Annotated in this window: 63 protein-coding genes (1 of these 63 running past the window's edge); 58 read left to right on the forward strand and 5 right to left on the reverse strand. The window is 43.9% G+C overall.

Annotated elements, in window-relative coordinates; all coding sequences use genetic code 11:
* The first annotated feature begins 803 nt into the window (after positions 1-803).
* The 12 genes from NBH16_RS15845 to metK all read left to right on the forward strand — a co-directional run bounded on the left by NBH16_RS15845 (position 804) and on the right by metK (position 16,562).
* On the forward strand, positions 804-4,391 hold the full coding sequence (locus NBH16_RS15845; protein ID WP_250788863.1) for a right-handed parallel beta-helix repeat-containing protein: 3,588 nt from the start codon (positions 804-806) through the stop codon (positions 4,389-4,391).
* Positions 4,392-4,411: 20 nt separating this feature from the next.
* Entirely contained in the window at positions 4,412-9,757 is a 5,346-nt protein-coding gene (locus NBH16_RS15850) for an Ig-like domain-containing protein (RefSeq protein WP_250788864.1), read from the forward strand.
* Positions 9,758-9,934: 177 nt separating this feature from the next.
* A complete protein-coding gene (locus NBH16_RS15855; RefSeq protein WP_005853901.1) occupies positions 9,935-10,087 on the forward strand; it encodes a hypothetical protein in 153 nt (50 codons plus the stop codon).
* A complete protein-coding gene (locus NBH16_RS15860; protein ID WP_005867093.1) occupies positions 10,088-10,510 on the forward strand; it encodes a type II toxin-antitoxin system VapC family toxin in 423 nt (140 codons plus the stop codon). It begins immediately after the preceding gene.
* A gap of 167 nt (positions 10,511-10,677) precedes the next feature.
* Positions 10,678-11,556, forward strand: coding sequence for a cell division protein FtsX (locus tag NBH16_RS15865; RefSeq protein WP_005853905.1), 879 nt, complete (start codon positions 10,678-10,680; stop codon positions 11,554-11,556).
* 27 nt (positions 11,557-11,583) lie between these two features.
* On the forward strand, positions 11,584-11,823 hold the full coding sequence (locus NBH16_RS15870) for a DUF3098 domain-containing protein (protein WP_005853907.1): 240 nt from the start codon (positions 11,584-11,586) through the stop codon (positions 11,821-11,823).
* The gene (locus NBH16_RS15875; protein ID WP_005867094.1) at positions 11,820-12,620 is read left to right on the forward strand and encodes an undecaprenyl-diphosphate phosphatase; all 801 of its coding nucleotides are present in this window, start codon (positions 11,820-11,822) and stop codon (positions 12,618-12,620) included. Before NBH16_RS15870 ends, NBH16_RS15875 begins: the two co-directional genes overlap by 4 nt.
* Before the next feature lie 3 nt (positions 12,621-12,623).
* Positions 12,624-13,331: a tRNA pseudouridine(55) synthase TruB gene (truB, locus tag NBH16_RS15880; protein WP_005867095.1), complete on the forward strand. Its 708-nt coding sequence runs from the start codon at positions 12,624-12,626 to the stop codon at positions 13,329-13,331.
* 12 nt (positions 13,332-13,343) lie between these two features.
* Positions 13,344-14,393, forward strand: a complete 1,050-nt coding sequence (gene queA / locus NBH16_RS15885) for a tRNA preQ1(34) S-adenosylmethionine ribosyltransferase-isomerase QueA (RefSeq protein ID WP_005853911.1) — start codon at positions 13,344-13,346, stop codon at positions 14,391-14,393.
* 10 nt (positions 14,394-14,403) lie between these two features.
* A complete protein-coding gene (gene folK, locus NBH16_RS15890) occupies positions 14,404-14,862 on the forward strand; it encodes a 2-amino-4-hydroxy-6-hydroxymethyldihydropteridine diphosphokinase (RefSeq protein WP_005867096.1) in 459 nt (152 codons plus the stop codon).
* 30 nt (positions 14,863-14,892) lie between these two features.
* Positions 14,893-15,087 carry a hypothetical protein gene (locus NBH16_RS15895; protein WP_008778718.1) on the forward strand — a complete coding sequence of 65 codons (195 nt, stop codon included), beginning with the start codon at positions 14,893-14,895 and terminating at the stop codon, positions 15,085-15,087.
* Between the two features lie 188 nt (positions 15,088-15,275).
* Complete coding sequence (gene metK, locus NBH16_RS15900) at positions 15,276-16,562, forward strand: methionine adenosyltransferase (RefSeq protein ID WP_005867099.1); 1,287 nt, start codon at positions 15,276-15,278, stop codon at positions 16,560-16,562.
* A 114-nt stretch (positions 16,563-16,676) separates the two neighbouring features.
* Here metK and NBH16_RS15905 read toward each other — a convergent pair whose 3' ends face one another.
* Complete coding sequence (locus NBH16_RS15905) at positions 16,677-17,447, reverse strand: ABC transporter ATP-binding protein (RefSeq protein ID WP_048928523.1); 771 nt, start codon at positions 17,445-17,447, stop codon at positions 16,677-16,679.
* A gap of 2 nt (positions 17,448-17,449) precedes the next feature.
* Positions 17,450-18,196 (reverse strand): MlaE family ABC transporter permease, encoded by a 747-nt coding sequence (locus NBH16_RS15910; protein ID WP_008773770.1) that lies wholly within the window; start codon positions 18,194-18,196, stop codon positions 17,450-17,452.
* A 175-nt stretch (positions 18,197-18,371) separates the two neighbouring features.
* On the opposite strand from NBH16_RS15910, the gene NBH16_RS15915 reads away from it, so the two are divergent.
* Positions 18,372-19,487 carry a glycoside hydrolase family 43 protein gene (locus tag NBH16_RS15915; protein ID WP_036618449.1) on the forward strand — a complete coding sequence of 372 codons (1,116 nt, stop codon included), beginning with the start codon at positions 18,372-18,374 and terminating at the stop codon, positions 19,485-19,487.
* Between the two features lie 84 nt (positions 19,488-19,571).
* Positions 19,572-20,324 (forward strand): LPS export ABC transporter ATP-binding protein, encoded by a 753-nt coding sequence (lptB, locus tag NBH16_RS15920; RefSeq protein WP_005853924.1) that lies wholly within the window; start codon positions 19,572-19,574, stop codon positions 20,322-20,324.
* On the opposite strand, the gene NBH16_RS15925 is transcribed toward lptB, so the two are convergent.
* Entirely contained in the window at positions 20,319-21,206 is an 888-nt protein-coding gene (locus tag NBH16_RS15925) for a CPBP family intramembrane glutamic endopeptidase (RefSeq protein WP_005867102.1), read from the reverse strand. The two genes, lptB and NBH16_RS15925, sit on opposite strands and share 6 nt — an antisense overlap.
* 143 nt (positions 21,207-21,349) lie before the next feature.
* On the opposite strand from NBH16_RS15925, the gene tig reads away from it, so the two are divergent.
* The 11 genes from tig (at position 21,350) to mutL (ending at position 36,441) form a co-directional block, all read left to right on the forward strand.
* Positions 21,350-22,702, forward strand: coding sequence for a trigger factor (tig, locus tag NBH16_RS15930; RefSeq protein WP_005853929.1), 1,353 nt, complete (start codon positions 21,350-21,352; stop codon positions 22,700-22,702).
* 189 nt (positions 22,703-22,891) lie between these two features.
* Positions 22,892-23,554 carry an ATP-dependent Clp endopeptidase proteolytic subunit ClpP gene (clpP, locus tag NBH16_RS15935; RefSeq protein ID WP_005853931.1) on the forward strand — a complete coding sequence of 221 codons (663 nt, stop codon included), beginning with the start codon at positions 22,892-22,894 and terminating at the stop codon, positions 23,552-23,554.
* A gap of 21 nt (positions 23,555-23,575) precedes the next feature.
* A complete protein-coding gene (gene clpX, locus NBH16_RS15940; RefSeq protein ID WP_005867105.1) occupies positions 23,576-24,808 on the forward strand; it encodes an ATP-dependent Clp protease ATP-binding subunit ClpX in 1,233 nt (410 codons plus the stop codon).
* Between the two features lie 32 nt (positions 24,809-24,840).
* Entirely contained in the window at positions 24,841-27,021 is a 2,181-nt protein-coding gene (gene recQ, locus NBH16_RS15945) for a DNA helicase RecQ (RefSeq protein WP_005853936.1), read from the forward strand.
* 214 nt (positions 27,022-27,235) lie between these two features.
* Positions 27,236-28,711 (forward strand): IMP dehydrogenase, encoded by a 1,476-nt coding sequence (gene guaB / locus NBH16_RS15950; RefSeq protein ID WP_005853938.1) that lies wholly within the window; start codon positions 27,236-27,238, stop codon positions 28,709-28,711.
* A gap of 108 nt (positions 28,712-28,819) precedes the next feature.
* Positions 28,820-30,406: a peptidylprolyl isomerase gene (locus tag NBH16_RS15955; RefSeq protein ID WP_333558131.1), complete on the forward strand. Its 1,587-nt coding sequence runs from the start codon at positions 28,820-28,822 to the stop codon at positions 30,404-30,406.
* Between the two features lie 13 nt (positions 30,407-30,419).
* Positions 30,420-31,274, forward strand: a complete 855-nt coding sequence (locus NBH16_RS15960) for a hypothetical protein (RefSeq protein WP_005867108.1) — start codon at positions 30,420-30,422, stop codon at positions 31,272-31,274.
* A 25-nt stretch (positions 31,275-31,299) separates the two neighbouring features.
* Positions 31,300-32,664, forward strand: coding sequence for a peptidylprolyl isomerase (locus tag NBH16_RS15965; protein WP_009017967.1), 1,365 nt, complete (start codon positions 31,300-31,302; stop codon positions 32,662-32,664).
* On the forward strand, positions 32,661-34,262 hold the full coding sequence (locus NBH16_RS15970) for an OstA-like protein (RefSeq protein WP_005867109.1): 1,602 nt from the start codon (positions 32,661-32,663) through the stop codon (positions 34,260-34,262). Before NBH16_RS15965 ends, NBH16_RS15970 begins: the two co-directional genes overlap by 4 nt.
* Before the next feature lie 29 nt (positions 34,263-34,291).
* Positions 34,292-34,594 (forward strand): hypothetical protein, encoded by a 303-nt coding sequence (locus tag NBH16_RS15975; protein ID WP_005867110.1) that lies wholly within the window; start codon positions 34,292-34,294, stop codon positions 34,592-34,594.
* Positions 34,594-36,441, forward strand: a complete 1,848-nt coding sequence (gene mutL, locus NBH16_RS15980) for a DNA mismatch repair endonuclease MutL (protein ID WP_039848872.1) — start codon at positions 34,594-34,596, stop codon at positions 36,439-36,441. Before NBH16_RS15975 ends, mutL begins: the two co-directional genes overlap by 1 nt.
* Positions 36,442-36,492: 51 nt before the next feature.
* On the opposite strand, the gene NBH16_RS15985 is transcribed toward mutL, so the two are convergent.
* Both NBH16_RS15985 and NBH16_RS15990 read right to left on the reverse strand, forming a co-directional pair.
* Positions 36,493-37,110 carry a DUF3874 domain-containing protein gene (locus tag NBH16_RS15985; RefSeq protein WP_229045792.1) on the reverse strand — a complete coding sequence of 206 codons (618 nt, stop codon included), beginning with the start codon at positions 37,108-37,110 and terminating at the stop codon, positions 36,493-36,495.
* Positions 37,041-37,595 (reverse strand): hypothetical protein, encoded by a 555-nt coding sequence (locus NBH16_RS15990; protein ID WP_039848777.1) that lies wholly within the window; start codon positions 37,593-37,595, stop codon positions 37,041-37,043. The genes NBH16_RS15985 and NBH16_RS15990 overlap by 70 nt, the downstream gene beginning before the upstream one ends.
* A gap of 314 nt (positions 37,596-37,909) precedes the next feature.
* Here NBH16_RS15990 and NBH16_RS15995 point away from each other — a divergent pair, with 314 nt between their 5' ends.
* From NBH16_RS15995 to NBH16_RS16155, 33 genes are all read left to right on the forward strand, one after another.
* On the forward strand, positions 37,910-38,506 hold the full coding sequence (locus NBH16_RS15995) for an HU family DNA-binding protein (protein WP_250788866.1): 597 nt from the start codon (positions 37,910-37,912) through the stop codon (positions 38,504-38,506).
* Between the two features lie 323 nt (positions 38,507-38,829).
* Positions 38,830-39,240 (forward strand): 30S ribosomal protein S12, encoded by a 411-nt coding sequence (gene rpsL, locus NBH16_RS16000; protein ID WP_005853956.1) that lies wholly within the window; start codon positions 38,830-38,832, stop codon positions 39,238-39,240.
* A 153-nt stretch (positions 39,241-39,393) separates the two neighbouring features.
* Positions 39,394-39,870: a 30S ribosomal protein S7 gene (gene rpsG / locus NBH16_RS16005; protein WP_005853957.1), complete on the forward strand. Its 477-nt coding sequence runs from the start codon at positions 39,394-39,396 to the stop codon at positions 39,868-39,870.
* Between the two features lie 23 nt (positions 39,871-39,893).
* Positions 39,894-42,020: an elongation factor G gene (gene fusA / locus NBH16_RS16010; RefSeq protein WP_005853959.1), complete on the forward strand. Its 2,127-nt coding sequence runs from the start codon at positions 39,894-39,896 to the stop codon at positions 42,018-42,020.
* Between the two features lie 22 nt (positions 42,021-42,042).
* Positions 42,043-42,348, forward strand: a complete 306-nt coding sequence (rpsJ, locus tag NBH16_RS16015; RefSeq protein ID WP_005853961.1) for a 30S ribosomal protein S10 — start codon at positions 42,043-42,045, stop codon at positions 42,346-42,348.
* Positions 42,349-42,367: 19 nt separating this feature from the next.
* Positions 42,368-42,985, forward strand: a complete 618-nt coding sequence (gene rplC, locus NBH16_RS16020; protein ID WP_005853963.1) for a 50S ribosomal protein L3 — start codon at positions 42,368-42,370, stop codon at positions 42,983-42,985.
* Positions 42,985-43,614, forward strand: coding sequence for a 50S ribosomal protein L4 (gene rplD / locus NBH16_RS16025; protein WP_005853966.1), 630 nt, complete (start codon positions 42,985-42,987; stop codon positions 43,612-43,614). The genes rplC and rplD overlap by 1 nt, the downstream gene beginning before the upstream one ends.
* A gap of 11 nt (positions 43,615-43,625) precedes the next feature.
* Positions 43,626-43,919 carry a 50S ribosomal protein L23 gene (rplW, locus tag NBH16_RS16030; RefSeq protein ID WP_005853968.1) on the forward strand — a complete coding sequence of 98 codons (294 nt, stop codon included), beginning with the start codon at positions 43,626-43,628 and terminating at the stop codon, positions 43,917-43,919.
* Positions 43,920-43,927: 8 nt separating this feature from the next.
* On the forward strand, positions 43,928-44,752 hold the full coding sequence (gene rplB / locus NBH16_RS16035) for a 50S ribosomal protein L2 (RefSeq protein ID WP_005853970.1): 825 nt from the start codon (positions 43,928-43,930) through the stop codon (positions 44,750-44,752).
* Between the two features lie 20 nt (positions 44,753-44,772).
* Positions 44,773-45,042: a 30S ribosomal protein S19 gene (gene rpsS, locus NBH16_RS16040; protein ID WP_005634738.1), complete on the forward strand. Its 270-nt coding sequence runs from the start codon at positions 44,773-44,775 to the stop codon at positions 45,040-45,042.
* A gap of 52 nt (positions 45,043-45,094) precedes the next feature.
* Positions 45,095-45,505, forward strand: a complete 411-nt coding sequence (rplV, locus tag NBH16_RS16045) for a 50S ribosomal protein L22 (protein WP_005853972.1) — start codon at positions 45,095-45,097, stop codon at positions 45,503-45,505.
* Positions 45,506-45,512: 7 nt separating this feature from the next.
* Entirely contained in the window at positions 45,513-46,247 is a 735-nt protein-coding gene (rpsC, locus tag NBH16_RS16050; RefSeq protein ID WP_005853974.1) for a 30S ribosomal protein S3, read from the forward strand.
* A 20-nt stretch (positions 46,248-46,267) separates the two neighbouring features.
* Positions 46,268-46,702, forward strand: coding sequence for a 50S ribosomal protein L16 (gene rplP, locus NBH16_RS16055; RefSeq protein ID WP_005853976.1), 435 nt, complete (start codon positions 46,268-46,270; stop codon positions 46,700-46,702).
* Between the two features lie 5 nt (positions 46,703-46,707).
* Complete coding sequence (gene rpmC / locus NBH16_RS16060; RefSeq protein WP_005853979.1) at positions 46,708-46,905, forward strand: 50S ribosomal protein L29; 198 nt, start codon at positions 46,708-46,710, stop codon at positions 46,903-46,905.
* A 9-nt stretch (positions 46,906-46,914) separates the two neighbouring features.
* Positions 46,915-47,172: a 30S ribosomal protein S17 gene (gene rpsQ / locus NBH16_RS16065; RefSeq protein ID WP_005853980.1), complete on the forward strand. Its 258-nt coding sequence runs from the start codon at positions 46,915-46,917 to the stop codon at positions 47,170-47,172.
* A 1-nt stretch (position 47,173) separates the two neighbouring features.
* On the forward strand, positions 47,174-47,539 hold the full coding sequence (rplN, locus tag NBH16_RS16070; protein ID WP_005853982.1) for a 50S ribosomal protein L14: 366 nt from the start codon (positions 47,174-47,176) through the stop codon (positions 47,537-47,539).
* A gap of 19 nt (positions 47,540-47,558) precedes the next feature.
* Entirely contained in the window at positions 47,559-47,879 is a 321-nt protein-coding gene (gene rplX, locus NBH16_RS16075; RefSeq protein WP_005853984.1) for a 50S ribosomal protein L24, read from the forward strand.
* Positions 47,879-48,436 (forward strand): 50S ribosomal protein L5, encoded by a 558-nt coding sequence (gene rplE / locus NBH16_RS16080; protein WP_005853986.1) that lies wholly within the window; start codon positions 47,879-47,881, stop codon positions 48,434-48,436. Before rplX ends, rplE begins: the two co-directional genes overlap by 1 nt.
* A gap of 6 nt (positions 48,437-48,442) precedes the next feature.
* On the forward strand, positions 48,443-48,712 hold the full coding sequence (gene rpsN, locus NBH16_RS16085; RefSeq protein ID WP_005853988.1) for a 30S ribosomal protein S14: 270 nt from the start codon (positions 48,443-48,445) through the stop codon (positions 48,710-48,712).
* A 58-nt stretch (positions 48,713-48,770) separates the two neighbouring features.
* The gene (gene rpsH / locus NBH16_RS16090) at positions 48,771-49,166 is read left to right on the forward strand and encodes a 30S ribosomal protein S8 (RefSeq protein WP_005634758.1); all 396 of its coding nucleotides are present in this window, start codon (positions 48,771-48,773) and stop codon (positions 49,164-49,166) included.
* 16 nt (positions 49,167-49,182) lie between these two features.
* Positions 49,183-49,734, forward strand: coding sequence for a 50S ribosomal protein L6 (rplF, locus tag NBH16_RS16095; RefSeq protein ID WP_005853990.1), 552 nt, complete (start codon positions 49,183-49,185; stop codon positions 49,732-49,734).
* 21 nt (positions 49,735-49,755) lie between these two features.
* Positions 49,756-50,100, forward strand: coding sequence for a 50S ribosomal protein L18 (gene rplR, locus NBH16_RS16100; protein ID WP_005853992.1), 345 nt, complete (start codon positions 49,756-49,758; stop codon positions 50,098-50,100).
* Entirely contained in the window at positions 50,100-50,618 is a 519-nt protein-coding gene (gene rpsE / locus NBH16_RS16105) for a 30S ribosomal protein S5 (protein WP_250788867.1), read from the forward strand. Before rplR ends, rpsE begins: the two co-directional genes overlap by 1 nt.
* A gap of 17 nt (positions 50,619-50,635) precedes the next feature.
* Positions 50,636-50,812: a 50S ribosomal protein L30 gene (gene rpmD, locus NBH16_RS16110; protein ID WP_005853996.1), complete on the forward strand. Its 177-nt coding sequence runs from the start codon at positions 50,636-50,638 to the stop codon at positions 50,810-50,812.
* Positions 50,813-50,841: 29 nt separating this feature from the next.
* Entirely contained in the window at positions 50,842-51,288 is a 447-nt protein-coding gene (gene rplO, locus NBH16_RS16115; RefSeq protein WP_005853999.1) for a 50S ribosomal protein L15, read from the forward strand.
* A gap of 3 nt (positions 51,289-51,291) precedes the next feature.
* Entirely contained in the window at positions 51,292-52,632 is a 1,341-nt protein-coding gene (gene secY, locus NBH16_RS16120; protein WP_250788868.1) for a preprotein translocase subunit SecY, read from the forward strand.
* Positions 52,633-52,636: 4 nt separating this feature from the next.
* Entirely contained in the window at positions 52,637-53,422 is a 786-nt protein-coding gene (gene map, locus NBH16_RS16125; RefSeq protein ID WP_005867121.1) for a type I methionyl aminopeptidase, read from the forward strand.
* A gap of 10 nt (positions 53,423-53,432) precedes the next feature.
* Positions 53,433-53,651 carry a translation initiation factor IF-1 gene (gene infA, locus NBH16_RS16130; RefSeq protein ID WP_005854007.1) on the forward strand — a complete coding sequence of 73 codons (219 nt, stop codon included), beginning with the start codon at positions 53,433-53,435 and terminating at the stop codon, positions 53,649-53,651.
* Between the two features lie 13 nt (positions 53,652-53,664).
* On the forward strand, positions 53,665-53,781 hold the full coding sequence (gene ykgO / locus NBH16_RS16135; protein ID WP_005645768.1) for a type B 50S ribosomal protein L36: 117 nt from the start codon (positions 53,665-53,667) through the stop codon (positions 53,779-53,781).
* 35 nt (positions 53,782-53,816) lie between these two features.
* Positions 53,817-54,197, forward strand: a complete 381-nt coding sequence (gene rpsM, locus NBH16_RS16140; protein ID WP_005854010.1) for a 30S ribosomal protein S13 — start codon at positions 53,817-53,819, stop codon at positions 54,195-54,197.
* Positions 54,198-54,208: 11 nt separating this feature from the next.
* Entirely contained in the window at positions 54,209-54,598 is a 390-nt protein-coding gene (rpsK, locus tag NBH16_RS16145) for a 30S ribosomal protein S11 (protein ID WP_005634781.1), read from the forward strand.
* Positions 54,599-54,721: 123 nt separating this feature from the next.
* Positions 54,722-55,327, forward strand: a complete 606-nt coding sequence (gene rpsD / locus NBH16_RS16150; protein ID WP_005867123.1) for a 30S ribosomal protein S4 — start codon at positions 54,722-54,724, stop codon at positions 55,325-55,327.
* 12 nt (positions 55,328-55,339) lie between these two features.
* A protein-coding gene (locus NBH16_RS16155) for a DNA-directed RNA polymerase subunit alpha (RefSeq protein ID WP_005867125.1) crosses the window boundary here: on the forward strand, positions 55,340-56,261 show its 5' portion. The gene runs 71 nt beyond the window's last position; only the first 922 of its 993 coding nucleotides appear in the window; its start codon is at positions 55,340-55,342; the stop codon falls past the right edge of the window.

A 56,261-nucleotide genomic window follows, 5' to 3' on the forward strand; every position in this document is an offset into this window, starting at 1 on the left:
GATTGATAATAAGAATGAAGAAGATGCAATTTCTCTTCTTCGCTGTAATGCTCATGTTTTTTGCGCATAATAATTACACATTTTATTGTTATTGAATGTGTCTACCTATATCAGCATAAGACAAAATGTCTTTCAAAAATAACACGTTTTCTTATCCAATGCAAAGAAAAAGTATCAATGTCAAGTATAAGTGGTAGATGTTGAATGATAATTGTAGATGTCAGGCTATCTACAACCTATATGTAATGCTTTGATTTATAAAGCATACATGGCGTAGTGGTAGATATTGTAGATGTTTTCATAAAATCAATATTGTAGAATTCCTTTTATCTCAATTATGATAGTTGCAGTCTGATATTTGGTTCGTTATGCTATTCCACATGCTTTAAGAAGAGAATCTTATAGCTTGTGATGATATAAAGTTTTTATGGTAGAAAATTTTGTTTACGTAAAAATATTTGATCTATAAGTATTCTGTAATAGATAAAAACGCCTAGTCTAAACGATCGTTTATTCTAGTCGTTAAAGATAGGCTATATTTTTGAATAAAACAAAATCCAGAGAAACTTTTAAAAATTGATTATCAACGCATAAACGTAAATATGGACGCTTATGCGTTGAATTCAATAAAACGCCAGAATAAAATGATCGTTTAGACTAGTCGTTTTATAACCGATGATTTCGCATAACTGCTTGTAAATGATGATTATGAGAAGACTGATGTGCTGGAAGCTACAGAGTTTATGAATATAGGGTAAATGTTTTAAATAATTGAATATTACTAACTTATAAAAATTAATCGTATGAAAAGAAGACTACTTTTCTTGTTCGCCGTGTTTATGGTGGCAACGAGTGTGGGGTGGGGACAGACGGATTTGTATGTCAGCACTTCGGGTTCTGATGGTAACGGAGGTGGTGTGGAAGCTCCTTTGGCTACAATTGCGAAAGCGATTGAAAAAGCCGCAGATGGGGCTACCATTCGTGTGGCAGAGGGAATTTATCCCCAAGTTTCACCTATTGTTATTCCAAAGTCTATTACAATTATTGGCAGTGATTCGACAAATTGTATTATAGAAGGGCAGCTAGATATTCAACGGGATGAGGAAGAGAGCGTAATCAATGTCAATTTGCGGAATTTACAGATTACAAAAGCTACAACATTAAGCCAAGGCCTTATTAATGTGATGTCTAAGAATGTGAATTTGAATTTGTCTGGGGTCCATCTTCATCAACTAACAGCAGGTAGTGGTGATGGTTGGGGTAAAAGTTCTATGGGCATTGTTAATCTGGGAAAAAGCTATGATTCTAATAGTATTTGTGATAATGTGAATGTATCTCTTACGAATTCTTGTATTTATTTAGAAGGGTCTTACAATCGAGGGTTCTCTTCGTTTGGAAATACGACTAAGGTGAAAAATACTATTGTATTGGATAATTCTCATATTCTTTCTGCGGTATATCCGAAGAATGGTACTTATAGTAGAGGAATAAGTTTCTCAAATATGAATGGATCGTCCATAGAAATGAAAAATAATAGTACTATCAAAGGATTTTATTATGCAATAAATGTAACAGCGCTAAATGATAATCTTTCGATTTCAATTGTAGATTCAAAAATAGATTCATGGGCGGCACTCAATATTTGGTCATCTAATAATAAGTTTAAGATAGCTAATTCAACATTGGAGTCTCATAACTATCAACTTAAAGGATCAAATGATTTTGCTACGATTGTATTAAATAAAGATGAAGAAGACAATGCGATTAACAATTCCTTTGATATAAAAAATACTAATTTGTTTGCTTTTATGGAAAGTACAGCTCTGCAATATCCTATTTCTGTTCGTAGTACGGGTAATACATTTAATATTGGTGAGGGCTCTGTACTGAAAGTGAATAAAAATAATGTAGGGGTTTTGATACAGGACTATAAAACGAATACTTTTAATTGCGACAATACGGTTAAGTACCAGATCGCGGATGAGAAATCAGCGATTACTGTATTCAACCAAGATGGTTCATTACGTAATGCGGCTTGCGATATGTCTGGTCTACTTTCTGAGGTAGATTTGACAGATCAAAATCGTATCGTTTTCCCGGAAGGAGAATATACTTTACCAATGACTCTACCATTAGATAAATCTATCACAATTCAAGGAGCTGGGCAGGACAAGACTATTATAAAAGGTGCGATCTTGGTTAATGGCTCTGCCAATAATACTGCTACCGATGTTAAAATAAAAGGATTGAGTATCGATTATACGCCAACGAAAGTTACCTCTGGAAAATGTACTCCAATTATAGAGGTAACCGGTAATGCGGATTTGTTGATAGATAATTGTATTATGAATAATAATACACAAGGCTATGGTGATCGTAAGAACCCAAATCCTGCGGAAGCATTACAAAATGCGATTCTTCTGGGAGCAACGGCAAAGGGGACTGTACGTGTTGAAAATACTACAATAAATTTGGCGGCTAACGCACAATCTGGAGTTCTTATTGATGGAGAACTGACGGATGTCTCTCTTGTTAATACAAAGATTGAGGGACAGGTGAACGGTTCGAATCAATTTGGTGTATATATTCACCATAAAAAAACGCCAGTGACGGTAGATAGTACGACAATCTTGCTAAATAACCATTATTGTATTTATGCTAATAACGCCGGCGATCAAAAATTGACAATAAAGAATAAATCGAACATCGTAGGGTATGGTGCTCTCTATTTGTATGAGACCTCAGATATGAACGTTCATGTTTCGGGAGGGAGTACCTTAACTGGTAAGACAAAAAATAAGGGTGTTTCCGATAGTTTTGCGGCTATAGCGATATCAACAAATAATTCTACAGTGGGAGCTTCCAATAACGAGATTGTGATTGAAGATTCTTATATCGGGAATAAGTTTGATGAACAAGAGACAATGGCAATGACTCCGATTAAAATAAATGGTAGTTTTACTCCTACTCCTTGTGATAATAAGATTATACTGAAAGGAAAAACAATTGTCTCAACTACTGATAACATAAAGAACCCAACTATAGTGGGTTATGGTATGAATCCTGATGAATATAATAATGTAATCATGGTGGAAGGCACTGATGTGCAATTGCAAGACCAAAACGGGAAGCCTTGTGTGATTATTAATAAACCGGATGGTTCATTTAGGAATGCGGCGGTCTCTATAGTAACAGCAATCGATTTTGGAGAATTGTATGGGAGTACATATTACCATGAAGGCATTGCCTATGCGGGAGATATAATACTGATTCCTGATACGACTATGGCAGAAACGCTTAATTCTTTAAATGCGGCAAAGCCTAATTTCTTTCCGGATGTGGACACATGGGAGCCTTATACTATCCCGGATGGTGTTATTTTTAATTGCAAGGATGGTCGTTTAGTGATAGAGGAAAATACAGCTAAAGCATATGCTATTGCTAATCCATTTAAAAGGGTTTATTGGTTGAATCAAGGTGCGCAGTCATTTTCTATAAAAGAATGTGTAGTAGCCATTGACATAAAAAGTGATACTACGTGGGCCACATCTTTTCAAGATCGACAGGTGAATATTCTAAATGGAGCGACACTGACTGTCTCGGTGCCTATGGCTTTAGATACAGTGATGATGGAAGAGGATGCACAAGTGGTATTTACCGCTACGGAAGGGAAGTTGACGGCTCGGTCTCTTCGTTTCGCTCCACTTTTGTCTGCTACGGGATGGAAGGCGTTTGGAATGCCATTTACCTCTGCCGTGATCAAGAACTCTACGGAGGAGGAGATCTCGGCTCCAAGTACTCAAAATGTTGATAATGGTATCTGGTTCGCTAGGCTGAAGGATAACAAGACTCCGGAGTTCGTGGTGGATGAGAGTGCTTTTGGCATGGCTGGTCTTTGGGCGGCTAATGGCGATACCTATACGATCTCTTCCGAAGGAGCTTTTGAATTCAAGACCTTGGAAGAACCTGCCGCTCCAACTGAAACAGGTACTTTCTTGATGTGCTCGAATCCGAATACATTTACGATTACCTTGAAACAATCCGCTTATATATTGACAGCGGATGGAACCTCTTTCGAGCAAGAGGCAAACCCGGAGATCAAGCCTTTCCAAAGCTTTGTCTTGACAGACGCCAAGACATTGAGTACGCTTCGCTCTTTACGTATCGGCGATGGCGTGGTTACGGGTAACCAGACGATCGAGCCGGTAGATGGTTATTACGTGACTACCGATCGTGGCGCTATCGTGATCCACACGCCGGAGCCTATGGACGTGGTGATCATCGGAATGAATGGCAAGGTCGCTTATCGTGGCGAGGTTACGGACGGACAGCGGATCATGGTTTCTTCGGGCATCTATGCCGTGAACGGTCAATTAGTAAGGGTTAAATAACGATTAAAACAAAGATAAACATGAAAAAGAGTATATTAGCGATATTCCTTGCTGTCATCGCGATGGCACAGGTACATGCGCAAGATTCAGATTTACGTTCCGCCCCGGATCTTCCGACGTTCAAGGTGACATTGAATTATAGCTCGGCGAATACGGATCAAGGAACCATAACCAGTACGGTAGCCACAGGTTCCAAGGTGGCATATAATAGTAAACCCGTTTTCACGATCACGGCGAAGCCCGGATATGTCCTGTCGGATATAACGATGAATACGGCTACTATTGGCACGTTGCCGAGCGGTACTTTTCAAAATGATAATACGACCACTTATTCCTATACTTCCACCGCTTTAACCGGTAGTACGGAAATCAAGGCGGTGTTCAAGGCGAAAGAGCAGGTGACGGTCACGATCTCTCCTGAGTATGCCACCTTGGATGAGATAAGAGCGAAGGTGAATTTGCCCAAGGTTACTTTTGACCCGGTTATTACGGGGTATAAAGTACAATACAGGGAGGATGGCTCTGCTGCTTTGACGGATGAGCTACCCGAAAAGGCTGGACTTTATTATGTTGTCGTAACCAAGTCGGAGACTGATACGCAAGCCGCCATAAACAAGGAGATTCTATTCAAGGTACAACCGCCCCATACGCTTTCCTACTCGTTTGAGGAGGCGCAAGGATCTGTAACCGCTTCTATGGATGGCTCCACTATCGCTAGTGATGGTGAGATCGTTTATAATAAGCCAGCCGTATTGAAGATTACCTCCAAGCCCGGTTATGTGTTGAGCAGACTTACCGTAGATAATAATGAGGTGACTTTGCCGAAAGGAACTTTTAATTCTTCTACGAATGAGACTTCCTACGCGGATTATACGACATCGGCGTTGACCGCTTCTACGGTTATTGACGTGCGATTTGCCGCGAAGAAAACCGTATCTGTAACAGCCAATCCATTATCTGCCACGAAGGATGAGGTTTTGGCTGGTAAGAATCTTCCGGTTATCACGTTTACCCCCAATACGATAGCGGGGCAGAAGGTTCAATATAAGAACGCTTCCGGAGCTTTATCCGATAAACTTCCTGCGGCGGATGGTGTTTACACGATCGTCGCGACCAGTCCCGAGACCGCGGAATATGCCGCCTTGAAGGATGAGAACATGAAGTTCACGGTATCTAAAGCGAATGTATTAAATTATAACGTGGAAACGGCCGGACAAGGTACGGTTACCGCCAAGATGGGCTCTACGGACATGGCAAGCGGTAGCGAGATCATTAACGGGCAACCTGCCGTATTTACAATTATCGCTAACCCCGGATTTCTATTGAATAAGATTGTTGTGAATGGAACTGCGGTATCAGCCTTGCCAAAAGGTGCGCTTAATAAGGATAACACCATCTCTTATACCTATACGACCGCCTCGTTAACCGCCTCTACGACCTTGTCGGTAGGTTTCGCCGCGAAGAAAACGATTTCCGTGAGTGTAACAGGTTCTTCGGCGACAAAAGACGAGATCGTGGCCGGGAAGAATTTGCCGGTTATTAAGTTTACGCCGGAAATAGCGGGACAAGCGGTTCGATATCGTGCGGCCGATGGTTCGGAGACTTCCACGTTACCGCAGATAGTCGGAGCTTATAAGATTGTCTTATTTAGTCCGGAGACCATGGAGTATGCCGCATTAGAAGATTCCTCTAAAACGTTTACGATCCGTAATGCCAATACCTTGGCTTACGCTGTCGATGGTGGACAGGGTACGGTTACCGCCAAGATGGACAACAAGGACATCATGAGCGGTGGTGAGATCGCTTACGGTAAGCCCGTCATTTTCTCGATCGTATCGAATGCCAACTATAGGCTAGGGGCTATTAAGCAAGGCTCTTCGGACGTGGATATCTCGAAGATCAAGGGAACATATGCCAATGGAAATACCTCTTACACGTACACGACTCCTAGTCTGATGAGTGGCGATAGCTATACTTTTGCGTTCGTCTCCAAGGATACGGTGAGGTTCGTGGCTAACAACCTTGTCCAGACGGTCGGCTCCATCAAGCCGGTCACGGTAACAAGCGCTGTCGGGGATATCAAGATCGAATATCAATTGAGCGGTACGGCTTGGGTTACGACATTGCCTTCCACGCTGGCTGTGGGTTCTTATAAGGCCCGTTTGAGCCGTGCGGAGGACTTGACATACCGTAGCCTCTCTGATACGGTTACGTTAGTGGTGGAGAGTAAGAAAGAGGTGGAGAGTTTGGTGTTACCTACTCCGGGTCGTATTGAGGAAGGACAGGCTTTATCGGCGTGTACCTTGATCGATGGTACTTCTTCCGGATCATTTATCTGGAAAACTCCGAACGAGATCGCTTCTCCGGATAAGAAAAAGTACGACTTGATATTCGAACCGAATGATCCTGTTCTCTATGCGGCTAAAGATACGTTTATAACCTTGAACGTAATTCCTGTTTATTCTATGAATGTTACCGCCGGTAATTTCGGTACTGTCATCTTGGAGGGGCGTACCGCAAATGATAAATACGCGAGAGGCTCGGTTTTGAAAGCGACAGCCGTCGCGGATAAGAATTACCGGTTTGCCGGCTGGAGTGATGGGAATACATCGGCTACACGGGAGTTGCAAGCGAATGCGAACTTGGATATCGTAGCCCGTTTCGATCCGATCGTTTATGGCGTGACGTTTACGGATCCGATGAATGGTTCCTTGAAGGTCTTCGCGAATGGCGTGGAGGTGAAGAATGGTGCTGAATTTTTACAGGGGACCTTATTGACTATCACGGCGACTCCGGATGCGGGCTATATGGTTCAGTCCGTGAAAGTGAATGGGGCTTTGGTGAATAACGGTTCTTATACTTTGACACAAGCCGCTGATATATCGGCCGATTTCCTGCAAAAAGAACCGGATAAACATTTGGTCAAGGTTGGGGAGTTGAAGAATGGTAGCGTTAATCTGATCGAGGTGGATACGAAGGCGCCTGTTACTCCCGGTGAGGCTATCTCTGAAGGTGTGAAAGTGAAGGTGATAGGAAATGCGGATTATGGCTATGAGCTGGCATCCGTGAAAGTGGAAGGCGCGAATTATAATGAGGCTGATGGCTCATTTATGGTTGGGACCGGAGATGTTACGGTGAGCGCAAGTTTCCAATTGGTGAAATATCAAATAACCTCGGCGTTGAATATCCCCAATGCGGGTAAAGTCGTATTGAAAGATAAGGCCGGTAAAGAGGTGGCTTCCGGTTCTAAGGTTCCTTATATGACTCAATTGACCGCTTCTGTTGAGACGGAAACGGGATATCGTTTTATGAATATGATGGTGAACTCTTCCGAGATCAAGGATGGAGACGTATTCACCGTTTCCGGCCCTATGGTTGTTACCGCTAATTATGTGGAGAAGAAAGATTTGGCCTCGCTGATTGATAAGACGACGCAAACGGTAGTCTATAATAAGCAATACCGGAATTTCGAGGTTAAGATTACGGGCTATTCCGGTTTGGACTTTAAGGTCGCATATTCCCGGAGTGGGGTAGAAATGACAGAGAATCCTAAATCGGCCGGAACTTATAAAGTTCGGATTACCCGTGGCGAGGATGATTTATTTAAAGCCGTGGATGTAACTGCCGAGCTGATTATCAAGAAGGCTGGTATGGCATTGCTGGAAGTACCGACTATAGGAGGGGATAATTATGAAAAGGTTGATGCTAAACTTACTCAAGACTTCGAGGATGTGGAATGGAATCCTTCTACACAAAAATCGGCGCTTCGTGCGAATGTGACCGGAATCCCGACAAAGGATCAGGTAAATATTCTGCGCTTTACCCCACTTGACAAGAGTAATTATGAATCGGTAGATTATTCAATGCCGGTTGGTGAAGTAAAAACGTTTTCTTTAAGTACCTCAAATACGGAGGTTACGAATGGAGGCTTGGTTATTAGCGATTATTCGGAAGTTCCGGAGAATACGGTTTTAAAGTTGCGAGCGGTAGCTCCTAGCGAGAATCAGCGTTTTGATTCTTGGAGTGATAATGTCTCAAGCGCCGATAGAAAGAAACCAGAGATAACGGTTACTTTGGCGGCTGATGCGACATACACCCCGAATTTTGTGGATAAACCTAAAATAACGGCGAATCCTTCAGATTTGGAGTTTGTTTATAATGGTTCCGTAAGGCTTGTGGAATTGAAAGACATTTTGAGCGGTAGTTATCCGACAGATGTAAATATTAAATATTCAAATACGGATGGATCGGTTGCTACTCCATTGAACGCAGGTACTTATCTTGTGACTGCAACACGTACCGGGGATGAGAACTGGCGATCTTTCGAGGCAACCAAGAAATTAGTGATAAAGAAAGCGAAGGTCGTAAAGGTAGTGGCTCCTACCGCATCTACGATCACGGAAGGTCAGTCCTTGTCGGAATCCCTATTATCCGGTGGTGTTGCGAAAGGTGCCGATGGGACTACCATATCCGGTAAATTTGAATGGGCTGACGCGTCAGCTATATTGAAACCCGGCAATAGCCAGAAAAAGGAAGTGATCTTCACGTCGTATGATCCGAATTATGAGGATGCGACTACGGAAGCGGAGGTTACGGTGAAAAGTTCGGATGCGTTAGTTGTCACGTTCGCTCAACCGGAAAATGGTTCTTTGAAAGTCTATATGTTGAAGGGTGAGGGTGAGAAGACCGAGATAACGAGTGGAACCGCTGTGGCGAAAGCGACTAAGCTAACCATTGAGGCGGAAGCCAATCCGGATTATGAATTGGCCGTTATTCAAATAGGCGAAGAGAAGTATACGACTTCGCCTGTAGAGATTGAAGTCGATAAGTCCTTGGCTATTATGGCAGAGTTCAAGCCGGTTTCTACACCTCCGGGAACAGATGTGGCTGTTACGGGAGTTTCCTTGAATATCACGTCCAAGGCATTGGCCGTAGGTGAATCTTTTGCCTTGCAAGCGAAAGTTACCCCTAATAACGCCACTATGAAAACCGTCTCTTGGAGCAGCAGCGACGAGACGGTGGCTACTGTTGACGCGGATGGTGTCGTTACCGCGCTGAAGATCGGTACCTGCAAGATTACCGTGGCTACCGATGATGGAAACAAGACGGCGTCTTGTGTGGTAACTGTCTCCGGCACGGTAGGTATCGAGCAAATCATCAACGATCATCAAATCTATTGCGAGCGAGGTGCGATAACCGTTCATCCGGCCCGTCCAATCTCGATCCGTATCATCGCGGTGACTGGAGTTAGCCTGTATGGCGATTCAATTATCGGAACTACCCGTATCCCGGTATCTACCGGCATCTATCTGATAGAGATCAACGAGAATGGCAAGCGTATAACAGTGAAAGTAAACGTTCGCTAACAACCTTATTTTAAGAAACTAACCCTTGAGTCTTTAATGTTGGGGAAGGCCGCTAGGAATACTCAGTTCCGGCGGTCTTCTTTTTTATCCTATAAGCTTTACTTTATCTGTTTTTGTTCTGATATAATTAAATAAAACGTTATCTTTGTATCATAGAAAATTAAAACAGAAAGCCTTATGGAAAAAAATGAAGAAAAGAAAAAGGAAGAAAATGCCAAAACTAAAACAACTGTGGCGAAGACTGGAAAAAGAAAGGTAAGTAAGACATGGGAAGCTATGCAGCGGTTAAAGGGAAGTCTGATTGTAAATGACCCTAAATTTTTACTGTAAATGCGATATCTCATTGACACGAATATTTTTGTATATATGGCATCTGATCCCGAATATCTAAATAGGGATATAGATGCTATTATCCAAGAACCGGAAACCCTTCTTTATATAAGTGCCGAGTCCGTACGTGAGCTGATTGTCGCTTATCGAAATAAAGGACTGTGTTCTAAACGATGGAAGTCGGCAGAAGCGATGATCGTCGCCATAGAAAAGGAGTTTTATGTGAAAATATTGCCATTGAAAAAAGAACATATGCAAACGTATGCGCATATGGAGATCAATGAGGCGCAGGGACACAAAGATCCCTCAGACCACGTAATTATTGCGCATGCCATAACGGAACATCTACCGCTTATATCAAGTGATACCCGTTTCGGATTCTATAGAAGTCAAGGGTTGGACTTGGTATTCAATCAGAAATAATCTATATATTGTATATGTACGAATGGCCTTTGTTAGAGTTGTAGAGGTTAAATATTCTAAAACCCTTTCGGCTTACTTATTTTATTCGTTCTTTTGCAAGAAAATTGGGAGGTGTGTTCTCTGTACGCATCTCCTTAATTTATTTAACGTTAATAAGTGAGAGTCTGATGGCTGAAAATAAAAAAGTTAGTTCTGTTTCTTTCTTTAACTCCCGGCTTACGTCTGTTATTAGTATCTCCTTGGTACTATTCTTGCTAGGACTCATTCTATTGATAGGGATGTTGGGTAATAAACTCTCCGTTTATGTGAAAGAGAACTTATCTTTCTCCATCGTGCTGAAAGATAACCAAAAAGAAACTGAGATAAAGAAAATGCAGAAGAGCTTGGATGCTCTTCCTTTTATAAAATCAACCGAGTATATATCGAAAGAGCAAGCCGCGAAAGAGTTGGAAGAAGAACTGGGCGAGAATCCGGAAACCTTCTTAGGCTTTAACCCTTTACAGGCCTCGATTGAGGTGAAACTGCATTCGGAGTACGCCAACCCCGATAGCCTCCAAGTGATAGAGAAGAAGATTAGAAACTATACGTCGGTCTCGGAGCTGCTTTACCGAAAGGATATGATGGAGATGGTCCATAATAATATGAAGCGGTTGGGCTTGATCCTGCTAACCTTGGCTGCGGTACTGATGATTATCTCGTTCGTGTTGATCAGTAATACGATTCGCCTGTTGATTTATTCCAAACGATTCTTAATTCATACGATGAAGCTAGTGGGGGCTACTTCCGGCTTTATACGTAGGCCTTTTGTGAAATATAACATAGTAAGTGGCATTTTCGCCTCTATCTTGGCAATATTGATGCTAACCGGAGCGTTATATTATTTGCAAAATGAATTGAAAGGTTTTATCCAGATATTGGATATGCAAACATTATTATTGGTTTATGTGGCAGTGTTTGCTTTAGGTATTGTCTTGTCCGTGATCGCGACCATTTTTGCCGTGAATAAATATTTGCGGATGGGGGTCGATAAGTTGTATTATATTTAATGTACGAATAATAAAGAGTTGAGAAAGATGGCTAAAAGAGATTTTGCTTTCGGAAAAGAGAATTTTATACTGATTGCGGTAGCGGTTGCCTGCATCGTGCTTGGTTTCATATTGATGAGTGGTGGAGGTTCCGGGGATAATACGTTCAATCCCGATATATTCAGCGCCCGCCGTATCGTGGTAGCTCCGGTGGTTACGGTTATTGGTTTCGTGATGATGATTTTTGGAATCTTGAAGAATAGCAAAGATAAAGAAGTAACAGAATGAGTTGGTTTGAGGCCTTGATACTGGGTATCGTACAGGGATTGACCGAATATCTGCCGGTGAGCAGTAGCGGTCATTTAGCGATTGGCTCAGCTTTGTTTGGTATAGAGGGAGAGGAGAATCTTGCGTTTACGATCGTCGTACATGTGGCGACCGTATTCAGTACGTTAGTGGTTTTATGGAAGGAAATCGATTGGATATTCCGTGGTTTGTTTAAATTTCAGATGAACGCGGAGACGAAGTATGTGATTAATATCTTGATTTCCATGATTCCGATCGGGATCGTTGGGGTATTCTTTAAAGATACGGTAGAACAAATCTTTGGATCAGGTTTATTGGTCGTTGGTTGTATGCTGCTATTGACGGCGGCTTTGCTGGCATTTTCGTATTATGCCAAACCACGCCAGAAAGAGTCGATCTCGATGAAAGATGCTTTTATTATCGGTCTGGCTCAGGCTTGCGCCGTGATGCCGGGTTTGTCACGTTCCGGATCAACGATCGCTACCGGTTTGTTATTGGGAAATAATAAGGCGAAACTGGCCCAGTTTTCTTTCTTGATGGTAATACCTCCGATCTTGGGAGAGGCTTTGTTGGATGTGATGAAGATGGTGAAAGGTGAAGATGTGGCCGGGAGCATTCCTGCGTTATCATTAGCGGTAGGTTTCGTGGCCGCTTTTGTTTCCGGTTGCGTGGCCTGTAAATGGATGATCAACATCGTGAAAAAGGGGAAACTGATTTATTTCGCTATCTATTGCGCGATCGCGGGATTGGTGACAATTGCTTGTACATTACTGAAATAAAGAATGGATTTTATAGCTGGAGAGATTTTATATTTTAATAAACCGCTAACGTGGACTTCTTTTGACCTAGTTAATAAATTTCGCTATAAGCTAAGTCGGAAACTGAAGGTAAAGAAGATTAAAGTTGGACATGCGGGGACACTGGATCCCTTGGCTACAGGTGTGATGATCGTTTGTACCGGAAGGGCTACGAAGCGGATCGATGAGTTTCAATATCAGACGAAGGAATATATCGCTACGTTGAAGTTGGGAGAGACTACCCCGTCTTTCGATTTGGAGAAAGAGATAGACGCCGTGTATCCCACGGAACACATAACCCGTGAGCTCGTGGAGGAGGTTTTAAAGACATTCGTGGGTACGATCCAACAGATTCCCCCGGTGTTCTCCGCTTGCAAAATCGAAGGTAAACGTGCTTATGAGCTAGCCCGGAAAGGAGAGGAGGTTGAACTAAAATCCAAGACATTGGTTATAGACGAACTGGAGTTGCTGGAGTGCGATTTGCCTGTTATAAAGATACGGGTGGTATGTAGCAAAGGTACCTATATTCGTGCGTTGGCTCGTGATATCGGGAAGGCCTTGGATTCCGGCGCTCATTTGATTGGCTTGGAACGGACTCGCATCGGAGAGGTAACCTTGGATATGTGTATGTCTCCGGAGGAGATCGATGATTTCTTAGAGAAGAATGTGGTAAAAATAGAAGAAGAAAAATAAATAGAGTGCATTATGAAGCTTTCGAAATTCAAATTTAACTTACCGTCGGAATTAATCGCTTTACATCCGGCGAAGAACAGAGATGAGTCGAGGTTGATGGTCGTTCATCGTGATACAGGTGAGATCGAGCATCGCGAATTCAAGGATATTCTAGACTATTATGGAAAAGGTGACGTGTTTATCTTTAATAACACGAAAGTGTTCCCCGCTCGCTTGTACGGTAACAAGGAGAAAACAGGGGCGCGTATCGAGGTGTTCTTGTTGCGCGAGCTGAACGAGGACTTACGTTTGTGGGACGTATTGGTGGATCCGGCTCGTAAGATCCGTATCGGTAATAAGTTATACTTTGGCGAGGATGATTCCATGGTCGCGGAGGTAATTGATAATACGACTTCGCGTGGTCGTACGCTCCGTTTCTTATATGACGGGAACCACGACGAGTTTAAGAAGGCTTTGTATGCCTTGGGCGAGACTCCGCTGCCTAAGTATATCGAACGTGAGGTGGAACCGGAAGACGAGGATCGTTATCAGAATATTTTCGCCGCGGAAGAAGGTGCGGTTGTGGCTCCTGCCGCGGGATTGCATTTTAGCCGTGAGTTGATGAAACGTTTGGAGATCAAGGATTGCCAGTTCGCTTTCTTGACATTGCATTCGGGCTTGGGTAATTTCCGTGAGATCGACGTGGAAGATTTGACAAAGCATAAGATGGATTCTGAGCAAATGGTCGTAAATGCCGATGTAGTGGATATCGTGAACAAGGGAAAGGATGAGGGGCACAAGGTTTGTGCGGTCGGAACTTCCGTGATGCGTGCGATCGAGACGGCCGTAAGTACGGATGGTCATCTGAAAGAGTTCGAGGGCTGGACGAATAAGTTTATCTTCCCTCCGTATGATTTCAGCGTGGCTACCAGCATGGTGACAAATTTCCACATGCCGTTGTCTACATTATTGATGATGACAGCTTCTTTCGGTGGTTATGAGTTGATCATGGACGCTTACGATATCGCTTTGAAAGAGAAATATCGTTTCGGTGCTTACGGCGACGCTATGCTAATCCTTTAATCCGGTTTCTATGGCGACAGCTTACCTTGGATTAGGTACGAACGTAGGTAATAAACGAGGAAATTTGGTGACAGCGGCGGCGCTGTTGGCTGAAAGGGTGGGAGATGTTCTTGCCCTTTCTGATATGTATGAGACGGAGCCTTGGGGATTTGAATCGGACAACACTTTCTTGAACGCCGTGATCGTTATGACGACGGAACTTTCCCCTATGGAATTATTAGACGCTACCCGTTTGATCGAGATCGAGATGGGACGTATCGAAAAAAGTGACGGTGCGTATCATGACCGTATCATCGATATCGATCTGTTAATGGTGGATGAGCAAATCCTGCATACGGAGCGGCTGACGCTACCGCACCCTCTGATGCACAAACGGTCGTTTGTAATGGAACCGTTGGCAGAAGTAGCTCCGTCGGTGAAACATCCTGTGTTTGGCAAGACGATGCGTGAACTTTTATCCGAGTTATAAGTTTTAATTATGAACTACGAGATTTGAGTTATGAATAAAGAAATTAATAAAGCGATGACGCAAGGGATCGTCTTCAAGAAAGCGAAAGGCGAAGCGGAAGATTCGAATGGTAAGAAAATCAAGTTCTCTGATTTCTTGAAAGGGACACATGGCTCTGATTCAGCGAAATGGAAGGCCGGTTTTAAATATAAAAAAGCCTTACGTAATTCCAAAAAGAAGAAATAATTTTCAATTTTCAACTTTCAATTCTCAATTATTGCGTATCTTTGCGAATGAATTGACGTGGATAGATTTGTATTGCTTGCAACCACGGGAAAAAATGCTAAAAACATATCCTTTTCGTTGCCGTCCGGCAGAAAAATCCTTCCAAGTTCAATTCAGTTGTAGATTAGTAATCTTTTCAATTTAAAACGATGAGTTATTTATTCACCTCCGAATCGGTGTCTGAAGGGCACCCCGATAAAGTAGCCGATCAAATATCGGATGCTTTGCTGGATGAGTTCTTGGCGTATGACAAGAATTCGAAAGTTGCTTGCGAAACCCTTGTTACAACCGGACAGGTTGTCTTGGCTGGAGAAGTTAAATCAAGTGCGTATGTGGATGTGCAGGAAGTGGCACGTGGCGTGATCGAGAAGATTGGTTACACGAAAAGCGAGTACCAGTTTGAAGCGAAGTCATGTGGTGTGTTCTCTTCTATCCATGAGCAGAGTGGCGACATCAACCGTGGCGTAGAGCGTGCGGATCCCTATGAGCAGGGGGCCGGCGACCAAGGTATGATGTTCGGTTATGCTACTAATGAGACTGAGAATTACATGCCTTTGGCGTTGGACTTATCTCATAGTTTATTATGGGAATTGGCGAAGATCCGTAAGGAAGAACCGGATTTGATGCCTTATTTACGTCCGGACGCTAAGAGTCAGGTTACGATTGAATACGATGATAACGGTAAGCCATTGCGTATCGATACGATTGTGGTATCCACGCAGCATGATGAGTTTATCGGTCCGAAAGGTATTTCACAGAAGGAAGCGGATGAGGCTATGCAAAAGAGGATCGCCTTAGACGTGAAGAAGATATTGATACCTCGTGTGAAGGCTCAATATCCGGCTCATGTACAGGCTTTGTTTAATGATAATATCATTTATCATGTGAACCCGACCGGTAAGTTCGTGATCGGTGGTCCTCACGGTGATACCGGTTTGACCGGCCGTAAGATTATCGTGGATACATACGGTGGTAAAGGTGCTCATGGCGGCGGTGCTTTCTCTGGAAAGGACCCTTCTAAGGTAGACCGTTCGGCTGCTTATGCCGCTCGTCATATCGCTAAGAATATGGTTGCTGCCGGTGTGGCGGATGAGATGCTGGTACAGGTGTCTTATGCGATCGGTGTGGCTAAACCGATGAATATTTTCGTGAATACTTTTGGCCGTGCGAAGGTGAATATGACAGACGGAGAGATCGCCGCTAAGATCTGGGATATCTTCGATATGCGTCCGAAAGCGATCGAGGAGCGTTTGAAATTGCGTAACCCGATTTATTTCGAGACCGCTTCTTATGGTCATATGGGACGCAAACCCCAGACGGTGACGAAGACATTCTCTTCCCGTTATTTGCAGAAGCCGGTTACTTGTGATGTGGAGTTATTCACATGGGAGAAATTGGATTATGCAGATAAGATCAAGGACGTGTTTGGTCTATAAAAAATAAGTGGAAAAAGTAAGCTGGCTTAAATGGCGAAGTATGTTAAGATACTTAGCCATTTAAGTTAAGATACTTAGCCGATGAAGTTAAGATACTTTGCCAAGTATGTTAACTTACCCTTCCTCTTGGAGCATTTCTACTTCTTTTACTTTCCTGAACAGGTCGGACGCAAAGATGAAATCGTTCAACGCTTGGTTATTAGAGGTGATTACCTGCTCTTTTGTTCCTTGCCATTCCTTCACGCCTTCCTTAATAAAGACGATATTATCACCAATATTCATCACGGAGTTCATGTCGTGGGTATTGATAACGGTCGTCATATTGTACTCCACCGTAATGTCGTGAATCAAATCATCGATCAATAGAGAAGTCTTGGGGTCTAGTCCGGAGTTCGGCTCATCGCAGAACAGGTATTTAGGATTTAGGGAGATCGCTCTTGCGATGGCGGCACGTTTCATCATACCTCCACTGATCTCGGAAGGATATAGATGTCCGGCCTCGGACAGGTTTACACGTTCCAAACAGAATTCCGCACGTTTCCTGCGCTCTTTCGTTGAGTCTTTAGAGAACATATCTAAAGGAAACATTACGTTTTCCATTACCGTCATGCTGTCGAATAAAGCGGAACCTTGGAACAACATACCCATTTCCCGACGCAGCATATTTAACTCATGCTTGTTCATCGTGATCAAGTCTCTGCCGTCGTATAATATCTGTCCGGTATCAGGTTTCATTAACCCGATGATATTCTTGATCATTACCGTTTTACCCGAACCGCTTCGTCCGATGATCAGATTCGTCTTACCATCCTCGAACGTCGTACTTATATCTTTCAAGACGACACGTCCATCGAAAGACTTCGTTATATTCTTAACTTCGATCATTTTTAAGTAAGCATTAAATGGGTTAATATTACGTCGGCAAGTAAAATCATGATACTGCTCATGACCACGGCATTCGTACTTGCCTTACCTACCTCTAGGGCGCCTCCCTTTACGTTATAGCCAAAATAGGCGGCGATGGATGAGATGATGAACGCATATACTACGGATTTGATAATAGAATACCAAATGTAAAACTCGTTGAAGTAGAATTGCAAACCGTACTCGAACGAGGAAGGAGTCATTCCCGTACTCGTTGAGTAACTGGCGAATATGCCGCCCATGATACCGGTGAACATACTGAAGATAACCAATACCGGAATAAAGATCATCAAACCGAGCATTTTCGGAAGGATCAAGAAATTGGCGGAATTAACACCCATGATTTCCATGGCGTCTATCTGCTCGGTGACTCGCATGGTTCCGATCTCGGAGGCGATATTACTGCCTACTTTACCCGCTAGGATTAGTGCCATGATAGAGGAAGAGAATTCCAGCAAGATAATCTCACGGGTGGTATAGCCGATCGTAAACTTAGGAATCAAGGGGGAACTGATATTCAAGGAGATCTGGATAGCGATAACCGTACCGATAAAGACCGAGATGATTATGACAATCCAAAGAGAATCCACGCCTAGCTTGTATATCTCTTTGATCAATTGCTTAAAGAACATACTCCACCGGTCTGGAAGTGTTATACTCTTCATCATCAGTAGGGTATACTCACCCATTCTGTGTAATGCTTTATTCATTTTTATCTTGATAAATTTCTGATTTCAATTTGCAAAGATAGCGTAAAATCCACTAATAACCATATAACATCTTAGAAACAAGATTGGTTTTATTTGTAAATCCTATGGTATTAAAGTTTGCCACATCCCTCTTTTTTAACTATGTTTGCTTTCTTAAATACTAAAAAATACTTTTATGAAGCGAATTCTTTTAGGAGTGATCGGCTTGCTGTGTTTATGTGTGGCTTGCCAGCGGAAGGATCTTTCTTTTAAGCCGGGGGAAGTTTGGCCGGATGATAAAGGGGTACATATAAACGCTCATGGTGGCGGTATTCTACGGGTCGGGGATACTTATTATTGGTTTGGTGAGCATAAAACGGAGGGCTCGGCTGGAAATCTGGCTCAAGTAGGCGTTCATTGCTATTCGTCGAAAGATTTATATAATTGGAAAGACGAGGGAATCGCCTTATCGGTCGTGCCGGATGATACGACGAGCCATATTGCTAAGGGATGCGTGTTGGAGCGTCCGAAAGTGATTTATAATAAAAAGAATGATCAATATGTAATGTGGTTTCATTTAGAGCCGAGAGGTGCTGGCTATTCGGGAGCATTGAGTGGAGTGGCTGTCAGTAAAAACGTGGCGGGGCCTTACTCGTTCGTAAACGCTTTCCGTCCGAATGCCGGTTTTTGGCCGGTTAATGTACAGGAACTACATAAGCAACCTTGTACGCTTTCCGCAGATCTACGTTTTAGCGGTGGAGAGTTACCAGCCCATCCGGATAGCTTGAATTTATTGGGGCGTGACCAGATCTCCGGACAAATGGCTAGGGATATGAACCTTTTCGTGGATGACGATGGCATCGCTTATCATATTTATTCCTCGGAAGAGAATAGTACCTTGCATATATCGCAGCTGACCGATGATTATACGAGTTATTCCGGTAAGTACGCCCGTTTCTTCCCGGGGCGTTTCATGGAAGCTCCAGCCTTGTTCAAACAGAAGGGGAAATATTATTTGATTATGTCCGGCTGTACGGGCTGGGCTCCGAATGCGGGACGATCGGCGGTCGCTTCCTCGATTTGGGGACCTTGGAAGGAATTGGAAAATCCGTTTAGGGGAGAGAACTCGGAGGTGTCGTTTTATTCTCAGAGCACGTACGTATTGCCTGTACCCGGCCATGCGGATCGCTTTATTTATATGGGAGATCGTTGGACTCCGGAGAACGCTATAGACGGACGTTATATCTGGCTTCCTATCCGATTCGAGGGGGAGCAACCCGTGATCGAGTGGCAATCTGAGTGGAGTTATTAAATTCTCTTATCGCTTTTTTGCGAATGTATGTGATGTAGATCTGCGGATTATCACGTACATTCGCGTTAAATTTTTAAGTAGCTTATGTCAGACGAACAACGAATGGTGCTCCGTACGGAGGACTTGGTAAAGAAATATAGGACTCGTACGGTCGTGAATCATGTATCGATTAACGTGAAACAAGGGGAGATCGTTGGTTTGCTTGGTCCGAACGGAGCGGGAAAGACGACCACCTTTTATATGACAGTAGGTTTGGTCACTCCTAACGAGGGTAAGATCTTCTTGAATGACATGGAGATTACGAAATTCCCGGTCTATAAGCGGGCTCGCAACGGCATTGGCTATCTGGCGCAAGAGGCTTCGATTTTCCGGAAAATGACGGTGGAAGATAATATCCGCTCGGTCTTGGAGATGACGGGACGTAGCGTTGAGTACCAAAAAGAGAAACTGGAAAGTTTGATTTCAGAGTTCGGTTTGAATAAGGTTCGTAAAAACTTGGGAGACCAGCTTTCGGGTGGAGAGCGGCGTCGTGCGGAAATTGCCCGCTGTCTGGCGATCGATCCGAAGTTCATTATGTTGGATGAGCCTTTCGCCGGTGTAGACCCGATCGCCGTACAAGATATCCAGACAATCGTGGCTCGCTTGAAACATAAGAATATCGGAATCTTGATTACCGACCACAATGTATACGAGACATTGAGTATTTGTGACCGGGCCTATCTTTTGTTCGAGGGAAAAGTCCTTTTCCAAGGAACCGCCGAACAACTAGCCGAGAACGAGATCGTGCGCGAGAAATATTTGGGAAAAGACTTCGTGCTGCGTAAGAAAGACTTATAGCAGCCGTTTCAATCGCCTGTTTACCAGTATGAACAGCAGGAAAGATAAGGCGGCGATAAGACAAAAGTCCAAAAGATGCTCGGCGGGAATATTGCCTGTGATAAACTCGTTATCCTTGAGACGACTGTCCGACATCCCTATTACGGCGAAAGCATTATTGACAAAGTGGGCGAACACCGGTATCCAGATGCTTTTGCTCCAATAGAGTAGATAGCCGAAATAGGCTCCGAGTATCATCCGAGGCAAGAATCCGTAAAATTGTAAATGGAAGGCGCTAAATAGTATGGCGGCGACCCATATGATCGTATGAGGGTTGGAGGTCCATTTCCCGATCACTCGTTGCAAGGCTCCTCTGAACAGGAACTCCTCGGTTATCCCGGCCGTAACGGCGATAACGATAAGGTTGGCCAGGATTACCCAAACGCTATCGCTGGATAACAGGATCGTCGTCAGTTGTTCGGCGAGGGTTTCTTGCGCCCGCATCCATTCCTCGATAGGAGCCATAAACGCGGGTAACTCCATCTGCTTGTTGAGCAATCCTAGCAAATTGATAACCGGAGAAAATAAGAACATGCAAACTAAGGTGAGAATCCAGATCCTGCCGTCTGTGATTTTCTTGACTGATAGATAATGGCGGGGATTGTCACTACATGTCCAAGCCATGGCGATAGATGGTAGCAAAAAGGTACAGATCGCCGAGATGAACTGAATGAGCCTCATTAAATTAGCGTCTTGGGTTATATCAGCCTGTAAACCGTGGGTCGCGAGTAATAAGCCCGTGGATATAATAGATGATAAAACGGCTCCAGCCAATAAGAATAGCAGGAGGATCAAAAGTTGGATTACCGCCGGACGGGTAGCATATATTCCTTTTATTCTCATAATGATTCATTCAAAGGGTAAATAATTGCCGCCAAATATAAACAAAAGAATAAAAACAGATCAAAATTTGCACGATTAAAAGAATAAGTCTAATTTTGCGACCTAAAATTCGATACGACTATTAATTAAATAAATCATTCAGAATGAACGTTTCGCTTAAAAACAATGATGCCGTAAGCGGTATCGTGAAATTAGAAATAGTGAAAGCTGACTATGCTGATCAGGTAGACAAGAGCCTGCGTAGCCTTCGTCAGAAAGCCAATGTACCGGGTTTCCGTAAGGGCATGGTTCCTATGGGCATGGTTAAAAAAATGTACGGAAAGCACGTGCTGGTAGAGGAGATAAACAAATTAGTTTCTGAGAATCTGTTCAAGTATATCCGTGAGAACGATTTGCATATCTTAGGCGAGCCGATGCCTAACGAGACAGAGCAAAAGCCGTTGGATTTCGATAAGGAAGAGGATTTCGAATTCTGTTTTGACGTGGCTTTGGCTCCGGAGATCAATATCGAGTTGAGCAAGAACGATAAACTTCCGTTCTATCAAGTCGCTATCGATGAAGAAATGCTAAATAACCAAGTAAACGCTTATCGCTCAAACTTCGGTTCTTACGACAAGGTAGACGAGGTTGAGGAAAAAGATATGGTAAAAGGTACGGTAGCCGAGCTTGAGAATGGTGCCCCGAAAGAAGGTGGTATCGTTGTGGAGGACGCTGTCTTGATGCCTATGTATATCAAGGATGAGGAAGAAAAAGCTAAGTTTATCGGTGCTAAAGTAAATGCCGTAGTGGTATTCAACCCGAATAAGGCTTATGAGGGTGCTGAGGCAGAGATCGCTTCTTTCTTGAAGATCGATAAGGAGAAAGTGGCTGAGACTACAGGCGACTTCAGCTTCGAGATCAAGGAGATCACCCGTCATAAAGATGCTGAGATGAACCAAGAGTTGTTCGACAAGGTATTTGGCGAGAACGTGGTTACTAGCGAGGAAGAGTTCAAGAACAAGATCAAGGAAGCTTTGGCTGAGCAATTCGCTCCTCAGAGTGACTTCAAGTTCTTGACAGACACTCGTGATATGTTGGTTGAGAGAGCTGGCGAGTTGAATTTCGCTGACGATTTATTGAAACGCTGGTTGCTTGCCGCTAACGAGAAGAATACGAAAGAGAAGATCGACGAGGACTTCCCTCAGATCCTTCAGGATTTGAAATATCAGTTGATCAAGGAGAACTTGGTTAAGAAGAACGGCTTGAAGGTTGAGGACGCTGACATCGAGAACTTCGCTAAACGTGTGGCTAAGGCTCAGTTCGCTCAATACGGCATGTTGTCTGTACCGGAAGATGTACTTGACAACTACGCTAAAGACATGTTGAAAAATAAGCAAACACTTCAGAACATCATCGACCGTGCGGTTGAGGAGAAATTGGCTGCTTGGTTGAAAGAGCAAGTGGAACTTGATGTTAAGGAGGTAACCGCTGACGAGTTCAACAAACTTTTTGAATAAAAAGATCTTTACTCGGCCTCTTAGGAGGTTGTTTTATATCAAAAAAGGGATTTCTCTCTAAAAATATCTTAGCGGATAGCGAAATAAATTGTTTCTTTCAGAAATTTATTTATAACTTTGTTTTTCCGTTAAGTCACAGAGGGAAATCCCTTTTTACGTCTTCTCGGTAAATAAAAGATAGGAGAAAATATGGAAGATTTTAGAAAGTATGCTACAAAGCATTTAGGTATGAGTGGTACGGCTCTGGATAGTTATATGAACATCTCCAGTAGCTATATCTCCCCGACAATTATAGAGGAACGACAGCTGAATGTCGCTCAAATGGATGTATTCTCTCGGTTGATGATGGACCGTATTATTTTCTTGGGCACGCAAGTGGATGATTATACCGCTAACGTGATTCAAGCGCAGTTGTTGTATCTGGATTCCAGTGATCCCGGAAAGGACATCTCTATTTATATCAATTCGCCGGGTGGCTCTGTATATGCGGGCTACGGCATTTACGACACGATGCAGTTTATCTCCAGCGACGTATCTACGATTTGTACGGGTATGGCCGCCTCTATGGCGTCTGTCTTATTGGTGGCGGGAACCAAGGGAAAACGTTTCGGCTTGAAGCACTCCCGTGTAATGATCCATCAACCGCTTGGCGGCGTACAAGGACAGGCTTCAGACATCGAGATTACCGCTCGCGAGATCTTGAAGGTTAAGAAAGAACTGTACACCATAATCTCGGATCATTCAGGTAGACCCTATGAGGAGATCGAGCGCGATGGCGACCGTGATTTCTGGATGACCGCGGAGGAAGCGAAAAAGTATGGCATGATCGACGATGTTTTAACACGTAAATAACAAAAACAACAATAAGAAACTATGGCCAAAACAACAGGCGATACATGTACGTTTTGCGGCAGGAGTAGCCGTGATGTTAATTTGCTTATCAATGGGATCTCTGGTTGTATTTGCGATGATTGTGCCCGGCAGGCGTATGAGATCGTAAAGGAGCAGACAGGAGGTAAGAAAACTTCTTTTGGTTTGAAGCAGAAAGATCTGCCTAAACCGGAAGATATCAAGACTTTCTTGGATCAGTACGTGATCGGGCAGGATGACGCGAAGCGTTATCTGTCGGTATCGGTATACAACCATTACAAGCGTTTACTTCAAAAGGTTACCGCCGACGATGTGGAGATAGAGAAATCTAATATTATCATGGTGGGCGCTACCGGTACGGGCAAGACTTTGTTAGCCCGTACGATCGCTAAGTTATTGCATGTCCCGTTCGCTATCGTGGACGCTACGGTACTTACCGAGGCAGGTTACGTGGGGGAGGATATCGAGAGTATCTTGACCCGGCTATTGCAAGCGGCGGATTATGATGTGGAGGCGGCCCAACGGGGTATCGTCTTCATCGATGAGATCGATAAGATCGCACGTAAGAGCGATAATCCGTCTATCACTCGGGATGTCAGCGGTGAGGGTGTACAGCAAGGTTTGCTGAAACTTCTAGAAGGATCGATCGTGAATGTGCCTCCTCAGGGGGGACGTAAGCATCCGGAGCAAAAGATGATCGCGGTGGATACGAAGAATATCCTGTTCGTTTGCGGTGGTGCTTTCGATGGAATCGAAAAGAAGATCGCTCAACGCTTAAATACCCGTGTGGTCGGTTATTCGGCTAGTTTGGGTACGGCTACCGTAGACCGGAATAATTTACTGAAATACATCACCCCGACTGATTTGAAGTCGTTTGGCTTGATCCCGGAGATTATCGGTCGTTTACCTATCCTCACGTATCTGAATCCGCTGGATCGTGATACGCTTCGTAACATCTTGACCGAGCCGAAGAACTCCATTATCAAGCAATATGTCAAATTGTTCGAGATGGATGGCATTAAGCTGACGTTCGATGAGAAAGTCTATGAGTTTATCGTGGATAAGGCGCTTGAGTTTAAGCTGGGTGCCCGTGGGTTACGTTCAATCGTAGAAGCCGTGATGATGGACGCTATGTACAGTATGCCATCTCAAAAAGTAAAGGAACTCCATGTAACGTTGGAGTATGCGAAAGAGAAATTTGAAAAATCGGACGTGAACCGTTTACAGGTCGCGTAAACGTAGGCGGTTTACTATAAATAATACGAAGTATGGCAAAGAAGGATCATTTAACAGAAGAGCTAAATCGGCACTTTGGCTTCGGTACCTTTAAGGGGAACCAGAAGGCTATTATTGAGAACGTGCTGGCCGGGAAGGATACTTTTGTATTAATGCCGACGGGGGGAGGTAAATCTCTTTGTTATCAATTACCATCCATACTAATGGAAGGAACCGCGATCGTGATATCTCCGTTGATCGCTTTGATGAAGAATCAGGTGGACGCGATGCGGAATTTCAGTGAGGAAGATGGGGTCGCCCATTTTATCAATTCCTCTTTGAATAAGTCGGCTATCGACCAGGTGAAATCGGATATATTATCAGGACGTACCAAGTTGCTGTATGTAGCACCGGAGTCCTTGACCAAGGAAGAGAACGTGGATTTTCTGCGTCAGGTAAAGATCTCTTTCTATGCGGTGGACGAGGCGCATTGTATCTCGGAATGGGGACATGATTTCCGTCCGGAATATCGAAGAATCCGTCCGATCATCAATGAGATCGGTAAACGTCCGTTAATCGCTCTGACCGCTACCGCCACACCTAAGGTGCAGCACGATATCCAGAAGAATCTGGGTATGATAGACGCTACAGTCTTTAAATCATCCTTCAACCGCTCTAATTTGTATTATGAGGTTCGTCCGAAAGGAACGAATATAGACCGCGAGATCATTAAGTATATTAAAGCCAACGAGGGTAAATCGGGTATCGTATATTGTTTGAGCCGTAAAAAGGTGGAGGAATTTGCCGACATCTTGAAAGCCAACGGGATAAAGGCGTTGCCTTACCATGCGGGAATGGATTCGCAAGTACGTTCCGCCAATCAGGATGCCTTCCTGATGGAACAGGCGGATGTGATCGTGGCTACGATCGCTTTCGGTATGGGTATCGACAAGCCGGATGTCCGTTATGTGATTCATTACGATATCCCGAAGAGCCTAGAAGGTTATTACCAGGAAACCGGTCGTGCCGGTAGGGATGGCGGAGAAGGCCAATGTATCGCTTTCTATGCTTATAAGGACTTGCAAAAATTGGAGAAATTCATGCAAGGAAAGCCCGTGGCCGAACAGGAAATCGGCAAACAGTTGCTTTTAGAGACTGCGGCCTATGCCGAGACTTCCGTCTGCCGGAGAAAAGTGCTATTGCATTATTTCGGTGAGGAATACCTGGAAGATAATTGTGGTAATTGTGATAATTGTTTGAACCCAAAGAAGCAGGTGGAAGCGAAGGAATTGTTAAGTGCGGTACTGGAGGTTATCAGTACGTTGAAAGAAAAGTTTAAGGCAGATTATATCGTAAATATTTTGGTAGGTAACGAAACCTCCGAAATCCAAAATTACAAGCACAATGAATTAGAGGTCTTCGGTTCCGGACAGGACGAGGATGATAAAACTTGGAACGCCGTTATTCGCCAGGCTTTAATCGCTGGCTATTTAGCGAAGGATATTGAGAATTATGGTTTGCTGAAAATCACGGAAAAAGGTAAGGAGTTCATGAAGAAGCCGGTATCGTTCAAGATTACCGAGGACAATGAATTCGAGGAAGAGGAAGAGGAAGTTCCGGTTCGTGGGGGAGCCTCTTGTGCGGTAGACCCGGTTCTTTATTCCATGATGAAGGATTTGCGTAAGAAATTATCCAAGCGGTTGGAAGTTCCGCCTTTCGTGATTTTCCAAGATCCCTCTTTGGAGGCTATGGCTACTACTTATCCGATCACGTTGGACGAGTTGCAGAATATCCCGGGAGTGGGCGCTGGTAAGGCGAAACGTTATGGCAAGGAGTTCATTGAGTTGATCAAGAAACATGTAGAGGAGAACGAGATTGAGCGTCCGGAGGATTTGCGCGTACGTACGGTCGCTAATAAGTCCAAGTTGAAGGTCTCAATCATTCAGCGGATCGACCGTAAGGTGGCGCTGGACGAGATCGCGTTGACTAACGGACTTGAGTTCACCGAGCTTTTGGATGAGATCGAGGCGATCGTATATTCCGGTACACGTATCAATATCGATTATTTCTTGAATGATGTGATGGATGAGGATCATATCGAGGATATTTACGAGTATTTCAAGGACTCGGAGACCGACGGTCTGGAAGACGCCATCGAGGAATTAGGCGGTGACTATACGGAAGAGGAGATTCGCTTGGTCCGTATCAAGTTCTTGTCTGAAATGGCAAACTAATGGAAGGGTGGCCCGGTTCCACTCTAAAGAAAAAACAAATAAAGAAGCTTATTGTTCCTTCCGAAAGAGATTTATTTTTCCTTCGGAAGGAATTTTGTTTTCGTTCGGATGAAAGTTTATTTCCTTCCGAATCGAATTTTTAATTTCTCCCGTATCGATTTATTGCGTGAAAAGTCGTATATTTGCGCGCAATAATTTTTAAAGCATAAGTTCTATGTCATTTATTGCAGACAGGGTAGTTATGGATGGGTTAACGTTTGACGATGTATTGTTAATCCCAGCTTATTCGGAAGTTCTTCCTCGTAATGTCGATCTCACGACAAAGTTTTCACGTAATATCACATTGAATATACCGATGGTGTCGGCCGCTATGGATACGGTTACCGAGGCCAAGTTGGCTATCGCTATCGCCCGTGAGGGAGGTATTGGTGTGATTCATAAAAACATGACGATCGCCGAGCAGGCAAAGCAGGTCCAGACCGTTAAACGTGCGGAGAATGGAATGATCTATGATCCGGTGACTATCACGAAAGGCAAACGTGTGGCGGATGCCTTGGCAATGATGGCTGAATATAAGATTGGCGGTATTCCCGTGGTGGATGAAGGCGGGTATTTGGTTGGTATCGTGACGAACCGTGACTTGCGTTTCGAGAAGGACATGAACCGCTCTATCGACGAGGTGATGACGAAAGAGAATTTGGTCGTAACCGGACAATCTACGGATATGGAGGCCGCCGCTCAGATCCTTCAGGAACATAAGATCGAGAAGTTACCGGTGGTTGATAGCCATAATAAGTTGATCGGCTTGATTACCTATAAAGATATAACGAAAGCGAAAGATAAACCGAAGGCTTGCAAGGATTCGAAAGGTCGTTTGCGTGTAGCTGCCGGTGTAGGCGTTACGTTCAATACCTTCGAGCGTGTAGCCGCTTTGGTGGATGCCGGGGTGGATGCTTTGGTGATCGACACGGCACATGGTCACTCAAAAGGTGTGGTGGATGTCTTGAAACAGATTAAGGCGCAATATCCGCATATTGATTGTGTGGTCGGTAATATCGCTACGGGCGAGGCTGCTAAATATTTAGTGGAAGCCGGGGCGGACGCCGTGAAGGTAGGTATCGGTCCGGGTTCGATTTGTACAACTCGTGTGATCGCTGGTGTGGGTGTTCCCCAGTTGTCGGCTATTTACGATGTGGCGAAGGCGTTGGAAGGAACTGGTGTGCCTTTGATCGCTGACGGTGGCTTGCGTTACTCCGGTGATATCGTGAAGGCGATCGCCGCTGGTGGATCTTCCGTGATGATGGGATCTCTGTTGGCGGGTGTAGAGGAGTCGCCGGGCGATACGATTATCTTCAATGGCCGAAAGTTTAAGTCTTACCGTGGAATGGGGTCGTTGGAAGCTATGCAAAAGGGGTCCAAGGATCGGTATTTCCAAGATGTGGAGGACGACGTGAAGAAGCTGGTTCCGGAGGGAATCGCTGCCCGTGTTCCGTTTAAGGGTTCTTTGTATGAGGTCATTTACCAAATGGTAGGTGGTTTACGTGCGGGAATGGGTTATTGCGGGGCTCATAATATCGAGGAGTTGCATAAAGCTCGTTTTACTCGAATCACCAATGCAGGTGTGCAAGAGAGCCATCCGCATGACGTAGCGATCACGCAAGAGGCTCCGAATTATAGCCGCGGTGAATAGTAATACAAGTTTTACGTTTTATAAAAAACACTAATTTAATGGGATAGCATACTTTTCTTGTCGGCTCTCCGTTAGATTAGTGTTATTTTTGTAATGTATATTCGTGCTATGGTAAAAGAATTTTTGATGAAAAAGTTACTTATTTCATTAGGGGTATTCGCTTGTGTGACAGTTAACGCTCAAACCGCATCCGATTCGGTCGTTATGATGGTCGCTGGAAAACAAGTGCCTTTATCTGAATTTATTTTTATCGCAGAGAAGAATGGAGAGGTGGATTTATCGAATACAAAGTCCGTCAAAAACTATGTCGAGCTATTTAAAAATTTTAAGCTAAAAGTAGCGGAGGCGGAATCTTTAGGGATCGACCAGACATCCTCATTCAAAAGTGAGCTGGATGGATACCGGGCTCAGTTGATCGATAGCTATATGTCGGATAAGGAGGGTGAGAAAGCGGCTGCCCGTGCGGTATATGACCGGGGGGATCACTCGGTAGAGTTGACCCACATCTTATTCCGTTTGCCGGAGAAGACGGTCTCCAAAGATACGGTAGCTGTATATCAAGAAGCCATGCGAGTATACGAACGTCTCCAGAAAGGAGAAGATATGGAAACAGTCGGAAAAGCTTTGGCCGAGAAGGACAAGGAGCATGTCGCTTGCGAATATGTACGTTGCTTGCTCCCGATGCAATCCCTGAAAGTGTTCGAGGATGCCGCCTATTCTTTGCCGATTGGCGTGGTGTCTGAACCTGTTCGCACGAAATTAGGATTTCATTTAATAAAAGTCCATAGCCGCAAACCTAATCCGGGACGGGTACGTGTCGCTCATATCTTGATCGCATTCCCGAAAGATTCCGCTATTCAGGACTCATCGGCTTTTCTGGCAAAAGCGCAAGCTATCTATAAGCAAGTACAAGAGGGTGCGGATTTCGGTGAGTTGGCGAAAGAGTATTCGGGGGATGCGGCTTCCGCTAAAAAAGGGGGGGTATTACCTTGGTTCGGGATCGGCGAGATGGTCCAGCCTTTTGAGCAAGCCGCTTTTGCGTTGAGCAAGCCGGGTGATTTATCCGGGGTGGTGGAAACTCGTTTTGGTTACCATATCATTAAGTTGATCGATAAGAAGGGACGCCCTTCGTTTGAGGAAGAGGAAAAAGCCTTGTCGAGACGTATGGGGCAGGGTGAACGTAACTTCGAGTTATATAAAGCTTTCGACGATCGTATGAAAAAAGAATACGGATACGTTTTCTATCCGGAAGCCTATGCGGAGCTGCAAGCGTTATGTAATGATTGTTTCCCCACGGACGAGGCGTTTTATGAGAAAGCGAAGGATATGAACAAGACGCTTATGCAATTGGATGGAAAGGATTTCCCGCAAGCGGAGTTCGCTTATTATATCCAACGTTGCCCGTTCTCGACAAAAACGTATGCGGGTGATTTTATGCAAGAGGTCTATGATTTGTTTATCCGCGATATCGTAACGACCGCCGAGCGTAAGAATCTGGAGACAAAACATCCGGAGATCCCTCATTTGATGCAGGAGTACCGGGATGGGATTCTGTTGTTTGAGGTCAGCAACCGGGAGATCTGGAGCAAACCCTCCGCCCAGCAGAAGGTGTTGGAAGCGAAGTGGATCGCGGATTTGAATAAAAAATATCCGGTGACTGTCAACTGGAAATTATTGAAGAAACTAAAGAAATAAAATAAAGATAGATATGAGGATAGTCTTCATGTTCCTAGCGTTCGTTGTGTTGTTGGGTGCCTGTAAAGGTTCTCAGCCAGCTGATACTACGGATGTCTTGGTTAGCGTGAAAGGACGTACCCTAAATCGTTCGGAGGTGAATAAGCTAATACCCCGAGGGATTTCCTCCGCTGATAGTCTGTTGCTGGCCGAGAGCTTTACCAAGAAATGGGTAAAGGATGTATTGGTGTACGATGTGGCTTTGCGTAACTTGGGGGATGAGAAAGAGGAGGTCGATAAATTGGTAGAGGAGTACAGGCGTTCCTTGGTTCGTTACCGTTATCAGGAACGATTGGTGGAGGAGAAGCTGAAAACTGATATCCGGGAAAGTGATAAATTAAACTATTACGAGGAAAACCAGAAAAAGTTTATCTTGGATAAAGGCTTGATCAAGGGATTATTCTTGAAAATCCCGGTTGATGCCCCGGGACTTACCGACGTCAAAAAGTGGTACAAATCCACAGATGTGGCCTCTTTAGAAAAAATTGAGAAATATAGTGTGCAAAATGCCACGATTTATGAGTACTTTTACGACAAATGGGTTGATTTCGATGAGGTAATGGATAATATACCGATCCATGTGTCGAATCCGAATGCGTTTCTGAAGGCGAATAAGTATGTTGAGGTGGCGGATAGCAGTTATTGTTATCTGTTGAATATCAAGGAATATTTACCTTCCGGCAGTGTGGAGCCATATGATTATGCCAGTCCGCACGTCACGGAAATGCTGGTCAACCAACGAAAAGTTGAATTCTTGAAAAAATTTGAAGACGAGTTATATAACGATGCGATCCGGAGCGGTGACGTGGAATTCCATTCCGAGCCGTGATCTCTAATTTTATAAATGGGTAGACATGATGAAAAAGATTTTAAGTGTATTCTTTCTTGCCTGTTGTTCTTGCATTGTAATGGCGCAAGACAATGTGATCGATGAAATTGTGTGGGTGGTAGGAGATGACGCTATTTTACGTTCGGATATTGAGACGCAGCGTTTGTATAATCAAAACGAGGGGGTCCGTTTGGATGGCGACCCGTATTGCGTGATCCCGGAGCAGATGGCGATACAGAAACTATATCTGAATCAAGCAAAGATCGATAGTATCACCGTGAACGAGAACCAAGTGATCCAGAGCGTGGATCAATGGATGAACATGGCTGTGAACCAAATCGGGTCTCGCGAGAAATTGGAGGAATATTTCGGTAAGAAATTTTCCCAGATCAAGGATGAGCGTAAGGAGATGGTGCGGGAGCAGCAGGTAGTGCAACAGATGCAGCATCAATTGATCGGCGAGATCAAGCTGACACCTTCCGAGGTGCGTAAATATTTCAGCCAGTTGTCTCAGGATAGCCTGCCGAACATCCCTACGACAGTAGAGGTGCAAATCGTTACCTTGGAACCGAAGATTCCGTTTGAGGAAACAGACGCTATCAAGGCCCGCTTACGTGATTTCACGGAGCAGGTTAATTCCGGCAAGATGGAATTCTCCACGTTGGCCCGTTTGTACTCGGAAGATCCGGGTTCGGCGTCTCGAGGTGGTGAGCTGGGTTTCATGAGCAAGACACAGCTGTTGCCGGAGTTCGCGAACGTCGCGTTCAACTTGAAAGACCCGAAACGTGTCTCCCAGATCGTACAGACGGAGTATGGTTACCATATCATCCAATTGATCGAGAAGCGTGGAGACCGTATTAACTGCCGCCATATCTTATTGAAACCGAAGGTTTCCGATAAGGAGTTGGCGGATGCTACCACTCGTCTGGATTCATTGTACAATGATTTGCAGGCGAATAAGTTCACGTTTGAGGAAGCCGCTACATTCGTCTCTTACGACAAGGATACACGTAATAATAAGGGTTTGATGGTAAACCAAGATTACGAGAGCAGCAATATGGGAACCCCTAAGTTCGAGATGCAAGAACTTCCACAGGAAATCGGTAAGGTGGTATATGACATGAAAGTCGGAGAGATCTCCAAGCCTTTTACCATGTTGACGAACAAGCAGAAAGAGGTAGTAGCTATTGTTAAGCTGAAAGCTCGGACGGAAGGACATAAGGCGAATTTGGCCGATGACTTCCAAGCTTTGAAAGCGATCGTAGAGGCTAAGAAACGTGAGGAATTATTGAACGACTGGATCACGAAGAAACAAAAATCAACCTATGTGCGTATTAGTGACGGTTGGAGGAATTGTGATTTCAAATATCCGGGTTGGATTAAGGAATGAGACTAATTAACAGGTTATTTCTAGCGCTCTTATCGTGTGCTTTATCGGTTGGCGTATTTGCGCAAACGCAAGATAGCACGGTGGTAGCCGCCAAAGATAGTGTCGCTCCCAAGAAGACGAAGGTCTTTTTGGAGCATGCGAATACGCTTTCGTTCGATAAGGAGAGGAACGCCGAGGCTCAAGTACTGAATGGTGATGTTTGTTTTCGCCATGATAGTTCGTATATGTATTGCGATAGCGCATATTTCTTTGAGCAGACCAATTCCTTGGAAGCGTTTAGTAATGTTCGGATGGAACAAGGGGATACCTTGTTCGTGTATGGAAATTACCTGTTTTACGATGGAAATACCCAGATCGCTTATTTGCGGGAGAATGTCCGCATGGAGAATGGGCAGGTTACCTTGTTTACGGATAGCTTGAACTATGAGCGAATCCCGGATATCGGATATTATTTCGACGGAGGTCTGATTGTCGATTCCTTGAATCAGCTCTCTTCTTTTTACGGGCAATATTCGCCTAGTACGAAATTGGCTATCTTCAATGATAGCGTCCGTCTGGAGAATGAGCAATTCACGTTGTATTCCGATACCTTGCATTATAATACGGACTCGAAGATCGCCACGATACTCGGACCATCCATTATCGTGTCGGATAGCGGCACGATCTATTCTTCCAGGGGTTGGTACGATACCGTGAATAATACCTCTTTGCTATTGGATCGTTCTCAGGTGGTTTCCGGCGACCGTATCTTGACGGGCGACTCTATCGCCTACAACCGGGAACTGGGTTTTGGGGAAGCGTTCGGTAATATGAGTCTGCAAGACACGGCGCAGCATGTCATGCTGGAAGGCCAATATGGCTTTTACAATGAGAAGACCGAGTATGCTTTCGCTACGGATAGCGCCCGTTTCTTGGAATTCAGCCAAGGGGATACATTGTTTCTGCATGGTGATACCTTGAAGATGACTACGGTGGACTCCCTTTACCGGGAAGTAAAAGCTTATTACGGCGTCCGTTTCTATCGGACGGATATGCAAGGTGTTTGCGATTCGATGCAGTTTAATACAAGAGACTCTATATTATATATGTATACGGACCCTATCGTTTGGAATGAACAGTATCAGATCTATGGGGATACGATCTTGATATTTATGAATGATAGCTCGATCGATTTCGCTCACGTGAAGCAATTCGCTTTCGCGATACAGCAAATCGATTCTACTGCGTTCAATCAATTAAAGGGAAATGACTTGAAGGCTTATTTCGAGGGACAGGTCGTGAATCAGATCGATGTGTCGGGCAACGCCGAATCGATTTTCTTCCCATTGGAGAAGGACGGTTCGATGGTCGGCATGAACGAGACCAAGAGCGGTTTCCTTACGATCTGGCTAAAAGACAATAAGTTGGATAAACTGAAGATCTGGCCGACTCCAACAGGTACGATGACCCCTATTCCTGATTTGAAGCCCGACCAGAAATACTTGAAAGACTTTTATTGGTTTGATTATATCCGTCCGAAAGATAAGGATGATATTTATCAGGTCGTGAAAAGAAAAGCTCAAGATGCTCCGAAAAGAAGCAATAAATTCGTACATTAGCGTCGTATTCATAATTAATAGGTAAAGCTATGGCACTTTTCTCGTTTTATAACATGCGTAAACCGCGTCAATATGATCATAAGCCTATTTATTGGGACCCCCATAAGGAAGCCTTGGAGGAACGTATAAGTAAGGTCAAACGTGAAATGGGTGTAGAGGAATCGTTGGAGGAATATAAGCCGCATATCAAGGGAACTTTTATTGAAGGCACCTCACATTTGAAGAGAAGCGTGGGGCGGGGCGAGGATTCCCGGGCTCGTAAGTATAAGAATGTGAAACTGGCGGTAGCCTTGGCTGTCTTGGCTGCTTTCTTTTGGTATTTGTTCTGGTAATGAGCGATATCATTCATTTACTTCCGGATCATATCGCCAATCAAATCGCGGCGGGAGAGGTGATTCAACGTCCGGCCTCTGTCGTTAAAGAGTTGGTCGAGAATGCGGTGGACGCTGGCGCTTCCAATATCCAAGTGAACATTAAGGATGCGGGTAAGACATTGATACAGGTGATCGATGACGGGAAAGGTATGTCCGAGACGGATGCTCGCATGGCTTTTGAGCGGCACGCTACTTCTAAGATTTCTACGGCCGAGGATTTATTCTCTTTGCATACGATGGGTTTCCGGGGTGAGGCATTGGCCTCTATCGCCGCTGTCGCCCATATAGAGTTGCGTACCCGGGCTAGGGGGGCGGAGCTTGGTACCTGCCTGTCCATCGCGGGGTCTAACTTGGAGAGTATCGAGCCGGAGGCTTGTAACGAGGGAAGTATCTTCTCGGTAAAGAATCTTTTCTTTAATGTTCCCGCCCGCCGGAAATTCTTGAAGTCGAATGAGACGGAATTCCGGAATATCATCAATGAGTTCGAGCGAATCGCCTTGGTGAATCCGCAGGTGGGTATGTCTCTTTATCATAATGACGCGGAGATATTCAATCTGCCCGAGTCGGGGTTACGTCAGCGCATCATTAATATATATGGTAAGAGTTTAAACCAGAAGTTGCTCTCTCTGGATGCCCAAAGTTCCATGGTGACTATTTCCGGTTTCGTGGGGCGTCCGGACTCGGCGAAGAAGCGAGGGGCATTGCAGTTCTTTTTTGTGAATGGTCGTTATATGAAGCATCCTTATTTCCATAAGGCGATCATGCAGGCCTATGAGCAATTGATTCCTGCCGGGGATATGCCGAATTATTTTGTTTATTTCACGTTGGATCCCTCCTCGATCGATGTCAATATCCATCCGACAAAGACGGAGATTAAGTTTGAGAACGAGCAACCGATCTGGCAGATCTTGATGGCCGCTACCCGGGAGGCGTTGGCTAAATCGAGCGCTATCCCTACGATTGATTTCGACGTGGAGGATGCGATCGATATTCCTGTTTACAACCCGGTCAAGAAAAGTGAGCCTAGTACTTATAAGGCCCCGAAAGTGCAAGTGGATTCCAGTTATAATCCGTTTGACACTACTTCCTATAAAAAACCGGAATTCGATTGGTCTAAATTATATCAAGGGTTTGAGAACGATCGAGTGGCTGCCCAACTGGAGTCCGAGAGTTTCGAGGATGCCCCGATCGAGGAATTGCCGGCCGAGGCTTCGAACCCGGAAAACCTGTTTACGGAGGTAAGCAATCCTTGCTATCAATATAAAGGGCGATATATCGTGACATCCTTGAAATCGGGTCTGGCGATTATTGATCAGCATCGTGCGCATGTGCGTATTTTGTTTGACCAATACCTGTCGAATATCCGTCAGCAACAAGGTGTATCCCAACAAGTCTTATTCCCGGAGATCGTAGAGTTTACCGCTGCCGAGGCGGCTGTACTGCCTTCCTTATTGGAGGATTTGCGCTTCGTCGGCTTTGATCTGAGCAATCTGGGAAATGACAATTACGCGATCAATGGCCTGCCCGCCGGTATAGAGAACCTTGATCCGGTGAACTTGGTAAAGGATATCGTGGACCGGGCGATCGAGACCGGATGCGAGGTGCATGAGAAGATCTGCGAAGCCATCGCCTTGTCTTTAGCGAAAGCCGCCGCTATCCGTCCCGGCAAATCCTTATCCTTGGAAGAGATGGATCATCTGATCGCCTCCCTGTTCTCTTGTCCGGACTCGAACCTGACCCCGGATGGAAAAACGATCATCTCCATGTTGACAGATGAGGAGCTGGAGAGAAGATTTAAGTGCTAGGGATGATTTCGATGACATACGTTTCACTGGCCGCATTTGCTTGTGCTACAGCTAAATCCTGTGAAACGTGTGAAGGGTGAGCGGCACTACTTGATAAAGATTGCCGTAGCGGGTGTGTTTACGCTCTATATGGAGGGCGGTCAGTACCTTTCCGAAATTGCTTGCCGTGCTACCGCGCATGGCTGCTGGGTTCTTTTCCTTTAATATCTGGAAAATGGAGGCAGCTGATAGTGGATGTACATTTAGGTCTCCCGGACATGCGGCCCGGAAGCAGGCGTGGAACACATCTTCCTCGATCGGACGTTTATAGAAAGCCTCATTCGATCGCATGATCGCCTCCTCCTCTCCGGAGGTGAACCAATGGCGCTCTCCTTTTTGTAACTCGTCTTTCAGCTGGGCGTAGATTTGATCATGCTCGATACCTTCGCAATTAATCTTGCTTTGCACCTCCACGCATAGGAAACGGCGGCTTCCCGTGGGGTCGCTTAATAGGTTCTTCTGGTTCGTAGTGCCAATAAATGAGGCTAGGCGGGGTAGGGGGTGGAAATGCTTGGCGTGTGCCTTGCGTACGTTCATCCCGGCCATCTGCATCCAATTTTTCAGCAAAGCCATTTTACGGTCGGGCAACCGGTCGAACTCATCGAGGTTGATGAGCCCGAACCCATCCATTGCGAGGCCAAGGCGAGCATCCAGCGATGAAACCCCTCCACCCATAACGGTTCTGAGGAGACCCGTCGTGCCAGATCGCTTACCCGGTCTTTCCCGTCCCATTCGGGTAACCGCTCCATATATTGCCGGAAAGGATGATACTCTTTTACCTCTTTTGAATATACGAAACGATTCACATCCCGATCCCAGCAATCGATCCCCGTCCGTCTTGCCTCCATGCAAATGCTATTTAGGTCACGTTGCGTCACCGGATAGAAGCGATCCGCTTCTGATCGTTTGTATCGATATTCAGTCTCCTCGCTCAACAAGTTGAAACGGAACTCGATGATTTCTTGGAGGAAAGTCTCCAGACTCTTTTGAAGGATTGAGTTATTGTCGCTAAATCGTTTGGCTTTACCTTCGGTTTGGTGTGGTATGGTGATTGGCCCGTTTGGTTTTAAGAAGCGAAGCCATAGTTGGCCCAAAAAATCCGATACAGTTTTCATGATACTATGTTTTAGAGGTTATTTTTACCGTTTTCTTCTGCGAATATAGGTTGTTAACTTGAAGTTTTCCAAATATTTATATTATCATTTGAAATAAAAGTAATCTGTCCAAAATACTAGGAAGAACTCTTGTTTAGGTGGTATGAATGTAATACCTTTGTTAAGTGCCTATAATCTTTTCACCTATGTGAAAAGAACGTATCACAATCATGAAACGATCGTTTCACATAGGTGAAAAGATCATATCACCCTTGTGAAATGACTAATAGCATACGATGTTCCTATGAATAACCTTTTAATCTCATACTAGATATATGGCAGCAAAATATGACTTTTACAAGACTCCGGTATCGAAGGATAGCATGAAGCGTCCTCGTTTTCACGCACGTATCGTATCATCCGGCACGATCGATACGGATGATCTGGCCAAACGTATCCATGGTCGATGTACCGTCACGCCGGCAGACGTAGCTGCCGTGCTTATCTCTTTAAGCGAGGTGACAGCGGAATATTTGCGTGAAGGAAAACGTGTACATATCGATGGGTTGGGGTATTTGCAAGTCACGTTGCAATGCCCTGCCGTACAATCCACGCACGAGATACGTGCGGAGTCCATCCGTTTCAAGTCCGTGGCTTTCCGTCCCGAGGTAGAGCTGAAAGATAGCTTGAAGACGATGACGCTGGAACGAGCCAAGTACAAATCCCATTCCCGCCAATTGGAGCCTGATCGTATCGACCAATTGCTCGCAAGCTATTTTGCCGAGCATGAATATATGACCCGTGTTGCTTTCCAGCGGCTTTGCGGACTGACGAGTAGTACGGCCAGCCGCCGTCTGCATCAATTCGTCGAGGCGGGTAAATTGCGTGATATCGGCACCCGCCACCAGTCGCTTTACGTGGCGGCTAGGTAAATCGTCGATCCGATCCCATTGCTTTCACAGGCTTCACAGGAACTCGTTTGATTTAAGGGGATTGAGTTTGTGTGAAGCCCGTGACGCATGAAACTTATCGGTAAATAGAGATAGTAAATGTTAAATATTAATAAATACAACAAGAGCCTACCTTGCCAAACGGGAACAAATATGTACCTTTGCACCGTTTTTAGTGCGGAGTATACGAAAAAAACAGGCACAACTTATTGATTGTCCGAAAATAATGCGTAACTTTGCGGCTCGAAATAGGAAAAGATTAGATAAATAATAATAACACATTCAAAGTTTAAAAAAAGAAAGAAATGCCTACAATTCAGCAATTAGTTAGAAAAGGAAGGGAAACTTTGGTGGAGAAGGGTAAATCACCCGCATTGGACGCTTGTCCTCAAAGACGTGGCGTTTGCGTACGTGTTTACACTACGACTCCGAAGAAACCTAACTCTGCAATGCGTAAAGTAGCGAGAGTACGTTTGACAAATGGTAAGGAAGTTAACTCCTATATTCCGGGAGAAGGACACAACTTGCAAGAGCACTCTATCGTATTGGTACGTGGTGGTCGTGTAAAGGACCTTCCGGGTGTGCGTTATCACATCGTACGTGGTACGTTGGATACAGCGGGTGTTAACGGCCGTACGCAAAGACGTTCCAAATATGGAGCTAAGCGTCCGAAACCGGGTCAAGCAGCAGCTGCCGCAAAAGGTAAGAAGAAGTAATTAATTACATGCCTTCAAACTGAGATTTAAATTTAAGTATTAAAACAGGTTTGAGTTATTTGGATAGGCTATAAGGTTGAGTAAATGGTTCAGCGGAACCGTTGAAGACAAATTAAAGGCAACCAACGACAAGAACAAATTTTTGAAAACAAAATGAGAAAAGCAAAACCAAAGAAAAGACAGATCCTTCCGGATCCTGTTTTCGGTGATGTAAAGGTTACGAGATTCGTTAACCATTTGATGTATGATGGCAAGAAAAATACTGCCTTCGAAATTTTCTATTCCGCTTTGGAAACCGTTAAGGGCAAATTGCCTAACGAGGAAAAGTCCGCTCTCGAAATTTGGAAAGCTGCGCTTGATAACATTACTCCTCAAGTCGAAGTTAAGTCACGCCGTGTAGGTGGTGCTACATTCCAAGTCCCTACTGAAATCCGCCCGGATCGTAAAGAGTCAATTTCTATGAAGAACCTTATTATCTTCGCACGTAAACGTGGAGGTAAGACTATGGCTGACAAGTTGTCTGCAGAGATTGTAGATGCTTTCAATAACCAAGGTGGCGCATTCAAAAGAAAAGAAGATATGCACCGTATGGCTGAGGCTAACCGTGCGTTCGCTCACTTCAGATTTTAATTTTTTAAGGCAATAAAAAGAATATGGCAAACAACGATAAGCAATTGATGTTCACTAGGAACATCGGTATCATGGCTCACATTGACGCTGGTAAGACAACGACTTCTGAACGTATCTTGTTTTACACAGGTTTGACACACAAGATCGGTGAGACTCATGATGGTACTGCTACAATGGACTGGATGGCGCAGGAGCAGGAGCGTGGTATCACGATTACTTCCGCTGCTACGACTACATTCTGGAACTATTTGGGCAACCGTTATAAAATCAACTTGATTGACACTCCGGGACACGTTGACTTCACGGTTGAGGTTGAACGTTCTCTTCGTGTATTGGATGGTGCTGTTGCTACATTCTGTGCCGTAGGTGGTGTTGAGCCCCAGTCTGAGACTGTATGGCGTCAGGCTGATAAATATAATGTACCTCGTATCGGTTACGTTAATAAGATGGACCGCTCGGGTGCTAACTACTATGAGGTAGTACGCCAATTGAAGGACGTATTAGGAGCTAATCCTTGTCCGATCCAGATCCCTATCGGAGCTGAGGAGACTTTCAAGGGTGTTGTCGACTTGATCAAGATGAAGGCTATCTTCTGGCACGACGAGACTATGGGTGCCGAGTATAGCGTAGAGGAGATCCCGGCAGACTTGCAAGCTGAGGCTGAGGAGTGGCGCGACAAGATGCTTGAGGCTTTGGCTGAGTGCGACGACGCTATCATGGAGAAATACTTCGATGATCCTTCTACGATCACGGAAGAGGAGATCATGGTTGCTATCCGCAAGGGTACGTTGGCTATGCAGATCAACCCGATGACTTGTGGTTCTTCTTTCAAGAACAAAGGTGTACAGACTTTATTGGATGCAGTTTGCGCGTTTTTGCCTTCTCCTGAAGATACTCCGGCTATCGAGGGTACGGATCCTTCAGATCCTGATAAAATAATCACTCGTAAACCTTTGTTCGAGGAGCCGTTGACGGCGTTGGCATTTAAGATCGCTACCGACCCGTATGTAGGTCGTTTGTGCTTCTTCCGTGTATACGCAGGTTCTATCAACGCTGGTTCTTATGTGTTGAACACTCGTTCCGGAAAGAAAGAGCGTATCTCGCGTTTGTTCCAGATGCACTCTAACAAGCAGAACCCGATGGAGGTGATTGGTTGTGGTGATATCGGAGCAGGTGTTGGTTTCAAGGATATCCGTACAGGTGATACGCTTTGCGACGAAAACCATCCGATCACATTGGAGTCTATGGAATTCCCGGAACCGGTTATCGGTATCGCTGTAGAGCCTAAGACTCAGAAAGACATGGATAAGTTGGGTATGGGCTTGGCTAAGTTGGCCGAGGAGGATCCTACTTTCCGCGTACAGACAAACGAGGAGACAGGTCAGACCGTTATTAGCGGTATGGGTGAGCTTCACTTGGATATCATCATCGACCGTTTGCGTCGTGAGTTCAAGGTTGAATGTAACCAAGGCCGTCCGCAGGTTACTTATAAGGAGGCTATCACGCAGCCGGTTGAGCTTCGCGAGGTTTACAAAAAGCAATCTGGAGGTCGTGGTAAGTTCGCAGATATCATCGTTCGTATGGAGCCGGCAGACGAGAGCTTCGAGGGTACTTTGCAATTCATCGATGAGGTGAAGGGTGGTAACATTCCTAAGGAATTCATCCCGTCCGTACAGAAAGGTTTCGAGAAGGCTATGAAGAACGGTGTGTTGGCTGGTTATCCGCTTGACAAGTTGAAAGTGACTTTGATCGATGGTTCTTTCCACCCGGTAGACTCAGACCAGTTGTCTTTCGAGATCGCTGCTATCCAAGCGTTCAAGAACGCTTCCGCTAAGGCAGGTCCTGTATTGATGGAGCCGATCATGCAGATGGAGGTTGTTACTCCAGAAGAGAGCATGGGTGACGTTATCGGTGACTTGAACAAGCGTCGTGGACAAGTTGAGGGTATGGAGACTAGCCGTACGGGAGCTCGTATCGTGAAGGCTAAGGTTCCATTGGCTGAGACATTCGGTTATGTGACAGCTTTGCGTACGATTACTTCAGGTCGTGCTACATCTTCAATGCAGTTCTCACACTACGCTCAAGTATCCTCTTCTATCGCTAAGCAAGTATTGACAGAGGTGCAAGGTCGCGTTGATTTGATCAAATAATATTTAGAAACATATAATAAATATGAGCCAAAAGATCAGAATTAAATTGAAGTCTTACGATTATTCTCTGGTAGACAAGTCTGCCGAGAAGATCGTAAAGACGGTAAAGGCTACAGGTGCTATCGTTAGCGGTCCTATACCTCTTCCTACGCACAAACGTATCTTTACAGTGAACCGCTCTACTTTCGTTAACAAGAAATCTCGTGAGCAGTTCGAACTCTCTTCTTATAAGAGATTAATCGATATCTATAGCTCAACTGCGAAGACAGTTGACGCTTTGATGAAGCTAGAATTACCTAGCGGTGTAGAAGTAGAAATTAAAGTGTAAGTTTTTAACAATTAGTGAAATGCCAGGATTATTAGGAAAAAAAATCGGAATGACATCCGTTTTCAGTGCCGAGGGAAAAAATCTTCCATGCACTGTTATCGAAGTGGGTCCTTGTGTGGTTACACAGATCAAGACTTTGGAGAAAGATGGCTATGAAGCTGTACAGTTGGGTTTCCAAGAGAAGAAAGAGAAGCACACGACACAGCCTGAGATGGGTCACTTCAAGAAAGCCGGTGTAGCACCTCAAAGACACTTGGCCGAGTTCAAGAATTTCGAAACTGAGTACAAGTTGGGTGACGTGATCACTGTAGACTTCTTGGAAGACGCAGGTTTCGTGGATGTAGTGGGTACATCAAAGGGTAAAGGTTTCCAAGGTGTAGTAAAACGTCATGGTTTTGGTGGTGTAGGTCAGACTACTCACGGTCAGCATAACCGTGCTCGTAAGCCGGGTTCTATCGGTGCTTGTTCTTACCCCGCAAAGGTATTTAAGGGCATGCGAATGGGCGGCCAGATGGGTAACGAACGTGTAACCGTTCAGAATCTTCAAGTGATCAAGGTAATGCCGGAACACAACCTTTTATTGGTAAAGGGATCTGTTCCAGGAGCAAAAGGTTCAATCTTATTAATTGAAAAGTAATGGAACTGAGCGTATTTAATATTAAAGGTGAAGATACCGGAAGAAAGGTAACTTTGAACGATGCGATCTTCGGCATTGAACCCAACGATCATGCTATTTACTTGGACGTAAAGCAGTATTTGGCAAATCAACGTCAGGGAACGCATAAGTCTAAAGAGAGAAGCGAAGTATCTGGTAGTACACGTAAGCTGATCCGTCAGAAAGGTGGTGGTGGCGCACGTCGTGGTGATATCAACTCTCCGGTGTTGGTTGGTGGTGGCCGTGTATTCGGTCCGAAGCCTCGTGATTATGAGTTCAAGCTGAACAAGAAAGTAAAATCTTTGGCTCGTAAGTCAGCATTGAGCTACAAGGCAAAGAACAATGCGATTGTTGTCGTAGAGGATTTCACAATGGAAGCTCCTAAGACTAAAGAATTTATAACAATTGCTAAAAACTTGAAAGTGGCTGATAAAAAGTTACTTATGGTTTTACCGGAGAAGAATAATTTAGTATATTTGTCCGCTCGAAATTTAGAGAAGGCAAGTGTAATAACTGCTTCTGAACTAAATACATACGCTGTGTTAAACGCTGTTAATTTGGTTTTAACGGAAAGTTCAGTCGCTGTTGTTGAACAAAATTTTAAAGCATAAGGAGTAGAATAATGGGAATTATTATTAAGCCTATAGTAACTGAGAAACAAACAGCGATCACAGAGAAATTTCCGAATCGCTATGGTTTTCGTGTTTCTCCTGATGCCAACAAATTGGAGATAAAGAAAGCTGTAGAGGACATGTACAGTGTTACAGTAGTTGATGTTAACACCATCAACTACTCTGGAAAGCGTAAAAGCCGTTATACAAAATCAGGTATCATCAACGGCAAGCAAGCTGCTTTCAAGAAAGCGATCGTAACGTTGAAAGAAGGAGAAACAATTGATTTCTTTAGTAATATCTAAAAAGAGAAATGGGAATACGTAAATTAAAGCCCACGACACCGGGGCAGAGACACAAAGTTATTGGTGCATTTGATAAAATCACTGCAAGTACACCAGAGAAGTCTCTTGTAGTAGGTAAGAAGAGTACAGGTGGACGTAACAACACTGGTAAGATGACAATGCGTTATATCGGTGGCGGTCACAAACAAAAGTACAGAATTATCGATTTCAAGAGAAACAAAGATGGCATTCCTGCGACAGTAAAGTCTATCGAGTATGATCCTAACCGTTCATCTCGTATCGCTTTGTTGTATTACGCTGACGGAGCAAAGAGCTATATCATCGCTCCGAACGGATTGGAAGTTGGCCAAACAGTGGTTTCAGGTAGCGACGCCGCTCCTGAGGTAGGTAATACTTTGCCTATGGCAAATATTCCCGTTGGTACTATTATTCACAATATTGAGCTTCGTCCTGGACAGGGTGCCAAAATGGTACGTTCCGCAGGTGCATTCGCTCAGCTGACTTCAAAGGAAGGCGCTTATGCGATTATTAAGATGCCTTCTGGTGAAACTAGAAAGATTCTTGCGGCTTGTAAGGCTACAATTGGCGCAGTTGGCAACTCAGACCATGCTCTTGAAAAATCAGGTAAGGCCGGTCGCTCTAGGTGGTTAGGTCGTCGTCCTCGTAACCGTGGTGTTGTTATGAACCCGGTTGATCACCCAATGGGTGGTGGTGAAGGTCGTTCTTCCGGAGGTCATCCTAGATCCCGTAATGGCTTATATGCTAAGGGCTTGAAGACTAGAGCTCCTAAGAAGCATTCTTCAAAGTATATTATTGAAAGAAGAAAGAAATAATCTGATTAATTAAGTAAACTATGAGTCGTTCGCTAAAAAAAGGCCCGTATATTAATGTAAAGCTTGAGAAGAAAGTTCTGGCAATGAATGAGTCAGGAAAGAAAGCCGTAGTTAAGACATGGGCAAGAGCTTCAATGATTTCGCCTGATTTCGTAGGCCATACTATTGCAGTTCATAATGGAAATAAATTTATTCCTGTTTTCGTAACCGAGAATATGGTAGGTCACAAGTTGGGAGAGTTCTCACCGACACGTACTTTCCGCGGTCACGCCGGTAACAAGAAGAAATAATATCGGTAGTAACAGGAATTCAGGAATCTGAAAATAAAAAGAATCGAATAAAATGGGTGCTAGAAAAAGAATATCAGCTGAAGCAAGAAAAGAAGCCCAAAAGACCATGTATTTCGCGAAGTTGAACAATGTTCCTACCTCTCCTCGTAAGATGCGTTTGGTAGCAGACATGATTCGCGGTATGGAAGTATTCCGTGCGCTTGGTGTTTTGAAGTTTTCTAACAAGGAAGCTGCAGCAAGAGTAGAAAAATTGCTTCGTTCAGCAATCGCAAACTGGGAACAGAAAAATGAACGTAAAGCAGAAGCAGGAGAGTTATGCGTATCTTCAATCAGCGTTGATTGCGCTACTACGTTGAAGAGAATGCGTCCGGCTCCTCAAGGAAGAGGTTACAGAATTCGTAAACGCTCGAACCACGTAACTCTGTTTGTTGATACACTTAGTAAAAACGATAGTCAAAATTAATTTGTAGATGGGACAAAAGGTTAATCCGATTAGTAATCGTTTAGGAATTATCCGTGGTTGGGATTCCAATTGGTATGGCGGTAAGAATTACGGGGATACTTTGCTGGAAGATAGCAAAATCCGTAAATATTTGAATGCCCGTCTTGCAAAAGCTAGTGTATCTCGTATCGTTATTGAACGTACGCTTAAGTTGATCACGATCACTGTTTGTACGTCACGTCCGGGTATCATCATCGGTAAAGGTGGTCAGGAAGTTGATAAGTTGAAGGAAGAGTTGAAGAAGATCACTGATAAAGAAGTGCAGATCAACATCTTCGAGGTGAAGAGACCTGAATTGGACGCTGTTATCGTAGCAAACAACATCGCACGTCAGCTTGAAGGTAAAATCGCATATCGTCGCGCGGTAAAGATGGCTATCGCCTCTACCATGAGAATGGGCGCCGAGGGTATAAAGATTCAAATCTCTGGTCGTTTGAATGGCGCTGAAATGGCTCGTTCGGAAATGTATAAGGAAGGAAGAACTCCGTTGCACACTCTTAGAGCAGATATCGACTATGCTTTGGCTGAGGCCTTGACAAAAGTTGGTTTGCTGGGTGTTAAGGTTTGGATCTGTCGTGGTGAGGTTTATGGCAAGCGCGATCTTGCTCCTTCTTTCACTGCTGCCAAGGAGACAGGCCGTAGAAACGACAATGCCGGTGGCAACAGAGACAAGAACTTCAAGAGAAAAAGAGCTAATCGTTAAACGTTAGAATTTAAGTAGAGATGTTACAACCAAAGAAAACCAAGTTCAGAAGACAGCAGAAAGGTCGCATGAAGGGCGAAGCTCAACGTGGCAACCAGCTGGCCTTCGGTTCTTTTGGAATAAAGTCATTAGAGAATAAATGGATTACCGGTCGTCAGATCGAGGCTGCCCGTATCGCCGTTACACGTTATATGCAACGTCAGGGTCAGGTTTGGGTTCGTATCTTCCCGGATAAGCCAATCACGAAGAAGCCTGCAGAGGTTCGTATGGGTAAAGGTAAAGGTAATCCTGAGGGATTTGTTGCGCCTGTTACTCCGGGTCGTCTGATTTTCGAGATCGAAGGTGTTCCCTTTGATATCGCTAAGGAAGCGTTGCGCCTTGCCGCACAAAAACTTCCGGTTACAACCAAGTTTGTTGTGAGACGTGATTATGACATGCAAAATCAAAATGCGTAATTGTTATGAAGATTGCAGAAATTAGAGAACTAAGCACGAAAGAGTTGCTAGAGAGAGTAGATGCAGAGGTTGCGGCCTATGATCAGAAGAAGATTAACCATAGCATCTCGCCTATGGATAATCCTTCTCAGATTAAACAGCAACGCAGATTGATTGCGCGCATGAAAACAGAATTGCGCCAGAGAGAACTTAACAACAAATAATTGAGCCTGATGGAAACTAGAAATTTAAGAAAAGAAAGAACGGGCGTGGTAACGAGCAACAAGATGGATAAAAGCATCACGGTTGCCATTAAATGGAAGGAAAAACACCCCATTTATGGAAAGTTCGTTAATAAGACGAAGAAATATCATGCTCACGACGAAAATAACGAATGCAACATTGGCGATACCGTAAAGATTATGGAGACTCGTCCTTTGAGCAAGACTAAAAGATGGAGATTAGTTCAAATAATCGAAAGGGCTAAGTAAGATGATACAACAAGAATCAAGACTAGTAGTAGCAGATAACAGTGGAGCTAAGGAAGCTTTGTGTATCCGTGTTTTGGGCGGAACGAGAAAGCGTTATGCCACTGTAGGTGATGTGATCGTAGTAGCAATCAAAAGCGTAATCCCAGCTAGCGACGTTAAGAAGGGTGCTGTTTCTAAGGCTATCATCGTTCGTACTAAGAAAGAGATCCGCCGTCCGGATGGTTCTTATATCCGTTTCGATGATAACGCTTGCGTATTATTGAATGCCGGTGGCGATATCCGTGGTAGCCGTATCTTCGGTCCGGTTGCCAGAGAGCTTCGTGCAACAAACATGAAAATTGTATCACTTGCACCTGAAGTGCTTTAATCTCGTAAAATTTAAAGTAATGAGTAAATTACATATCAAAAAAGGCGATATAGTATTTGTTAATGCCGGCGAGGACAAAGGTAAGACAGGTCGTGTTTTACAGGTACTTGTAAAAGATAATCGTGCGATTGTCGAAGGTATTAATGTGGTATCAAAGCATACCAAGCCTAATGCGAAGAATCCTCAAGGAGGAATCGAAAAGAAGGAAGCTCCTATTCATCTTTCTAACCTTAACGTGGTTGACCCGAAATCTGGTAAAGCTACACGTATCGGCCGTAAGTTGAATGAGAAGGGTGCTTTAGTGCGTTATTCTAAAAAATCAGGGGAGGAAATTAAGTAATGAGCAATACTGCCAGTCTTAAGAAAGAATACCAAGACAGAATTGTTCCTGCCTTAACGAAGGAGTTCGGTTACAAATCCGTGATGCAGGTACCTGTTTTGAAGAAAATCGTGATTAATCAGGGATTAGGTATGGCTACGGCTGACAAGAAGATCATCGATATCGCTATCAGCGAGTTGTCTACGATCACCGGTCAAAAAGCTGTCGCTACCGTATCTAAAAAGGATATCTCTAACTTTAAGTTGCGTAAGAAGATGCCGATCGGTGTGATGGTGACATTACGTCGTGAGCAGATGTACGAGTTCTTGGAGAGACTTGTTCGTGTCGCTCTTCCTCGTATCCGCGACTTCAAGGGAATTGAGAGTAAGTTAGACGGAAGAGGCAATTATACACTCGGTATTCAGGAACAAATCATTTTTCCTGAAATAAATATCGATAATATTACCAAAATATTGGGAATGAATATTACCTTTGTGACCTCTGCGAAAACAGACGAAGAAGGTTATGCTCTTTTGAGAGAATTTGGATTGCCTTTTAAAAACGGAAAAAAAGACTAAGTAGTTATGGCTAAGGAATCAATGAAGGCCCGTGAGGTTAAAAGAGCAAAGCTTGTTGCTAAGTATGCCGCTAAAAGAGCTCAGCTTAAGGCAGAAGGTAACTATGAGGCTTTGCAGGCTTTACCTAAAAATGCTTCTCCTGTACGTTTGCACAACCGTTGCAAGATTACAGGACGTCCGAAAGGGTATGTACGCCAGTTCGGTATTTCTCGTATCCAATTGCGTGAAATGGCATCTAATGGTTTAATCCCGGGTGTAAAGAAAGCAAGTTGGTAAGAGTTTTTTTAGTTTAAATATTGTCCGGGTGGCCGGATCAATTTAATTAATTATTTATATGACAGATCCTATTGCAGATTATTTGACAAGATTGCGTAACGCAATCAAAGCGAAGCACAGAGTTGTTGAGGTGCCGGCGTCAAATTTAAAGAAAGAGATCACTAAGATCCTTTTCGACAAGGGCTACATTCTTAATTTTAAGTTTGTAGAGGATGGTCCTCAAGGTACGATCAAGATCGCCTTGAAGTATGACCTAGTAAACAAAGTTAATGCGATTAAGAAACTTGAGAGAGTTTCTACGCCCGGTTTGCGTAAGTACACTGGTTACAAAGAAATGCCGAGAGTATTGAATGGTTTAGGTATTGCTGTTCTTTCTACTTCTAAAGGTGTGATGACTGACAAAGAGGCCCGCGATCTGAAGATCGGTGGCGAGGTATTATGTTACGTTTATTAATTAGGAGGGAAGAAGAATGTCAAGAATAGGAAAATTACCAATTCATGTACCGGCTGGTGTTACAGTTACAATTAAGGATAATGTAGTAACAGTTAAAGGCCCTAAAGGTGAACTTGTACAGGAAGTGAATCCTGATATTAACGTTACTTTGGAAGACGGAGTTATCCATTTAACAAGACCTACTGATGATAAGAATCATCGTGCGTTACACGGTTTGTATCGCTCTTTGATCAACAACATGGTTGTTGGCTGCTCAGAGGGATATAAGAAGGAGCTTGAGTTAGTAGGTGTTGGTTACCGTGTTTCAAATACAGGTCAGTTATTGGATCTTTCTTTAGGTTATACTCACAATATCTATTTGCAGTTGCCGAAGGAAGTGAAAGTTGAGACGAAGTCTGAGAGAAATAAGAACCCTCTTATTATCCTTGAATCGGCTGACAAACAATTATTAGGTCAGATTTGCGCGAAGATCCGTTCATTCAGAATGCCTGAACCGTATAAAGGTAAGGGTATTAAGTTCGTGGGTGAAGAGATTCGTAGAAAGTCTGGTAAGTCAGCAGGTAAGTAATCTACGTAAACTGAAATTATCATGACAACGAAGCTAGAAAGAAGATTAAAAATAAAAGCAGGCGTACGCGGCAAAATCTCAGGAACTACTGAGCGTCCGCGCCTGACTGTGTTTAGAAGCAACAAGCAAATCTACGCACAGGTGATAGATGATACTACAGGCAAGACTTTAGCCGCTGCTTCATCTTTGAAATTAGATGTTAAGGCTCCGAAAAAGGAGATCGCTGCTAAGGTTGGTGAATTAATCGCTAAAGGCGCTCAGGAGGCTGGCGTTCAGACAGTGGTTTTCGACCGTAATGGTTACCTGTATCACGGGAGAATTAAAGAATTAGCAGATGCTGCACGTAACGGCGGCCTTAAATTTTAATGAAGATGGCAAATAATAGAGTTAAATCGACCAACGACTTAGAGTTGAAGGACAGACTGGTTGCAATCAACCGTGTAACTAAGGTTACAAAAGGTGGACGTACATTCAGTTTTGCTGCTATCGTTGTAGTAGGAAACGAGGATGGTATCGTTGGCTGGGGATTAGGTAAAGCCGGTGAGGTAACGACAGCTATCGCTAAAGGTGTAGAAGCAGCTAAGAAGAACTTGATCAAGGTTCCGGTACACAAAGGTACGATCCCTCACGAACAATTAGCTAAATTCGGTGGTGCTCAAGTGCTGATTATACCGGCATCTCACGGTACCGGTGTTAAGGCTGGTGGTGCTATGCGTGCCGTATTGGAGAGCGTAGGTATTACAGACGTTTTGGCAAAATCTAAAGGTTCTTCCAACCCTCATAACTTGGTGAAAGCTACTATCGCTGCGCTAGGTGAGTTGAGAAGCCCGTTCGATGTTGCTCAGAACAGAGGTGTTGCTGTTGAAAAAGTATTTAGAGGTTAATTAGGGAGGATAAGTTTATGGCGACTATTAAAGTAAAGCAAGTTAAAAGTAGAATTAAATGCCCGAAAGACCAAAAGAGAACGCTTGACGCACTAGGGCTGAGAAAGATGAACCAGATTGTAGAGCATGAAGCTAATCCGGCGATCTTAGGTATGGTTGAGAAAGTGAAACATTTGGTTTCTGTAGAAAAGTAATAATTGGTTGAAAAAATAAATTATACGATATGAATTTATCAAATTTAAAACCGGCTGAAGGATCTACCAAGACCAGAAAAAGAATCGGACGTGGTCCGGGTTCAGGATTAGGCGGAACTTCAACAAGAGGTCATAAAGGTGCCAAGTCTAGATCTGGCTACAAGAACAAGATTGGTTTCGAAGGTGGTCAGATGCCTATTCAAAGACGTTTGCCTAAATTCGGTTTCAAGAATATTAACCGTGTAGAATATAAAGCTATTAATATCGATACTTTGCAACAAATGGCAGAGGCTAAGCAATTGACTAAGATTGGTATTAATGAATTGATGGAGGCTGGTTTCATCTCTTCTTCTCAAGTGGTTAAAATTCTTGGTAACGGTAGCTTGACCGCTAAGTTAGAGGTTGAGGCTCACGCTTTCTCTAAGAGCGCAGAGGCAGCTATCCAAGCCGCAGGTGGAACAGTCGTTAAACTCTAAGTCATGAGAGCTGTTGAAACAATCAAGAATATCTGGAAGATTGAGGATCTGAGAAATCGGATCCTCACCACTCTTTTATTGGTGGCTATATACCGTTTTGGTACGTATGTAGTGCTTCCGGGTATCGATCCCAAAGCGTTGACCGCTTTACAGGAGCAGACAAGAGGCGGATTGCTTGCACTGTTGGATATGTTCTCAGGTGGAGCCTTTTCTAACGCATCTATTTTTGCGTTGGGAATCATGCCATATATCTCCGCTTCAATTGTTATGCAGTTGTTAGCCATCGCAGTTCCTTCTTTCCAAAAATTGCAGAGAGAGGGTGAGAGTGGCCGTAGAAAAATCAATCAGTGGACTCGTTACTTGACGATAGCGATCTTGTTATTCCAAGGTCCTACTTACTTGGTGAATTTAAGCGTTCAGCTTAAGGCTGCCGGCGCTGCTTTACCGGGTGGTATTTGGTTCACGATCTCATCTACGATCATCTTGGCTGCGGGAAGTATGTTTATCTTATGGCTAGGTGAAAGAATTACAGATAAAGGTGTTGGAAATGGTATTTCATTTATCATTTTAGTTGGTATTATAGCCCGTCTGCCGCACTCTTTGTTCCAAGAATTCGTTTCTAGAACAAGTGAGAAAACCGGTGGTCTGGTTATGTTCTTATTTGAGATGCTGTTCCTTTTGCTTGTTATCGCTGGTGCGATTTTATTGGTACAAGGTACTCGTAAGGTCCCCGTGCAATACGCAAAAAGGATTATCGGTAATAAACAATATGGTGGCGCACGTCAGTATATCCCTTTGAAGGTGAATGCCGCTAACGTAATGCCTATCATCTTCGCTCAGGCGATCATGTTTATTCCTATCTCAATTATAGGTTTCTCTAGTACGGGAGAGCAGAGCGGTTTTTGGGCTGCTTTCATGGATAATACGGGATTTTGGTACAACTTCGTGTTTGCGGTGTTGATTATCCTGTTTACGTATTTCTATACGGCTATCACGATCAATCCGACCCAGATGTCAGATGATTTGAAGAGAAACAATGGTTTTATTCCGGGTGTGAAACCGGGTAAGAATACCAAAGACTATCTGGATACCATTATGGACCGTATTACTTTGCCGGGTGCTTTTTTCCTTGCGTTGGTTGCTATCATGCCCGCTTTCGCTAGAATTGCCGGTGTAAGTATGGAGTTCTCCCAATTCTTTGGTGGTACATCTTTGTTGATTTTGGTTGGTGTGGTGTTGGATACATTGCAGCAAGTTGAAAGTCATTTGCTAATGCGTCATTATGACGGTTTGTTGAAGTCAGGAAGAATTAAAGGCCGTACAGGCTCTGTTGCCGCTTATTAATAGAATGATCTATTTAAAGACAGATGAAGAGATTGAGTTGATGCGTGAGGCTAATCAACTGGTGGGTAAGACACTTGGCGAGGTAGCTAAGCATATTGTCCCCGGAGTCTCCACACTTCAACTTGATAAGATTGCGGAAGAGTTCATTAGAGATAATGGTGCTGTTCCGGCTTTTTTGGGATATGGTGGTTTCCCTAATTCAATATGTGCCTCAGTGAATGATCAGGTGGTGCATGGTATTCCTTCTTCTAAGATGATCTTGAAAGAGGGTGACGTGATCTCTGTGGATTGTGGGACGATATTGAATGGTTTTGTCGGTGACTCCGCTTACACTTTCTGTGTAGGTGAGGTTGCGCCGGAAGTGAAGAAATTGTTGAAAGCGACGAAGGATTCACTTTATTTAGGTATCCAATGTGCTGTTGAAGGTCACCGTTTGGGTGATATCAGTAATGCGATTCAGACTTATTGCGAGTCTCAAGGTTACTCTGTCGTAAGAGAGCTGGTGGGACATGGTATAGGTCGGAAAATGCATGAGGAACCGGAAGTGCCTAATTATGGCAGACGTGGATGCGGACCGTTATTGCGTAACGGAATGTGTATCTGCATCGAGCCGATGATCAACATGGGAAGCAAGAACGTTGCATTTGAGAAAGACGGATGGACGGTTCGCACAAAGGACAGAAAGCCTTCTGCTCATTTCGAGCATTGTATCGCTATACGTCCGGATGGTCCCCAGATCTTATCTTCATTTAAGTTTTTAGAGGAAGTTCTAGGAGAAAACGCAATTTAATTGGATTTATATGGCTAAACAATCAGCAATAGAGAAAGATGGAGTAATTGTAGAAGCATTGTCAAACGCGATGTTTCGTGTAGAATTGGAGAACGGACATGAAATTACCGCTCATATCTCAGGAAAGATGCGTATGCATTACATTAAGATCCTTCCGGGGGATAAGGTAAGAGTAGAAATGTCTCCGTATGATCTATCGAAAGGTAGAATTGCTTTTAGATACAAATAAAATTAAACACGATATGAAAGTAAGAGCATCTTTAAAGAAGCGTACACCTGAGTGCAAGATAGTAAGAAGAAAGGGTCGCTTATACGTAATTAACAAGAAAAATCCTAAGTATAAACAACGTCAAGGATAATTTATTATTTTTGCAAAATAATCTAAGTAAGTAATATGGCTATAAGAATAGTTGGTGTAGACTTGCCACAAAATAAAAGAGGAGAAATCGCTTTGACTTATATCTATGGTATTGGTCGTAGCGCTGCAAAATCCGTATTAGATAAGGCTGGGGTTGATCGTGATATCAAAGTTAAGGATTGGACAGACGATCAAGCCGCAAAGGTTCGTGAAGTCATTGGCGCTGAGTACAAGGTTGAAGGTGACCTTCGTTCAGAAGTTCAGTTGAACATCAAGCGTCTGATGGATATTGGTTGCTACAGAGGAGTTCGTCATCGCCTTGGTTTGCCTTTGAGAGGCCAAAGCACGAAGAACAACGCTCGTACTCGTAAGGGTAAGAAGAAAACTGTTGCAAATAAGAAAAAAGCTACTAAATAATAAGAGTTAATATGGCAAAGAAAACAGTCGCAGCAAAGAAGAGAAACGTAAAAGTTGACGCTTACGGTCAAGCTCATATTCATTCTTCTTTTAACAACATTATTGTGTCTTTAGCGAATAGCGAAGGACAAGTAATCAGCTGGTCTTCCGCTGGTAAGATGGGATTCAGAAGCTCTAAGAAGAATACTCCTTATGCAGCTCAGATGGCAGCACAGGATTGCGCTAAAGTAGCTTATGATCTTGGTTTAAGAAAGGTGAAAGTATTCGTTAAGGGTCCGGGTAACGGTCGTGAGTCCGCTATCAGAACGATCCATGGCGCAGGTATCGAGGTAACAGAAATCGTTGATGTTACACCGCTTCCTCATAACGGATGTCGTCCTCCGAAAAAGAGAAGAGTATAATTAATTATAGTTTCTTAAACATTGAATCCGGAATTGTGAATAGATTGCATATTGACCTTATCCTCTCTGTAATCGCGGCTGCACGGTTCCAGATTCAAACAGAACATTTAAAAAAATAAAAAAATGGCAAGATATACTGGACCAAGAACAAGAATTGCCCGTAAGTTTGGTGAGGCAATATTCGGTGCGGATAAAGTTCTTTCTAAGAAGAACTATCCTCCTGGACAACATGGTAACTCCAGAAAAAGAAAGACTTCTGAATACGGTATCCAGCTTCGTGAGAAGCAAAAAGCAAAATACACTTATGGCGTATTGGAGAAGCAATTTAGAAACTTATTCGAAAAAGCTTCACGCTCTAAAGGTATTACCGGTGAGGTGCTTCTTCAATTGTTAGAAGGCCGTCTTGACAATATGGTTTATCGTTTGGGTATGGCCCCGACAAGAGCCGCAGCTCGTCAGTTGGTTTCTCATCGTCACATTACAGTAGACGGAAGTGTTGTAAACATTCCTTCTTACTCTGTAAAACCCGGTCAGGTTATTGGTGTTAGAGAAAAATCTAAATCCATGGAGGTTATTGCCGACGCATTGTCAGGCTTCAACCACAGCAAGTATCCTTGGATTGAGTGGGATCAGTCTTCAATGAGCGGAAAATTACTGCATCTGCCGGAAAGAACTGACATTCCTGAAAACATTAAAGAGCAGTTGATCGTAGAATTGTATTCTAAATAATAATTGATTTCCATGGCGATATTAGCATTTCAAAAACCCGATAAAGTATTAATGTTGGAAGCGGACAATTTCTTCGGAAAGTTTGAATTTCGTCCGTTGGAACCCGGCTATGGTATTACAATAGGTAATGCTTTACGTCGTATTCTCCTGTCGTCACTTGAAGGTTTTGCTATTACATCCATTAAGATCGACGGGGTTGACCATGAATTTGGTACAATCCCGGGTGTTATCGAGGATGTAACAAACATTATCTTGAATCTGAAGCAAGTTCGTTTCAAGCATATCGTAGACGACATCGAGAATGAAAAAGTGAGTATTACTGTTTCGGGTTCGGAAGTGTTCAAAGCCGGTGATATTGGTAAGCAACTGACTGGATTCGAGATCTTGAATCCAGATTTGGTTATTTGCCGCTTGGATCCGACCGCAAGTTTCCAGATTGAATTGACTATTAATAAAGGTCGCGGTTATGTACCCGCAGATGAGAACAGAGACCCGAACGCAGATATGCATGTGATCGCTATCGACTCTATCTTCACTCCGATACGTAACGTAAAATATTCAATCGAGAACTTCCGTGTTGAACAGAAGACGGACTACGAGAAGTTGGTTCTTGAAATAGCCACAGATGGTTCTATTCATCCGAAGGAAGCGTTGAAGGAAGCAGCGAAGATTCTGATTCATCATTTCATGTTGTTCTCAGATGAAAAGATTGCGATCGAGACAGCGGATACTGAAGGCAATGAAGAGTTCGATGAAGAAGTACTTCATATGCGTCAGTTGCTTAAGAGCAAGCTGGCTGATATGGACCTTTCCGTTCGTGCATTGAATTGCTTAAAGGCCGCAGATGTTGAAACATTAGGTGAGTTGGTTAAGTTCAATAAGAATGATTTGTTGAAATTCCGTAACTTCGGTAAGAAGTCGCTCACTGAACTTG

The organism is Parabacteroides sp. Y3-G-102 (genome assembly GCF_023656845.1).
Classification (GTDB): Bacteria; Bacteroidota; Bacteroidia; order Bacteroidales; family Tannerellaceae; genus Parabacteroides; species Parabacteroides distasonis.

Bases quoted from the DNA above. Each gene is read 5' to 3' on its own strand.
- rpsS (WP_005634738.1), top strand. From the start codon at position 44,773: ATGAGTCGTTCGCTAAAAAAAGGCCCGTATATTAATGTAAAGCTTGAG.
- NBH16_RS15910 (WP_008773770.1), bottom strand. From the start codon at position 18,196: ATGAATAAAGCATTACACAGAATGGGTGAGTATACCCTACTGATGATG.
- rpsE (WP_250788867.1), top strand. From the start codon at position 50,100: ATGAAGATGGCAAATAATAGAGTTAAATCGACCAACGACTTAGAGTTG.
- rplD (WP_005853966.1), top strand. From the start codon at position 42,985: ATGGAACTGAGCGTATTTAATATTAAAGGTGAAGATACCGGAAGAAAG.
- clpP (WP_005853931.1), top strand. From the start codon at position 22,892: ATGGAAGATTTTAGAAAGTATGCTACAAAGCATTTAGGTATGAGTGGT.
- truB (WP_005867095.1), top strand. From the start codon at position 12,624: ATGGATTTTATAGCTGGAGAGATTTTATATTTTAATAAACCGCTAACG.
- rpsH (WP_005634758.1), top strand. From the start codon at position 48,771: ATGACAGATCCTATTGCAGATTATTTGACAAGATTGCGTAACGCAATC.
- NBH16_RS15990 (WP_039848777.1), bottom strand. From the start codon at position 37,595: ATGAAAACTGTATCGGATTTTTTGGGCCAACTATGGCTTCGCTTCTTA.
- map (WP_005867121.1), top strand. From the start codon at position 52,637: ATGATCTATTTAAAGACAGATGAAGAGATTGAGTTGATGCGTGAGGCT.
- NBH16_RS15855 (WP_005853901.1), top strand. From the start codon at position 9,935: ATGGAAAAAAATGAAGAAAAGAAAAAGGAAGAAAATGCCAAAACTAAA.
- NBH16_RS15970 (WP_005867109.1), top strand. From the start codon at position 32,661: ATGAGACTAATTAACAGGTTATTTCTAGCGCTCTTATCGTGTGCTTTA.
- rpmC (WP_005853979.1), top strand. From the start codon at position 46,708: ATGAAGATTGCAGAAATTAGAGAACTAAGCACGAAAGAGTTGCTAGAG.
- rpsK (WP_005634781.1), top strand. From the start codon at position 54,209: ATGGCAAAGAAAACAGTCGCAGCAAAGAAGAGAAACGTAAAAGTTGAC.
- rplX (WP_005853984.1), top strand. From the start codon at position 47,559: ATGAGTAAATTACATATCAAAAAAGGCGATATAGTATTTGTTAATGCC.
- rpsQ (WP_005853980.1), top strand. From the start codon at position 46,915: ATGGAAACTAGAAATTTAAGAAAAGAAAGAACGGGCGTGGTAACGAGC.
- NBH16_RS15960 (WP_005867108.1), top strand. From the start codon at position 30,420: ATGAGGATAGTCTTCATGTTCCTAGCGTTCGTTGTGTTGTTGGGTGCC.
- rpsN (WP_005853988.1), top strand. From the start codon at position 48,443: ATGGCTAAGGAATCAATGAAGGCCCGTGAGGTTAAAAGAGCAAAGCTT.
- guaB (WP_005853938.1), top strand. From the start codon at position 27,236: ATGTCATTTATTGCAGACAGGGTAGTTATGGATGGGTTAACGTTTGAC.
- rpmD (WP_005853996.1), top strand. From the start codon at position 50,636: ATGGCGACTATTAAAGTAAAGCAAGTTAAAAGTAGAATTAAATGCCCG.
- rpsC (WP_005853974.1), top strand. From the start codon at position 45,513: ATGGGACAAAAGGTTAATCCGATTAGTAATCGTTTAGGAATTATCCGT.
- lptB (WP_005853924.1), top strand. From the start codon at position 19,572: ATGTCAGACGAACAACGAATGGTGCTCCGTACGGAGGACTTGGTAAAG.
- rplE (WP_005853986.1), top strand. From the start codon at position 47,879: ATGAGCAATACTGCCAGTCTTAAGAAAGAATACCAAGACAGAATTGTT.
- rpsG (WP_005853957.1), top strand. From the start codon at position 39,394: ATGAGAAAAGCAAAACCAAAGAAAAGACAGATCCTTCCGGATCCTGTT.
- NBH16_RS15915 (WP_036618449.1), top strand. From the start codon at position 18,372: ATGAAGCGAATTCTTTTAGGAGTGATCGGCTTGCTGTGTTTATGTGTG.
- clpX (WP_005867105.1), top strand. From the start codon at position 23,576: ATGGCCAAAACAACAGGCGATACATGTACGTTTTGCGGCAGGAGTAGC.
- NBH16_RS15905 (WP_048928523.1), bottom strand. From the start codon at position 17,447: ATGATCGAAGTTAAGAATATAACGAAGTCTTTCGATGGACGTGTCGTC.
- rplN (WP_005853982.1), top strand. From the start codon at position 47,174: ATGATACAACAAGAATCAAGACTAGTAGTAGCAGATAACAGTGGAGCT.
- rplC (WP_005853963.1), top strand. From the start codon at position 42,368: ATGCCAGGATTATTAGGAAAAAAAATCGGAATGACATCCGTTTTCAGT.
- NBH16_RS15965 (WP_009017967.1), top strand. From the start codon at position 31,300: ATGATGAAAAAGATTTTAAGTGTATTCTTTCTTGCCTGTTGTTCTTGC.
- rplR (WP_005853992.1), top strand. From the start codon at position 49,756: ATGACAACGAAGCTAGAAAGAAGATTAAAAATAAAAGCAGGCGTACGC.
- rpsM (WP_005854010.1), top strand. From the start codon at position 53,817: ATGGCTATAAGAATAGTTGGTGTAGACTTGCCACAAAATAAAAGAGGA.
- NBH16_RS15845 (WP_250788863.1), top strand. From the start codon at position 804: ATGAAAAGAAGACTACTTTTCTTGTTCGCCGTGTTTATGGTGGCAACG.
- rplV (WP_005853972.1), top strand. From the start codon at position 45,095: ATGGGTGCTAGAAAAAGAATATCAGCTGAAGCAAGAAAAGAAGCCCAA.
- NBH16_RS15955 (WP_333558131.1), top strand. From the start codon at position 28,820: ATGGTAAAAGAATTTTTGATGAAAAAGTTACTTATTTCATTAGGGGTA.
- rpsJ (WP_005853961.1), top strand. From the start codon at position 42,043: ATGAGCCAAAAGATCAGAATTAAATTGAAGTCTTACGATTATTCTCTG.
- rplB (WP_005853970.1), top strand. From the start codon at position 43,928: ATGGGAATACGTAAATTAAAGCCCACGACACCGGGGCAGAGACACAAA.
- NBH16_RS15875 (WP_005867094.1), top strand. From the start codon at position 11,820: ATGAGTTGGTTTGAGGCCTTGATACTGGGTATCGTACAGGGATTGACC.
- mutL (WP_039848872.1), top strand. From the start codon at position 34,594: ATGAGCGATATCATTCATTTACTTCCGGATCATATCGCCAATCAAATC.
- NBH16_RS15995 (WP_250788866.1), top strand. From the start codon at position 37,910: ATGGCAGCAAAATATGACTTTTACAAGACTCCGGTATCGAAGGATAGC.
- recQ (WP_005853936.1), top strand. From the start codon at position 24,841: ATGGCAAAGAAGGATCATTTAACAGAAGAGCTAAATCGGCACTTTGGC.
- metK (WP_005867099.1), top strand. From the start codon at position 15,276: ATGAGTTATTTATTCACCTCCGAATCGGTGTCTGAAGGGCACCCCGAT.
- rpsD (WP_005867123.1), top strand. From the start codon at position 54,722: ATGGCAAGATATACTGGACCAAGAACAAGAATTGCCCGTAAGTTTGGT.
- secY (WP_250788868.1), top strand. From the start codon at position 51,292: ATGAGAGCTGTTGAAACAATCAAGAATATCTGGAAGATTGAGGATCTG.
- NBH16_RS15865 (WP_005853905.1), top strand. From the start codon at position 10,678: ATGGCTGAAAATAAAAAAGTTAGTTCTGTTTCTTTCTTTAACTCCCGG.
- NBH16_RS15870 (WP_005853907.1), top strand. From the start codon at position 11,584: ATGGCTAAAAGAGATTTTGCTTTCGGAAAAGAGAATTTTATACTGATT.
- rpsL (WP_005853956.1), top strand. From the start codon at position 38,830: ATGCCTACAATTCAGCAATTAGTTAGAAAAGGAAGGGAAACTTTGGTG.
- infA (WP_005854007.1), top strand. From the start codon at position 53,433: ATGGCTAAACAATCAGCAATAGAGAAAGATGGAGTAATTGTAGAAGCA.
- NBH16_RS15895 (WP_008778718.1), top strand. From the start codon at position 14,893: ATGAATAAAGAAATTAATAAAGCGATGACGCAAGGGATCGTCTTCAAG.
- rplP (WP_005853976.1), top strand. From the start codon at position 46,268: ATGTTACAACCAAAGAAAACCAAGTTCAGAAGACAGCAGAAAGGTCGC.
- NBH16_RS15985 (WP_229045792.1), bottom strand. From the start codon at position 37,110: ATGGATGGGTTCGGGCTCATCAACCTCGATGAGTTCGACCGGTTGCCC.
- fusA (WP_005853959.1), top strand. From the start codon at position 39,894: ATGGCAAACAACGATAAGCAATTGATGTTCACTAGGAACATCGGTATC.
- NBH16_RS15925 (WP_005867102.1), bottom strand. From the start codon at position 21,206: ATGAGAATAAAAGGAATATATGCTACCCGTCCGGCGGTAATCCAACTT.
- rplF (WP_005853990.1), top strand. From the start codon at position 49,183: ATGTCAAGAATAGGAAAATTACCAATTCATGTACCGGCTGGTGTTACA.
- queA (WP_005853911.1), top strand. From the start codon at position 13,344: ATGAAGCTTTCGAAATTCAAATTTAACTTACCGTCGGAATTAATCGCT.
- NBH16_RS15860 (WP_005867093.1), top strand. From the start codon at position 10,088: ATGCGATATCTCATTGACACGAATATTTTTGTATATATGGCATCTGAT.
- tig (WP_005853929.1), top strand. From the start codon at position 21,350: ATGAACGTTTCGCTTAAAAACAATGATGCCGTAAGCGGTATCGTGAAA.
- folK (WP_005867096.1), top strand. From the start codon at position 14,404: ATGGCGACAGCTTACCTTGGATTAGGTACGAACGTAGGTAATAAACGA.
- NBH16_RS15850 (WP_250788864.1), top strand. From the start codon at position 4,412: ATGAAAAAGAGTATATTAGCGATATTCCTTGCTGTCATCGCGATGGCA.
- NBH16_RS15975 (WP_005867110.1), top strand. From the start codon at position 34,292: ATGGCACTTTTCTCGTTTTATAACATGCGTAAACCGCGTCAATATGAT.
- ykgO (WP_005645768.1), top strand. From the start codon at position 53,665: ATGAAAGTAAGAGCATCTTTAAAGAAGCGTACACCTGAGTGCAAGATA.
- rplO (WP_005853999.1), top strand. From the start codon at position 50,842: ATGAATTTATCAAATTTAAAACCGGCTGAAGGATCTACCAAGACCAGA.
- rplW (WP_005853968.1), top strand. From the start codon at position 43,626: ATGGGAATTATTATTAAGCCTATAGTAACTGAGAAACAAACAGCGATC.